This is a genomic window from Pantoea sp., assembly GCF_028283705.1.
Lineage (GTDB): Bacteria > Pseudomonadota > Gammaproteobacteria > Enterobacterales > Enterobacteriaceae > Pantoea.
Map to the genome: position 1 here is coordinate 170362 of NZ_JAPWKD010000014.1, position 56899 is coordinate 227260.

The following is a 56899-nucleotide window of genomic DNA, read 5'->3' on the forward strand; positions in this document are numbered from 1 at the left end:
ATTGGGCCGTATCGGCAAACCGGCCGACATCGCCGCCGCCGTGATGTTCCTGGCCAGCCAGGCCAATGACTTCATTACCGGTCACATCCTGACTGTCGACGGTGGTAAGACCGCCGGCTGAGCTCAACATCCTGGAGACGATATCATGAGTAAACTTGAAGGGAAGACGGCGCTGGTAACCGGAGCTTCACGCGGTATCGGCCGCGCCACCGCCCTGGGGCTGGCGGCGGTTGGTGCCCAGGTACTGGTCCATTACAGCCAAGGCGAACGGGAAGCAACTGCGCTGGTAAATGAGATCTGCCAGGCTGGCGGCAAAGCTCAGAAGATCGCGACAGACCTGCGCGATCCACACGGGCCACACGCACTGGCCGAACAGGTGCGCGGCATCGTCGGCTGCCGCCTCGACATCCTGGTCGCCAACGCCGGCATCGCCCGTGCGGTTAGTATCGAAGACACTACGCTGGAAGATTTCGACGATCTGTTCGCGGTGAATGTGCGGGCACCATTCTTCCTGATCCAGCAACTGCTGCCGATGATGTACAAGGGCAGCAATGTCGTGTTGTTGTCCTCGCTGGCGTCACAAGCGGTGGTCGGTACGCTGCCAGCTTACGCAGCCACCAAGGGTGCGGTTGACACGCTGGTACGTCACCTGGCTGTTGCTCTGGGCGGACGCGGGATTCGCATCAACGCCGTCGCGCCGGGCGTAGTACCAACCGAGATGTCTGGTTTCGCCGGTACTGACGACGGCCGCGCCTACACGCTGGGTATGCAAGCCTTGCAGCGTATGGCCGAACCAAAAGACATCGCCGACGCCATCGTGTTCCTGGCATCCGACCAGGCACGCTGGGTCACTGGTGATACCTTACATGTCGATGGCGGCTCCAAACTTTAACCTCGTTAGAAGAGAAAAATCATGTCTATCGAAAATCTGAAATCGTACTGATCTTGCTACCGAGCAGGCTGTTGTGGAATTCGCCATCGCTTTTCCGGCCCATGGCCAGCACCGGACAAGCAATGAGCTGCGTAAACAGGGCGTTTTTATCTCCGGTAGCGGCGTTCGGTCGGTCTGGCTTCGCCACAACCTGGAAAACTTCAAAAAACGGCTGAAAGCGCTGCAGGAAAAGGTGGCACGTGAGGGCATTGAACTGACGGATGCGCAGATAGTGGCACTGGAGCGGAAAGCCAGTAATGATGAAGCCTGTGGGGAAATCGACACCGCTCATCCGGGTTATCTGGGGTCACAGGACACATTTTATGTCGGCAATCTGAAAGGTGTCGGACGTATTTATCAGCAGACCTTCGTTGATACTTACTCAAAGGTCGCTCACTGCAAACTGTATGTCACCAAAACGCCGATTACCGCCGCGGACCCGCAGATGACTCAGTTCACTGATGCGCAACAGCGTTGCATAAGCAGTATGCAGGAATGCCAGCTCACGGAGCTGCATCTGCAATGGCGAACCGGACCAGCGTGCATGTCGGCGCGACTGATATAAGTCCTAAAACGGCCAGCCAGTCGTGGTGTTGATACCGTCGTGGTAACTGTCACGATAACGCGGCTGCAGAAAGCTTTTTCCAGCTACTGAAACGTGAGCGGGTAATGTATAACGCCACATGGCCCGTCATATCTTTATCCACATTCCTATGCGGTCAGATCCCCAAGACTGTGCGAAGTTTCGTCAGCGCCGTCTGGTGTTTATCTGCTGACATTTTTTCGAGGTTTTGCTGTTTCCATCGCACAGCGGGAAGCCTGTCGATACCCTCAAGCCCCAGCAAAGTCCAGTCCGGTTGCCGCATTTTAAAGCTCAGCAGGAACTGGCGCTCAGAGTCAGTTAACGAGGTGTTAAGCTTTTCTATCAGTACCTTACGGGATGTTTCCAGTGCGGCCAGCGGAACATCAACTTCCGCCATATGACGAAACTCCCCTTCATAAATGGCGCTGATGTCTTTCAACTGTGGCTGCAACAGTTCCGCAATCGGGCGTGGGTGGCTGATGATGTACACCAGCAGTGCCTTACGCAACTCTTCTGTGAGTCCTTCATTATCAAGAAGGAATTTTACATCAAAGAGATCCCTGGGATGCTGGCGATCCAGTGCTGCACAGATTTTACCAGCATAAAGGTCCGGAAACGCCACTACAGGCATCTCAGCATAACCGAACTCCTCTTCCACCACTTCGCTGACCGGCATAATGGCGCTGTCATAAACTGTCCCACGTAACACAGGCGAAAGCTCAATTTTTATCATAACGCCATCACGATCGACCGTCAGACGTAGCGCATCCTTTTTATCTTCATAGGACCTGGCGACTTTACTGCCGGGCAGGACTTTCACGGTATCCGTTGCAATCTCATCTAACGCCGTTTTGATCGCAAGCAATGACTCTGCTCGCGCCATAACCGGCAAAAAGACTAAATCAATATCAACCGATAAACGGGGCAGGTCTCGAACAAACAGGTTAATCGCCGTTCCGCCTTTTAAGGCAAAACAGTCGTGTCTGGCAATCACCGGTACCAGTTGCAAAAGAAACTGAACCTGCCGGTAGTAAATATTGGTTCTGTCCATGAATAATCACATCTCCTTTGGTACGGTAATATTCCATGTTTTATCCAGACGACCATCCCGGGCAAGTTCGCGTTTACCGGACCCAAAATCATAGTCCTGTGGCGTCAGATGCTTCAGCCATGCATGCTGGTACCGCTGGGCTAACCACATAAACAGCCTCTTTGATTTGATGCTGGTACTCGCGCGCATAACAACATCGAGTTTGCGCGGTGAGAGCGTTGAAAGTCCCTGCATAAGTTGATCAACGTGCTCAAAGCTAACTGCTTTTGGCACATCAGCCAGTACCTCGATAATGGCTTTTTCCGGTGATGAATAGCGCACGGGGGGCAGGGATTCACGCCAGTGATCCTCGCGGAAAAGTTTTTTATCTGTCATGAGGGTCTCTGGCCACAGCTGACGAGTCCCATGCCACTGGAAACGCCCGATTTCGCAGTCGAGTTTATCCAGCCACGCGGGCAAATGGGCGGCTGAATAAAGATGAACTGACGTCAGCGTTCCCCGCTCCTGATAATGGGCCAGGCCCTCAATATTGAGGGCCGTCAGCCCACCGACAAGGACGGGGAACTCCGCCATGCGCTGTAGCGAGGCGACTATACCTTTCCAGTTGAGTTTAGCCTCCTCTCTGGCATACAAGCCGGGATGAAGAACCCTCAGCATACGTCCTTTCACCGCATTATCGATAAAATGCAGACTCAGCCCCTGCTGCTGCAACCATGATTTTGTGGCTATCAGATCAGCAGGCAGCAACGCTTTCAGTTTTTGCCTGCTTTCATTATTCAGCATCAAATGCACCGGTTTATCAGATAATGGATTTACGGCAATTATTGCCGTGAATTTCATAACAGTCAAACCAGGTATATTTCCTGGTTTGTTATTGTTCTAAATCACGGCGATAATTGCCGTGGATTTAATAAACGAAAAACCATCGGCCAACTGACATGATGCTGATTGTTGCGGAAAACGATATAAATATTGTAGTCAGATGAGGTTATCGTAATCGTATCATGAGCATGACGGTGTTATTTGCAATTCCATATAATCAGCTAAATGGGCAATCACGTAGCCGTCGCACAGCCGGCCGGCCTTTCAAATCTGGCCGACGGTCTTGCAGGAAGCGCAAAACGAGTTCACGTCAACGAGGGCGAACATGATTAGTGGTGAGGTGGGCGTGACAAAATAGAGTCCGCCTTGTGTCATCGTCCACTCTTCCAGCAGATGGACCAGACGGCCATCCCTCAGATATTCCGCGCCATAAATTCTGGCAGTTCGGCAATCCCCAGGCCTGCCAGCAGGGGCGATAGCTGTGCGTCAGAGTTGGTGACCCGTAACCGTCTACTCGGAACGATATCTTCCTGATCACCGGAGTCATGCGTAAAGCGCCATACCTGCCTTCGGGCACGATAGGCATAGCTGAAGTACTGCCGGGCAGTGAGTTCGCGTGGATGTTGCGGCACACTCTATTCAGCGAGATACGCCGGTGAGGCCACCAGAAACTGCGTCACTGCACACAGCTTGCGCGCTACCAGCGAGGAGTCAGGTAATGCGGTAATACGTAACGCGGCGTCAAAGCCTTCGGCTATCAGATCAACCGACGCGTCTGACAGATGCAGGTCCACACTTAGTTCCGGGAACTGGCGGATAAGTTCTGGCATCAGGGGGGCGCCCCAGCGTAAGTCAAACGACATGGGTACCGCTAAGCGCACCTGATCGCGCGGCAGCACCGAGAGTTCGTGGGCTTCACTTTCTACTTCTTCAGCCTGGCGATACATCTCTGATGCCTTTGCCGCCATGCTCTGACCGAACTCCGTTAACGCCAGCTGACGCGATGTCCGGTTAAACAGCCGGGCCGCCAAGCCGCTCCTCCAGGCGCGCCACCGCGCGTGACACGGTGGGAACGGAGACGCCCATCACTCTGGCTGCAGCTGCAAAAGATCCTTCCTCTGCCACTTTCGCAAACATGGCGAGTCCTTCGGAATCGGGGAATCTGTTCATTTCAAATCTGCAATGATGATTTTCAAATCATTCTATTTTGAAAGTTATCCTGCGTCGATATGCTTCTCTCATTGTGACAACAACGGCTGTCGCCAAAAGGTTGACTCATTCATCACAGGAATATAGCCATGAGAACTCAACGTATCGCTTTAACACTCTTCGCCTCATCACTGCTACTGGGCGCTGCCAGTGTTTCCACACCGGCTTTCAGCGCCGAACCGACGCCGCTAGTCACCGTCGCAGGCGTGGATCACGCCGGTATCAACGTGCCGGATCTGGCTAAGGCCATCGCGTTTTTCCAGACCACGTTCGGGGCCAGAGTGGAGTCCGACATAACGCCTGGCGCTATCCCGGATGCGTGGAAAACCGCGTTTAACTGGCATCAGTCCAGTGACCTCAAGCGTTTTGTCATGATGCGCCTGCCTGATGGCACTGGCGTCGAACTGTTCCAGTACAGCGGCGCGCAAATCGGCCATGAACGTCCTCATCAGGATGATGACGCGGCGACGCATATCGCGCTGAAAACGCATGATGTGTCCGCCAGCTTTAAGGCCGTTCAAAAAGCCGGGCTGAAAACCCTGAACGAGCCGGTGACCAACGCTGATGGCACACAGTGGTTCTACTTACTGACGCCCTGGGGCTCGCAGATTGAGCTGGTGGGCAAAGTGAAAACAGCGCACTAAAAGGCACAGAAGTGAAAAAGAGACTCACCCAAACCCTGCTGGTGGCTGCACTGCTAACCAGTACCCATAACGTATTTGCGGAGAATTTAACCATGAACGTAACCACTACCGAGGTGGCACCAGCAGGTCTGCAACAGCTCATCGACCGCCACTTTGCTATCTGGAACAACAGCGATGCTGTTGCACGGGAGAAAGCCTTTACTGCGGTGTACTCCACAGATTTTTTTGTAGCCGATTATGCCGGACTGAACCAGGGCGCAGACCGGGTGAATGCCGCCATCAGTAAAGTCCAGTCACAGCATCAGGGCTTTAGCTTCACACCTGCTCCTGTTGAGTGGAATCACGATATTGCCCGTGTGACCTGGGGCTATGGTCCAAAAGACAATCCGTATCTGGTTCGGGGGGAAGATGTCTTTACGGTCAACGCGGGCCGATTGTCGAGCGCCCGTGTTTTTCTCAATAAATAATGAAGTTAATCAGCCAGTTTTTGATTATCCACCCGTGTGGAAACTGTTTTCCTGATCCGTGCATTTTTTCGTACTGATCAATGACGTTACAGTGCTAACCGAACTCAGCAGTATGGCTTTCACTGTAACCCGATGACTTATAGAACCAATTTATACTTTGATTAAGGAGTCTTACCATGAGTAAAAAACTGACAGGTAAAATCGCGTTAGTAACCGGCGGCAGCTCAGGTATTGGCCTGGCCTCAGCACAGGAGCTGGCGGAGCAGGGCGCGAAAGTCTACATCACCGGCCGCCGTCAGGAAGAACTTGACGCTGCAGTGGCTTTAATCGGGCCATCTGCCACAGGGATCCGGGCAGATGCCTCAGTTCTGGGTGATCTCGATACGGTGTTTTCCACCATCGCCAGCGAAGCAGGGAAACTTGACGTGCTATTTGCGAATGCGGGTGGGGGTGACATGATGCCGCTGGGTGCGATCACTGAAGAGCATTTTGACCGTATTTTTCGTACTAACGTGCGTGGCGTCCTATTCACCGTACAGAAGGCGCTTCCCCTGCTGACCAATGGTGGCTCCGTCATTCTTACCGGTTCGACCGCTGCCGCGAAAGGCACCGCTAGCTTCAGCGTTTACAGCGCAAGCAAGGCCGCCGTGCGTAACTTTGCTCGCTCCTGGGCGCTTGACCTTAAAGAGCGTGGCATCCGCGTCAACGTGGTCAGCCCGGGCCCGATCCGTACCCCCGGTCTGGGCGGTCTTGTACCCGAAGAACACCGGCAGGGTTTGTTTGACGCGCTGGCAGCAGGCGTGCCGCTGGGTCGCCTGGGTGAACCTGAAGAGATTGGGAAAACCGTGGCATTTCTGGCTTCAGATGATGCGAGCTTTATTAACGCTGCGGAAATATATGTAGACGGAGGCCTGGCTCAGATTTAATTCACTATCAGACAGATCTTCTTAATTCTTTATAACAACCACGACATTAATTTTAGTTTTGTCGGCGGATAGCCTTGCGCCATGCACATCAGAACGATGAATAAATGTCAGTCATGACTAAAGGCATTTATTCACTCAGGCATAGCGTTGGGCGGGAATAACCTGCACATTATTAACGGAGAAATAAAAATGAGCTTTATTACCACACCTGACTCGACCCGGATTTTTTTTAAAGACTGGGGTGATAAGAATGCCCAACCGGTTATTTTTTCGCACGGATGGCCGCTGAGTTCTGATGCCTGGGATGGGCAGATGCTGTTTCTCTTACAACAGGGTTATCGTGTCATTGCACACGACCGACGCGGGCATGGCCGCTCCGAACAGCCGGCCTTCGGTAATGACATGGATACTTACGCCGACGACCTTGCCGCGCTGCTGAATGAGCTGGATATTAACAACGCGGTGCTGGTTGGTCATTCGACAGGGGGCGGTGAAGTCGCTCACTATATCGGTCGCCATGGCGTAGCCCGGGTAGCAAAAGTGGTGTTGGTTGGCGCTGTGCCACCCATCATGGTGTCATCGGTAGAGTGGCCTGAAGGCACGGATATCACGGTGTTTGATGGCATTCGTAAAGGTGTCTTTGATAACCGTTCGGACTTTTATCTCAACCTCGCTATCCCTTTCTACGGTATGAACCGCGGGGGAGTCGAGATCAACGAAGGCCTGCGCCTGAGCTTCTGGAATCAGGGCATGGCTGGCTCGATTGTGGGGCAGTACGCCTGTATCAGAGAGTTCTCGGAAGTGGATTACACCGAAGACCTGAGAAAAATCACCGTGCCGGCGCTGGTCATTCATGGTGATGACGATCAGATCGTCCCCATCGCACACTCTGGCCTTTTGTCTGCTGACATTATTCCCAGTGCAGAGCTGAAAATTTATCCCGGCGCTTCTCACGGTCTGGCGGCAACGCATCAGGATCAACTTAATCAGGATTTGCTGGAATTTATTCAGTCGTAGTTCATCCGTGCCCGCCACCTCATTTAATCATGAGGTGGCGACGTTAATTAATTTTGTTTTTTCCTCACGCCGTATTTTCCTTCTCTTTTTTTTGGAATAAAGGCAGGCACGCGTATGAAACTATATCAATTTGTCCCTTTCGTCCTGGTGCTGTTTTATATGGCGGATGTAGAAGCACATGATCACCCTCCCAAGGCTACCCAGCCGGGCACTTCTGAATCCGCATTTATCATGGACAATCAGACGGCAATGGACCGGATGATGACAGCCATGGAGGTTAAGCCTTCCGGCAACATCGATGATGATTTCGTCGCGATGATGACCCCTCACCATCAGGGCGCGATAGATATGGCCATCGCCGAACTCCGCTACGGCTCTAACCCGCAGCTTCGCCGTATCGCGCAGGAAATTATTGTCACCCAGCAGCAGGAAATCACCGCCATGTATCAGGCGCTGAATAAACCACTGCCGCCCGCGCAGGCAGCACCGGACCAGATAGCCCCTGCAAATGGCGTATCGCCATGATGATCCGGTGATGCCTTTTCATCAGTTTTTTCTCTTTTACAGACCCCACTGAACAGGAAGATTCAATGAAAATGTTAGTACGGACAGTGCTGGCTGTTGCTGTTTCGCTCTCTGCTTTGCCCGTGATGGCAGGCCAGGCTCCCTTCAGCGCTTCAGCCGCCGGGATCCCACTCAGTCATCACGACCGCGTATACGCCGCAGAACAGTTTTCGAATACGGTTTCCGTCACCGATCCGGCCAGCAATAAGCTGCTCGGCGTCATCCGGCTGGGTGATCCTCAGCCGGCAAACCTGAGTCCTCTCTATAAAGGCCAGGTGCTGGTCCACGGCATGGGTTTTTCACCCGACCGTAAAACGCTGGTTGTGGTCTCGATTGGTTCAAACTCGGTGAGCTTTATCGATACCGCAACTAACGCAGTCAGGCATATCACTTACGTGGGGCGCTCTCCGCACGAGGCGTTTTTCACCCCTGACGGAAAAGAAGTATGGGTGACGGTACGCGGAGAGGACTACGTTTCCGTGCTGGATGCCAGCAGCGGTGAAGAAAAGACGCGTATTAAGGTGCCGGGCGGTCCGGGCATGCAGATCTTTTCACCCGACGGGCAATACGGCTACGTCTGCTCTTCGTTTAATCCAGAGACCGTGGTGGTTGACGTCAGGACACACAAAATTGTCGGCTCGGTGAAACAGGCCAGCCCGTTCTGCCCGAACATCGCGGCGACGCCAGACGGAAAACAGGTGTGGTTCACCCTGAAGGACACGGGGAAAGTGCAGGTCTTTAACGCAAGGCCACCATTCAACATTATAAAAACGCTGGATACCGGCCCCATCACCAATCACGTCAACATTGTCGAAAACGCGAAGGGCAGTTTTGCATGGGTCACGGTCGGTGGTCTGAACAGAGTCAACGTCTATCGCACTGATGACTTCTCACAGGTTGCCTCCATCCCGGTCGGCAATCTCCCGCACGGCCTGTGGCCATCCGGTGACGGGAAGCGTATTTATGTCGGGCTGGAAAATGCCGATGCGCTTGCCGCTATTGATACAACAACCTACAAGGTCATGGCAACGATCCCGATTGGGCAGGCACCCCAGGCGGTTGCCTATATTCCCGGTGCAGTCCCGGAAGGTAACGGAATGCAGGGTCTGCAGCCTCTGGGGATTGCCGGGCAGGCTGTGCATCTCCAGCTGAGAACAGTGGATGCCGCCAGAAACGCGCAGCCGACAACCACGGTTTCTCTGTTTGAACAGGGAATAACCCAGGTCCTTCAGGCATCGGCGACCGGTTTAAAACCCAAACAATCTTACCTGCTGGCACTGTCATCGCAGGCTGACGGCAGCGGTGAACTGGAACCGTTGACGCGTTTTATGACGAACCCTGCTGGCGCAGCCATTGTGAACGCGGTTGGCCCGATACGGCAGATTGTGGATGCCCGTCATGCAGATGAACGTCGCTACCTTGTGATTGCCCAAAGCGACGGCAATCAGTCGGGGAACGTCGTACAGGTTCAGGTGCGCTGATACCGATCTGGTGCAGTCTATCCTGTCACTACGCGACTGCACTGCTGAAAATCTGGCTCACCCTCCACCCGCCTGAATGGCGGGTTTTTGTCTGGATGTACACACAAAAAATGCACCTGGCTTTTATTCATATTTTTTGAATTTTTTCGATAAATATCTCTGCTATTAAAACCCGGTCGCCTGGCGCTCGATTATTCCATCGAGGCAGATAGACTCACAAACATAAAATACACAGAGGAACAGACCATGAAAACCATCAAAATTTTCGTTGCAGTTATCGCACTTTCCGTTGTTTCATTCGGTAGCTTTGCTAAGAACGCTAACAGCGTCGGCATCGACCCTGGACGCGGCTGAAGCACAGATTGCGGTTCAGGCACATCAGGCCGGTGCTTCATACAAAATCACCGGAGCCCGCTTCAATAACGGTGCCTATATTTCTGCTGAACGTGGAGTGATCTTTTTTGACCGATGATACGGTCTTTGTTCCACGGTGACGTGTTTATACTCAAATCTCCTGCAATGTGGGAGATTTGAGTATGGTTGTCCCTTATGAGCCATGAGTTCAACGGGTCGATGCAACGCTATCCTTAATGCCCCGCGGTATTCGCGGCGCTTAGTCTTTTTACAGCGACGGATGAGAATCTTTCACGGGGCTGACAGCTTCCAGCAGAGAAGCAATGTGGAGAATGACGTACTCATCGTGCCATTTGCCTATAATCTGCACATTGATGGGCAATCCTTCACGACTCTTACCAAACGGCAGCGCTACGCCAGGCAGGCCGGTAACGTTCAGCGGCACCGTGGCACCCTGCAAATAAGTAGCATCAACGTCCTGACCGTCTATAACAAACCTTTCCACGCCGTGTTTATGCGCCGGAATGGGGAGAACATGTGTAATAAGCGCATCGTAACGTGAAAAGTACTCAGCAAACCCGTCACGTAACCTTTCGACGGCCTGCTCTGCATCAATAAAATCAGACATTGATGTATCAGGCAGTGACAGCATGGTTTTTGCCATCCTGTAAAGTTCATCAGCGCTGTGACCGGCCGTTGCCGCCGCAAATACTGGCTTCATCTCCATGACGTGAATCCGGTTGAACACGTCCAATGCGAAGTCCTGCTCCAGCGCTGGAATACCGACATGCTCCACCTCAACGCCAGGTCCCTTAAGCGCGTCTGCGGCAGCCTTCACCACTGCAGCGACTTCCGGGTCAACCGGACCAAAGCCAGGGCCGGTCATCCAGCCAATTCGCAACGGACGTGATGCCACAAGCGGCAGCCCGTTAGAATGTACTGGCGCGGTACTGGAGAAAGCGTCATGACCATCTGGCCCGGAAAGTTGAGAGAATGCCAGTGCAATATCGCGAACTGAGCGGGCCATTGGGCCAGCATGCCAGAAGCGGCGTGGCGCTCGCGGCCAAATGCCTGTCATGGGCACACTGCCGTGCGTGGCTTTCATGGAGGTAATGCCGGTCTGTGCAGCAGGCCCCCGTACAGAAATGGCCAGGTCCGTTCCCAGTCCCAGCGGGGACATACCTGCAGCAATCGCTGCAGATTCACCGCCGCTGGAGCCGCCGGGCGTTCGGGCCAGGTCCCAGGGATTATTCGAGCGTCCAGACAGAAGATTGTCGCTTTCAATCCAGTATGAAAATTCCGGCAGGTTCGTTTTAGCGAGCAGGATACCACCCGCTTTTTTTAGACGCGCCACGCTGGTTGCGTCTTCATCAGGTAGACGCCCTTTGAAAATAGGTGAACCACGCTGAGTCAGAACACCTGCGGTATCAATGGAATCTTTCGCGGTGAAGGGAACACCATGAAGGGGGCCGAGCTTCTCACCCTTCATCACGGCTGCTTCTGCTGCGGCTGCATTTTTCAGGGCGTCCTGTGAAAGCGTTACTACAGCGTTGACATCCGGGTTCGTGGCTGCAATGCGATCAAGATGTGCTTGTATCACTTCAACAGGAGAAACTTCGCGATTACGGATCATGCGGGCCAGGTGGGTTGCGTCTGAATAATAAATGTCTTTGCTCATGAGAAATCCTCGACCCTTAAAATCTAACTAACGATTGGTAGGTGAAATTTAGTCCTGCAAAATGACGCTGTCAATACCTACCTAACAAATGTTAGAATTCTTACTCAGGCTTCCGGAGTAATGAAATAATGAGCAAAACATCCCGCGACGAAATTCTGAACGCAGCACGGCTGGCGGCGCAGGCGCATGGCTATACGGGTTTGAATATCCGTCCTCTGGCAGATGAGGTAGGGATTAAGGCGGCCAGCATTTACTATTATTTCCCCAGCAAGGCCGAATTGGGGGCAGCAGTGGCTCAGCGATACTGGGAAGACACGGCGCATGACCTGGAAGTGATAAGGGAAACTGAGGGCGATGCACTCAAAAGTCTGGGCCGTTATCCGCAAATATTTCGTCGCTCGCTGGAAAGCGGAAACCGGCTCTGTATGGGAAGCTTTATGTCGGCTGAATACGATGACTTGCCAGAACCGGTCAAACTTGAGGTGCAAAAGTTCGCTGACGTCAACATCGACTGGCTGGCAGGGCAGCTTCTGCAAGCGGGGATTACAACATCAGAAGGCAGCAGAATCCGAGCCAGTGCCATTTTTTCTGCCATTGCCGGCGCACAACTGATGGCCAGAAGCCGGAACAACATTAAGCTTTTTGATGATCTCATTGACGGATACAGGCTTGCGGGTCTGCTACCCGCAGCCTGCAACTGAATTTTAAGGAAAACTAATGGGCTGGTGAAATAAGTAGTTTCCGCTCCTGGCACGAAGCGGACAAACTAACTGAGCTAAAGGTCCGCTGTGAGCGAATAACGGACATATAATTTTTAGAAAATGCGCGATTTGACGTTATGCAATAAAGTAAAGTTGAATAATTCCGGTCTGCCCGGCGCGTCTCCGGATATTATTTCCGAATGTGCCTTTTCGTCTAGGTGAAAAAGCACGATTTCGAGCGGCGGCATGGGGGCGGTGGCAGGCTGATGAACGCTATATGTTGTGTTCAGGTCAGTTGCTGTATACACGACATATTGATTATCCACAGATTCTGGGGGTAAGTGCGGGATAACTGGACAGAATTACGGTTGTGTCCAAGTGGGGCGGGAATGCCGTAACAGGGGCTGTCTGCCTGCAGTTACGCGACCGCACTGGTGCAAGATTGTGCAGAAGTTATTCAGATGGCGGTGCAGTTGCATTAATCAGCAGCAGACAGAATTTCCGCTCTGCCAGCAGAGGAGGCTATAAACGTCTCCTGAGTGACAAAAACATCAATATGCATCAGGCAACGGAGCGCTGGTAAGTGCATTAAGGAGTAATGCACATGCACAACGTACAAGGTGAGGATTAGAAGGCCCGCTTTTGAAAAGGTTTCACTCGATAAACAGAACATCAGGCAAATGCACATTATGTTCATTGGATTTTATTGGCCGCCGACACCCAATCATTCAGACGAGGACAGCCACAAATATAATGTCCATGAAATCACGCAGAGGCTCTTCATTGCTATCTGCCCGCATTCTCACCAGCGCCCCCTCCCAGCTGTTCAGAACAAAACGAGCTAATAGCGCTGCCGGTATTGTCGATTTTATCTCACCTTTTAGTTGAGCTTCAGAGATGCATTTTTCAATTTGCTCAGTCCAGGTGTTGAAATGATATGAAATTCTCTGGCGTATTTGTTCGCTGTGATCGGCGATTTCCAGCGAGAAATTGCCAAGCAGACATCCCTGAGAGTATTGAGTTGCGATGAAACTTTCTGCCCGGTTTTGAAAATAGTTTTGTAATCGCTCAAGGGGTGTACGTTCAGGATTTTCAAGCTGACTTTTCAGCTGTGGCAGTGCCTGTTCAAAATAGGTATCAATGATTTGTTCTGCGAACGCTTCTTTGCTTTCAAAGTAATTGTAAAACGATCCTTTAGGCACGCCAGCCACGTCAACTATGTCTTTTATACCTGTGGCGGAATATCCCATTTGATGAAGCATGTTCATGCCTGCTTTGATGAGGTTTTCCTTCGTACCCGGTTTTGGTTTTGGTCCGCGGCGAGCGGACACTACGGTGGTAGGGATTGACATGGTATGGCTCTTGATAATATCAGCTCAGAAATTCAGTAGTCGGCCAGCATAGCGTCTGACATATGGGAGACACAAGGCTGGTTAACCTCCTATGAAGCGCAGTTTCTGATTTGCTGCCCGTGAGGGCAGCATCACAAGGGTAACGGGTTCAGGAACAGTACGTTTCAGAAAAGCAGTTTAATACGCGATAGTAAAACGCTGACGTTCGTGTGCGGGTTGTTCAAGCTCATCGACCAGAGCAATCGCATAGTCTTCAAAAGATACGGTGTTCTTACCGTTGCTGTCGAAGAGGACGTCGTCACCACCCAGGCGGAACTTACCGGTGCGCTCACCTGGTGCAATCATCATTGGCGGACTGAAGTAAGTCCAGTTGATTTCAGATGCGCGCAGCGCACTGAATGCTTTAACATGTGATTTGGCGATCGCAACATAGGGTTCAGGCCAGTAGCCGGAATCAAGTACAGAGACGCCGGGTGAAAACCACAGAGAACCGGCGCCACCAACGACGAGCAGACGAGGTACGCCAGCTTTCTTCACTGCTGAGATTGCGCGTTCAGTAACCCCTACCAGTTGATCGGTATAGCTCTGGTCTGATGTGTAACGGGGATCACTGCTTGAAGGGCCAAACGCACTCACAACCGCATCTGTTCCTGAGATGATCTTCGCCAGACGTTCTGTGTCAGTCAGGTCGTCCTGCACGCATGAGATGTTATCGGGCAAATCTTTAGGTAATTTGTCGAGATTACGGGCCACCGCAATGACTTCGTGTCCTCGGCGGATCAGTTCAGCCAGAGTCGTGCTACCGGCGTTTCCGGTAGCTGCCAGAAGTGCGATTTTCATGATTCAATTTCCTGTATATATAGGTATGCAATCTTTGTCGTGGTGTATGACTTCAAAGGATGATTATTTTTAAGACTGACTTGCCACGTTTTCCAGAGCCGGATAGTCCACATATCCTTCAGCTCCACCGCCGTAGAATGTGGCGCGGTTGTAATGATTCAGTGGTGCATTTACTGCGAAACGGGCGGGCAGGTCCGGGTTAGCAATAAATGAACGGCCAAATGCGATGGCGTCTGCTCTCCCTTCACGGATCGCTTCATCAGCGCTCTCGCTGCTAAATCCCCCCGCCAGGATAAGCGTTCGTTTCCAGAATGGGCGAAGCTGATCAACTGATTGCGGCTCACCGATCTGCATACCTCCACCGCCACGGGCTTCAATAATGCTCACGTAAGCAATATTGAGCTTTTCCAGCTGTGGGAGAACATAGCTGTAAAGGGCTACTGGATCGGAATCGCCAACATCGTTGTAAGTGCCAAAAGGTGAAAGGCGAACACCCACGCGCTCTGCGCCACAGATCGCACTGACTGCCTCTGTCACCTCAAGCAGCAAACGAGCGCGGTTCTCAAAGGAACCACCATAAATATCGGTACGTTGGTTTGAACTGTCATGCAGGAACTGCTCCAGCAGATAACCATTGGCACCGTGAACCTCAACACCATCGAATCCCGCAGCCATAGCATTACGGGCAGCCTGGCAATATGCTTCGATAACTCCCGGAATTTCCGCAAGTGTTAACGCATGAGGAGTTTCATACTCAACCTTTTCCCATTTGGGCGTCAGTGAAGTTTCAGTTGTAATCGGGATAGCTGACGGGGCCACGGGCAGGGTATTGCCAGGCTGAAAGCTGGAGTGCGATGAACGACCAACGTGCCACAGCTGCAGGAAGATAAGCCCCCCTTTTGCGTGAACGGCATCAGTCACTTTTTTCCATCCTGCGATTTGTTCCTGAGAATGAATGCCGGGCGTTGCCGGATATCCTTGCCCGCCTGGCGTTATCTGGGTTGCTTCAGAGATAATCAGGCCCCCTTCCGAAGCACGCTGTCCATAATATTCAGGTGCTAATGCGTTTGGCACGTTACCTTCTCCGGCTCGCATACGAGTCAGAGGTGCCATAACCACGCGATGTTTCAGTGTGTATCGCCCCAGCTCAAGTGGGGATAAAAGTGCATTCAAAGACATTTAATGACCTCAGTGTCTGTTGGACTTTAAGCGATAACTACTGTTAGATACCGCGCATAAATAATAATATGACCGGTCGTCTTGAATAAGTCAACATACCTTCTTGACTCAGTTTGGCTGGTACAGATCCGAAGCAGGAAGATACCGGGTTGATTGGTAATTAGAAGATGAAGCGCTTTTATTTGAGGCAGCTTATGCACCGGCGCATCGATGCCGGATTGTGCCAGCAGTTATTCAGATGATTGCTCAACAGCAGCTGGCGCAATGCCAGCAATGGACAGGATAACCCTTGAAATTCTAAGAGAGCGCAAACATGCCAAAAAATAAGCAACTGAACGTCTGCTCATGGCACACAGCTGACGCAAGTTATCACAAGCTGATGCACCTTCTGCTCTCTGGCTGGTCCCGCTGAACTGCAACATATGAGTTTTGATTTCAGTAGCTGGAATCTGATGGCGAATGGCAAGGTAACTTCAGCGCGAAAAGTATAATGTTCAGAAAAGTTATAACGATTCAGGTGGGATACTACCTTTAATTTGCCTGTCATCAACAGGGTTACGTATGATACCCAGCACCAGCCACTAGAAACATTGCCTTTATACGCAAGGGGGACTCAATAATGAAATCAAAATCAGAAAGCCCCCAAACGATAAAGAAAATCAACCTGTTGCATCCTCAAAACCGACCGTCATGAGCGAACATGACAAAGCCGTGCTTGCCAAAATAGCGCAGTTGCCGGATGACCTTTTCGGTAAATGTGAACGGCAAGTGGACAAAGGCACGAAAACCTATCGCCTTCAGCGCGAATCCCATGGTGGAAATAGCGTCTTTTTCAATCAGGATGGCGAGGACTGTCGTTACAATCTGGTGGATGGAACAACAACAGGCGCGATGTACCTTGCCGAATCCCCTGAGACAGCCTTAAAAGAAGTATTCCAGAACAAAAAGGGCCTTAAAGAGTCAGACCTCGATGATTATTTTATGGGGGTTATCGTGCTGGAAAAAGACATGAAGGTGTTGCAGATTCAGGAGCTGATTAAAGGTTCCCGGCTGACCCTGAATGATGTCACGACGTCAACGCGTGCGGTCACCCAGCAACTTGCGCGGAGAGTACATAAAGCAGGGTTTGATGGCATGTATTATCCGTCGAACGTCACCGGCGAGGAGTGTCTGGTGCTCTGGCACCACAAACCTGCAGGAGAAGGGGTTGCCACCACACTTGAGCAAACCTGTCTGAGCGACTATGAGCTGGAGGGCAGGGAAACGGCTGACATCCTTGTCAATGACCTGGGCATTTCCGTCGAGGAAGGATAAGCGTTATCAGGCCGGATCCTGTGAGCCAAAAAGCCTTGCCAGACGGTGCAGCTCTTCCATCACCATCGGGGCGGGATTGCTTTTCAGCACTTCAGCAACGGTGAAAGGTTTTCCGTTAGATGGATAACCGTCCAGCACCGTATTACGCTCTTCCATAAAGAAAGAATACTGCATACGGTCGCTGAATTTTCCTAAGTGCGCCAGCAACTCTTTCACGCCTTTGAGGACACCGTCTTCTGAGATTTTTTCGTCATCGGTAAACTGAAAAACGGGATAGTAAAATTCCCCATCCAGATCGATGGCGAGCAGCCTGCCATTTTTTCTCCAGGTATTCACCGTGGTTTTGGTTTTACCGAGGGTCGTGGCCGCCTCTGCTGTTGACAGCACACCGCCGTCAGCCGCAAGGGTCTGAGTGAACATGATCTTGCTTTTCAACCGTCGCTGGAGGCGCTTTTTCTCTTTGGTCTGACTCTGGATCGCAAGTTCGGTACTGTATTGCGCAATCAGGTTGAAGGCGAAAACCAGGTCTGTCTGCGCCATGTTTTCCGCGCTGACACTGGTTTTACCCGCTCGGATATTGTCAGCCACTTCACCGATGATGTTGAGCAATCTGTCTGCGGAAGTGACGGAAAAAAGACTGTCGGAGGAGCCAGCATGCGCATGGCGTTTATGCGTGGTTGTGGTCATAAATATTCCCTCCTCTTTTCGATTTTATCTCCTGAATACTACTGCAAATCGAAAAGTTGCGCAACATTTGCTCGCATGGTCTGCCACCAGCGCGATGGCTGGCAGCCGCTTATATCACTCAGGACGAGACTTTGCCGCGCGGATCGTCAATATGCTGTTTTGCCACGTCATAGCGGATGCCTTCCCGATGAAGGATACGCACATTTTTTACCACCGTCGCCAGCGCCTTGAGGAAGGTTGCGGAGTGTTCATGGCGTTCATAGGCTTCAATGTCTGCCCAGCCTTCTGATAAATGGAAGGCGTCGGGATTCACTAAATCCCGTGAAAAGGCATAGAAGACACACCCCGGCAATTGCTGTGCTGCCTGCATTTCAGGCTTAACTGCTTCGATAAATGTCTGGCGGTCATCCGGATGTACGCGGTAGTAAGCACTGACGATGATTTCAGTCGGTTGCGTTTTGTCATGGTCGCCCGTAGATGAGATGCGTGTGTCGATAGTTTGCTGATTCATTTCATGCTCCTGATGATTTAAAAAGTGACTTAGCCCTGTTCACCGGAAAACGCACGCCATGCGGCCAGCGTATCCAGTGATTCCCGCAATAGTTTGATCTTGCCGTCTTCTGCCACCAGACGACCGGCATAGGTCTGTTTATAGACGCGGTCAGTACCTGCAATGCCCGCTTCGACACTGTATTCACCGAACGCCTGGGTCGGCGTATCAATCAGGAACTGAATATTACGGAATTTAAAATCCGGAACCTTGTTCAGCAATCCGGCAATAAAGGCTTCGATTTCCTGCGGACCCTGCACACGATGCGGCAGGCCCAGCGTCTGGAGATAGGGTAATTCCAGCACACCGTCAGCGGCGAAAAGGGCAGCGGCGGTGTGGGGGTTCTGGATGCTGTCGAGATAATTTTGCAGTAGCTGCACGGCTGTTTTCATGATGCATTTGCTCCTGAAGTTGTCATGGTCCGCCCGGTTTCGGCGGTGTGAAATCACAATAATCAACTTCGGGAATTTGCAAAACAGCAAAGAATGAAACCCATCATTTCAATTGTGAATTGATGGGCGTAGATATCAGCCGCGCCAGCGCCAGTCGGGTTCACTCAGATGACGGGCAAAGAAGTCGGAGAGCACTCTGACCTTGAGCGGGCGACTGCGCGAGGTCGGGGTGACGAAATACAGGCCGCCCTGGGTCATGGTCCATTCCTCAAGCAAACGCACCAAGCGACCATCGCGCAGATACTCAGTCGCGATAAATTCCGGTAGTTCAGAGATACCCAGCCCTGCAAGTAACGGTGGGAGCAGCGCATCGGAATTTGTCACCCGCAAAGGGCCGTTCGGCACAATGTCTTCCTGTAAGCCAGTAGTGTGGGTGAAACGCCATACCTGACTGCGTGCGCGATAGGCATAACTGAAACATTGGCGTGTGGAAAGTTCCCTGGGATGACAAGGGGCACCGTGCTCAGCAAGATAAGCCGGGGTCGCTACAAGGAACTGTGTCACCGCGCACAGGCGTCGCGCCACCAGCGAGGAATCCGGCAATGCCGCAATACGTAATGCCGCATCGAAGCCTTCGGCGATCAGATCCACCGATGCATCGGAGAGATGCAGGTCCACACTCAGCTCCGGGAACTGGCGCATCAGTTCTGGCATCAGCGGTGCTACCCAGCGCAGGCCAAAGGACATAGGCACGGCAAGGCGCACCTGCCCGCGTGGCTGAACGGAAAGCTCATGAGCTTCACTCTCGACTTCTTCTGCCTGACGATACATCTCCGATGCTTTCGCCGACATGCTCTGACCGAACTCCGTCAGCGCCAGCTGGCGGGAGGTACGGTTAAACAGCCTGCCGCCCAGTCGCTCTTCAAGACGGGCCACGGCACGTGACACCGTAGGTACGGATACGCCCATCACACGCGCCGCGGCGGCGAATGAACCTTCTTCTGCCACCTTGGCAAACATCGCCAGTCCTTCAAAGTCGGGGAATTTGTTCATTTCAAATCTGCAATGATGAGTTTCAAACCATTCTATTTTGAAGGGAACGATTCGTCGATATGCTTTTTCCATCGCGACAACAACCGCTGTCGTTAATGACAAACAAACATTGAACAGCAAACTGGAAAAAGGAAGACATAAATGAAAATCAACCACATCGCTTCAACTCTCTTCGCCTCCACGCTGTTACTGGGCATGGCCAGTGCATCCGCTCCGGCATTCAGCGCGTCTGCGTCACCGGTGGTGAGCATTTCGGGCGTGGATCATGCTGGCATCAACGTGCCGGACATTGGCAAAGCGATTGCGTTCTTCCAGACCACCTTCGGGGCGCAGCTGGAATCAGATATTACTCCCGGAGCCATTCCCGACGCCTGGAAAGCCGCATTTAACTGGCGTCAGTCCAGCGACTTAAAGCGCTTTGTGATGATGCGTTTGCCGGATGGCACCGGGGTTGAGCTGTTCCAGTACAGTGGTGAGCAGATCAATCATCAGCATCCACATGAAGATGACGATGCCGCCACCCATATTGCGCTGAGAACGGCGGATGTCCTGTCCAGCTATCAGGCCATTAAAAAGGCGGGGCTGAAGACGCTGAACGAACCCGTGACCAACGCCGACGGCACCCAGTGGTTTTACTTCCTGACGCCGTGGGGTTCGCAGATTGAACTGGTCGGCAAGGTGAAAAAAGGCACAGATGTGAACATCGGCACCCAACAGGTTGCACCATCAGGTTTGCAACAGTTAATCGATCGCCATTTTGCTATCTGGAACAATACCGATGCGGTTGATCGGGCAAAAGGATTCGCCGATGTCTACACGCCAGACTTTTTCGTTGCCGATTATGATGGCCTGTTCGAAGGCGCTGAACGGGTCACCGCCGCGATTAATCGAGTGCAGTCGCAGCATCCCGGGTTTATCTTTACCCCGGCCCCAGTCGAGTGGAATCATGGCGTTGCCAGAGTGACATGGGGTTATGGTCCTAAAGAGGATCCGTACCGGGTGCGTGGCGAGGATGTGATGACTGTCAGCAACGGGAAACTGTCGAGCGCGCGGGTATTTCTCAATAAATGACACTGATAGCTGGCAGGTAATATTATCTGCCAGCGAATCATCCTGTTAGTTTAAGGGGTTCTTTCAAACGGACCGGTGTAATCAAAAAAACCGTTACGGCAATCCAGAATAACATTTGCCGAGTATTTTCCTTTTTCACCAAGAACCAGCAGCTCGCCGGACCAACTGTTATCGGCGAAGGTTGGATGAGTAATAAAGGTCACCTTTGAGAATCCAATGGCGTTGGGGCTTTCATCTTTTGCCGCCATGCGAAACCATGACTGAACAAATTCGGTTTTTACCTGCTCAGCATCAAAATTGGGACAGGCTTTCTGAAACTCTTCACTGGCAGGGAAAATTCGGGAAAAAGCCATCATGAGAAAGAGCGCTGAAACTGTCAGAACTACGCCGATAAATATCATCAGTAAACTGTAAGCGATTTTTCTTACCATCCACGAATCTCCCTGTGTGATACACGCTTTTCAACCCTGTACCGGACTGCAGTATGCAGCTCGCCAACATTGGGTAGCGGGTATAATTACCACTCTATTTACACCTTAAACCAGCCTGACAGAGTCACGTATGTAAGGAAGAATATACGATAGTATCTCCCCATTTTGCATCCCAAAGAGATATGACAACCGATGTTCAAACGATAATGCGGTGGATATTCACCACCGCTGTATTATCTTACTGGACGAAATCACTTAACCATTTCAGACCTGCAACGGTCTCAGTCGCAGGGCGATATTCACAACCCACCCAGCCCTCGTAGTTAAGCTCTGTCAGCGCATTGAAAATAAAAGACCAGTTAAGTTCCCCGGTACCCGGCTCATTGCGGCCAGGGGAGTCAGCAACCTGCACATGCCGGATATGAGGGAAAAGCTCCCGCATACGTGCGGTGACATCGCCTTCGCTGCGTTGAACGTGGTAAACGTCAAATAACAGCCCCACGTTTGCTGCGCCGACATCGCGGATAACCGAATAAGATTGCCCCTGCGTCCTGAGGATAAAGCCAGGAATGTCATTTGGGTTCACCGCTTCCAGAACAAGAGTGACATCATTGGCCTGTGCAGCCGCCCAGCGCACATTTTCAACCAGCGTGCTATACGCGGCATCAAAACTGACATCCTGCTGGCGAATCCCGGCCTGGAGATGAATCATCTGGCAATCCATCCCGTTGGCGTACTCCAGCGACTTCAGGAAGTCACTTCTGAATGCGTTGATACTGTCAGGGTGACACGCCTGACCGGAAGCCTTGACGGTACCGGGCTTTCCGGTTGGTGTATTGATCAGCAGCTGCCGCAGACCGCTGTTGTTGAGCAAATCCCGGAATAACGCGATGGGGCGATCATAGGGCCAGGCAAATTCAGCCGCTTTGAAACCTGCCGCTGCCGCAGCATCATAGCGCTGCTCAATAGGTAACTCGGTGAAAAGCCATTTCAGGTTGGCACTGAACTTCAGTGGTGTGGTCATTTCGCCTCCTTATTTACCCTGCAACGTGGTCACGGCTTTGGAAAAGAAGTCGGTAGAGCCGAAATTCCCCGATTTGAGCGCCAGCGCCAGCGGTTTTTCGCCGGGAGATAACAGGGCAGGTACGCCAGTATCAATCTCATTACCGATTTTCAGCTCCCCAAGATGCAACGCACTGACCACCGCTCCCGATGTTTCACCGCCGCCGACAACCAGCCTGCGAATGCCGCTGTCGACGAGGCTTTTCGCCGTCGTACCGAACAGCGCATCGAGTGTGGATGAAACTTGCTCGCGGCCATACGTATTCTGAGCGCGGATGACATCCGCCTTGTCCCCTGAGGTAAATACCAGCGGTGATTTACCCTGATTGGTTTGAATAAAATCGACTAGCTGTGCGGCGTTCACTTTCCCGGTCATCACGTCATCCACGCTAACCATCATCACAGGATGTGATTTGGCATGCTCTGAGATCTGCCGCAGGGTGGTACTGGAACAACTGCCAACCAGTATGGCTTCCGGACCATCAATATGCGGCACATCACTTTGTGAACCGGAAGCCAGACCCCGGGCGATGAAATTATGCGGCAAACCCATGGCAATCCCTGATCCACCGGTAAGCAGGCGCGAGTCAGCACTGGCTTTGGCGATGGTAATCAGATCCTCATCGCTCAGTGCATCAATGATGGTCAGCGTATCGCCATTGGCGGCAGATTTATTCAGTGCCTCACGTAACGCTTCTGCGCCTTGATGCACTGTTTGCCAGGCAATAAACCCCGGCGTGCTGGTGGATTGCTGTTTCAGCACGCGGCGAATATCGGCATCCTTCATTGGCGTCAGCGGATGATGTTCCATACCAGACTCATTCAACAGACGATCCTGGACAAACAGATGCCCCTGATACACCGTCCGGCCCATGGCAGGGAAGGAGGGGCAGACCGGCACCGCTTTTTCACCGAGCAGGCTCGCAAGCGCCTCAGCCACCGGGCCAATGTTGCCATCGGCCGTTGAGTCGAAGGTTGAACAGTATTTAAACACGATTTGCTCGCAGCCCTGGGCCAGTAACCAGCGACAGGCCGCCAGTGACAGTGCAACGGCCTCCGCTGCCGGAACCGAACGGCTTTTAAGCGCAATCACGCCTGCTTCTACATCCAGGGACGCTGCCTGTTCCGGGGTGGTCAGATAGAGTGTCGTTTTGAGGCCACCTTCACCCGCAATGCCTTTTGACAAGGTCACGGCAATGTCGCTCGCCCCGGTAAAATCGTCAGCAATCACACCTATCAGCATGATGTCCCCCCTGTTTGCGATTTCATGAGGTTTACGGCGGCGTCAGGTGCACTCAGAACAGGGACCGACACGTTTTCTTTCACCGCCGCCATCGCACGGGAAGTGGAAAAATGCGCCAGCATGATGACATCACAATCTGCCAGTTCATGAGCGCGCGCCGCAATCAGGCGGTTGTGCGTATCTGCATCGCCCTGACGTAAAAGATCGATAGCATCATCGACCACAATCGTTTTCAGCGTGGCGTCGCTGCCACTCTCGGCGACAAACTCATTGAACTCTTCGGTCATGGTGATCACCGCGGGCGCGAAGGTCGCCAGCATACCAATGCGTTTTCCCTGCTGGAGTGCAGCACGGAACATCGCTTCATTCGGTTTCAACACTGGAATGGGCAACTCAGCGGCCATTTTATCAATCGCCGGGCCAAAGGCGGAGCAGGTTACCAGAATCCCGGCCGCGCCCAGGCTGAAGCCATAGTGACCAAAGCGCACAAAACGGTCGATCAGATTGGCAGAGAGATCGGTTTCGCGGGCACGATCAAGGGTAAGACCATCGTCGAGCAGGTTGACCAGCTCGGCTTCGGGCCAGAGTGTTTTGAAGCTTTGATGAATCGGTTGCATGGCGACAGGTGTGGCATGCAACAGGACAATGCGTTCGGACATAAAATCACCACTCGTATAGGGATGCTGGACGGCAAAAGTTAGCGACACATCAGGCCGTTGCTGGCATAAGCCGCACGACAGGGTTCAGTGAGCAAATAATGGATAAAGGACTGCGCACGGGCCCAGTCGGTGCAATCATTCATCACCGCAATCGTGAACGGCGTCAGATGCTGAAGTTCATCCGGGAATCCAGCCACAATGGTGATGCCCTCCACCATCATCAGTTCGCTCATTTGCTGGACAGCAAGATCCGCCTCGCCTGTCAGCAATTTTTCCCCGGTAAAACCCTGGGCGATTTTCGTCGCTTTCGGCTCCACCAGCTCCAGCACGCCCTGTTCAGCCATAATTTTTTGCAGATAGATACCGCTTGCGCCGCCGAGGGAGTAGGCGACGGAGCGTGCCTGAACCAGCGCAGCCAGAAAGCCTTGTTTGGTGGCAATGTCCGGGGGTGTCTGTCCTTTGGGTACGGCGACGCCGAAATAAGCCGTGGCCAGTTTGAAACAGTTCTCCGGTTTGATTAACCCCTGCCGGACCATGCCCGCAATGGCATCATCGGTCGCGATAACCACATCGGCATGAAGTCCCTCGGAGAGTTTCTTCTCAATAATGGTGGTGGGGCTCCACTCGAAGCTGAGATCGGACTCATGTTGATAGCTGGCTAAAACTCCCCGGTCAAAGGGGGCGCGTACCGCGAGGGTGCTAAAAACTTTCAGTGTCTTAGCGTGGATCATGGGTCACTCCAGAAAGTTAAAATGTGAGGGCTGTGCGTTACCACCGGCAGTCGAACGTATCGAACAGTTCCTGCAGGGCGGCGTCACTCAGGGCGTCGGGTTTCGGATGCGTCATCAGCCAGAGTTTTGCCGTTTCTTCTAACTCTTCGAGGATTTCCGCCGCTTTAGTGACGCTGGGTCCCCAGATGACCGGGCCGAGACGTTCCAGCATGATCCCTTTGACTGTGGCCGCCAGCTGACCGGCCTGAACCGCAACCTCAGGTGAACCCGGGCGACAATAGTTGATAAGCGGAATCTTGCCCACCTTCATCACCTGATACGGCGTAACAGGCGGCAGAATCGCTTGCTGGCTCCATACCTCACCCAACGTCATCGCCACCAGATGCGTTGAATGGGTATGAACGATGCCTTGCACGGCATCGTTGTTGGCATAAATGGTGCGATGTAGCGTTAACGTTTTAGAGGGCTTACCGCCATTAACCCATTCTCCCTCAGCATTCACTTTGGCAATCATGTCTGGCTCAAGTGTACCGAGGCAAATGTCGGTCGGTGTAATAAGCCAGCCGTCATCCAGACGTGCGCTGATATTCCCTGAGCTGCCGACGGTAAAACCACGCTGATACAGGCTACGTCCTGTCTGGCATATTTCTTCACGAATGGTGATTTCATGAGACATCTTTATACCTTCCCGATTTAATTTGCGTGCTTCGTTGCGCCATGCGACGGACGCTGTGACGCGTTCTCATCCGCATCTGATGCCCCTAAACCCAGCGGTTCAATTTTTCCCACGATGAAGATGTAAGAGAGCGCACCGATCAGACAGATAATGCCGGTGGCAACCAGTGGGACTTCATAAGAACCGTTGTTCATCGACAGCATGATCCCGGTGAATGAGGAGCTGATAATGCCTGCCAGGTTACCGGCGAAGTTTTGAATACCGCCGATGGTGCCAACGTATTCGCTACCTGGTGCGACATCGGCAGGCAGCGACCAGACCACGGCGGCCGAAAAGGCAATGCTGGCGTAAGAAATGGAAAGCAGCGTAATGATCAGGGGAATGCTGTCGGTGTATGTCGCCAGGCTAATCACTGACGAGAGCAGCAGCCCCAGAACCAGGCAGGATTTACGGGCGAATGTCAGGCTGAAACCTTTGCGAAACAACCAGTCAGACAGGTAGCCACCTAACATACTCGCCGGAATGCCTACCAGCGGCGGGATCATCCCCAGCGTGCCCAGTTGTTTCAGAGAGAATCCCTGGCTGGCCATCAGATAGGACGGAAACCAGGTCAGGAAGAAGCTGAGCGCAATATTCAGGCAAAAGAACGACAGCATCATGCCCCACATGGTGCGGTAGCGGAACAGGAACAACCATTCCTTCTTGCCACTGCTTTTGGCTTTTGCCGGGCCACGATCCGCGATCAGATTGTCTCGCTCGACTGCGTTGAGTCCTTCTTTCAGTTCCGGTGTGCGGTAAATGATGTACCAGGCGATGGCCCAGATAATGCCGAGGAAGCCCGTGACAATAAACGACATTTCCCAGTTCCAGGTACTGATGATCCAGGCCACCAGTGGCAACGCCAGTGCTGAACCGGCTCGCGGACCGGCATTAAAAATACCGCTGGCGGTGGCACGATCCTTTTTCGGGAACCATGAGTAAACGACTTTGGCACAACCCGGGTGACCTCCGGCCTCGCCAATGCCGAGCAGCATACGCAGGCCCATCATTGAGAGCAGTCCACGACCACAGGCTGTCAGCACGGTGAAGACAGACCACCAGGCGACCGCAAGGGTCAGCCCCAGGCGCTCACCGAATTTATCCAGCAAACGTCCGGCAGGGATTTGCATCAGGGCATAGGTCCAGAAAAATGCCCCCATAATAAAGCCCATACTGACATCATCTAACCCCAGGTCATGTTTGATATGCGGGGTGGCGACGGAGAGGTTAACGCGGTCAATATAATTGATAGCCATGGCAATAAAGCACATGATTATCATAAACCATCTGATCTTAGGGTAGTTACGCATTATAGTTTTCCTGTTGGCTAACGTTTTTTCAGCACGAAAAATCCTGCTGTCTGTATTCTGAAATACAGGCAGTGCTGTTAAATTTTATTAATTAGATATCAACCAATTTCAGTTCTACATTCTGGTTTCTGATTTTTCCCTGCGCTTCCAGAGGAAGATAAGAATCGGTGATAATGGTATCCATCTTGTTTAACGGACAGATGGAATATAAGCCGTACTTGCCGTATTTACTGCTATCCGCGACGAGGATTTTCTTTCTTGAGACTTCAATCACTGCCTGTTTAACTATCGCTTTCTCTTCATAAGGGGTTGAAATTCCTCTTTCAGCATCCCACGAGCTTGAACTGATGAAGGCGATATCGACATTCAGCGTCTTAATAAAATTGGCCGCACTGATTCCGACGGATGAAAAATTTCGTTTATCGACCAGGCCACCAGTATGGAAAAGGTTTATTTGCGCCTTATTCATTAAATACTGGCTGATAGAAAAATCATTGGTAATGATGGTGGTATTGAATTTTTCCCCAAGGTATTTAGCCAGTTCGAAAGTTGTTGTCCCGGCATCTACGTAAATAACCAATCCATCATCGACCAATTCCGCAGCGGCTTTGCCAATAATCTGCTTGGAGCGGTGATGAATAAGGGCTTTATCGCTATAGCGCATTTCATGGCGCAGCACGTCATTCAGCTTGATGCCACCACTTACGCTGACGACCTTGCCCTCATGTTCCAGCAGCTGGATATCCCGTCGTATAGTCATATGCGAAACGTTCATCAGATCCGCCAGTGCATTGATGGATGCGGTACGGTTCTCATAGACATAACGGTAAATAAAGTCCTGCCTTTCACTCGGGATCATGCTGTCACCTTAACGAAACACTCGATATCAATGACATCATGCTCGTGTTCACTGAATGAGTACATTCTCTCCCACATTAATTCACATATGAATGACCTGCGTCACATAACCAGCAGCGCACAAAATGAGTTAACTACATGAAATATAATTAATTTATAGATTAACATCGTTCACATGATTTTGTGAAAAATGTGATGATGTGGAAAATAGTGGTGTGAGTTGTGAAAATCCTTTGGTGTGGATTCTGAATCTGAGGGGGAATATCTTGCTGCATTGGATAATGAGTGATCACGACGACTCAAAACACCCCCCCCGTTCACAGCACTCATCGCAGCTGGGTGAGCGGCAAATCAATTCACCTTCGGCATGCAGGCAACGCTGGCGATAGAAGAATTTTTTCCAGCGCATATTGTTATGATTCATCGCCACCAGCGGGGGAAAGCAGTCGCCCATCAGCTGACGTAGCTCCGCCCTCGAACTCAGTCCCAGGTCTTCCCACAGATGATTAAACGCCAGCGAGACACTGGCGATAATACGATGCATGGGGAACGCATCTGGCTGGAGATATTCCGCCAGCCATAATTCCAGCTGCTGCTGTTCATCCGCGCGCGTTGCGATCAGCTCACTCATCAATTGATGGCGCATCAGTGTGTCCGCAGCCATTGAAGGTTGCTGGACTGGAATCTGGCGCTGTAACCGCGCCCATTGTTGCACACCAAGTCCCATCATCAGGGGATAACTCCCCTGACCCTGCAAATAGAGGGACGCGAGTCGGCACAGCCAGTGATGTTGTGGTGTCATGCGACCCCCTTATTTTGCAGCGGCATAGACTTTTTATTGGATCGCCAGCTCTGCCACCAGCGATGCAGGGCTTCGGTCACCGGTTGCCACGCATCATCAACACAGGGCTGGATGCCGCGGGCCTCCAGTTTTTGCCACGGGGTATAACCCATGCGCACGCAGAACACCGCTTTGACATCCGCCAGCAGATCAAAAATCGCCGCCATGCGTGCCTCACTGTCCTGTTCTGACTCGCAGCTGTCGCTGCCGTGGCAATATTTCGGGGTAAAGCGCTGATTAACCAGCACCACCCCGGCAGCAGACAGGCTGTAGATATAAAAACGATCCGCATGACCGAAATGGCTGTCAATCACATCCCCATGCTTCGATGCTACGGCGACCAGGCAGGCTTCTTCCTCATCCGATTCCCCCTTCGTCGCAATGCTGGCGTGCAGCCTGGCGCGCTGGAACAGCATAGGTAGCCAGGGCTGCGGAGAACGCTCCGGCTCCGGTATCTGCGCAAACTGCTGGCTACGGTCTTCGCCCAGCATCCCAATCGCATCCGCGCGGCACTGGTGGCAGTGCGTCATCTGCGGAATGATCTCACCGCAACGTTGCCGTACGGCAGCGACCATCGCAGCATCAGGTTCTGGCTGGCCTTGCAGACCAAACACCGTGCCATGCTCCGGGCGGGAAATTAGCGGCATGATGTTATGGATAAAGGCACCGCTGGTTTGCAGCATCTGGCTGACATCAGGCAGTGCCTGATCATTAATCCCCGGGATCAGCACCGAGTTGATTTTCACCAGCACTCCCTGCGCAGTCAGACGACGCACGCCCTCCAGTTGACGGGCGATCAGGATTTCTCCAGCCTCGCGCCCACTGTAACGTTCCCCATCCAGCCACAGCCAGGCATATATTTGAGCGGCGATGTCCGGATCCAGGGTGTTGATCGTCACCGTCACATGATCCACACCAAGCGCCACCAGCCGATCAACGGCATCCGGCAGCATCAGGCCATTGGTGGATAAGCATAGCTTCAGGTCCGGAAACGCCTCCCGCACCTGTTCGAGCGTACTGAAGGTGCGATGGATATTCGCCAGCGGGTCGCCGGGACCGGCAATGCCCACCACCGACAACTGCGGAATCGCGGTGGCAACCTGGCGCACCCTGGCGACAGCCTGTTCCGGTGTCAGCAGGGTAGAGGAGACGCCAGGGCGGGATTCGTTACTGCAATCAAACTTGCGGTTGCAGTAGTTGCATTGCAGATTGCAGGCGGGTGCCACGGGCAGGTGCATGCGCGCGAATCGGTGATGCCCGCTACGCGAATAGCAGGGATGCGAGGCAACTTTACCCGCGACCCGATCGGTCAGCGTCTCACTGGTTGGGGCCTGGCAGGCAGAAGAGGAGCAGGAAGTCATGGCGTTACCTTGATGATGTAGTCTGATCTTCCTGCTGCAATTTGTGTACCGCCGCTAATTTATTGAAAATGGTGAGATTTTCATTCGGCATTTGTTGTCATCATTCCCACCTGTAGCTGACAATGTGTTGATCGTCACAATTTTGTGTCAGATACGTGGCATGGTGATGTCCATGGTCTGGATACGATACGCCACCTGGCGTGGCGTCATCCCCAGCAAGCGTGCTGCCTTCGCCTGCACCCATCCGGCTTTCTCCAGTGCGGCAATCAACCGCTGGCGTTCATCAAGGTTCTGATCGAGCCAGCTGTCCTCCCGCGGGGCACTGACCATCAGCGGTTTCGGGGCGACTTCCCGGTGATTAAACAGTATGACCTCACGATCGATTAACCCACTATCCGACATCACCGCCGAACGTTCGAGGCAGTTTTCCAGCTCGCGCACATTTCCCGGCCAGTTGTAGCTCATCAGCAGGCGGATGGCACCATCACTGATACGCAGCGTGCGGTTCTGGTTTTGCCCGATCTTGCGCACCAGAAAATGGGCCAGTTCGGCGATATCGTCCTGACGTTCGCGTAACGGCGGCAGTGCAATCGGCATCACATTCAGGCGGTAATACAGGTCTTCGCGAAAATTACCGACGCGCACTTCTTCCTCAAGATTGCGGTTGGTCGCGGCAATGATGCGCACATTGACCTGCAGGGTTTCATCGCCACCGACGCGTTCCATTTCCCCCTCCTGCAATATCCGCAGCAGTTTGGCCTGAAAGGAGGCACTGCTTTCGCCGATTTCATCAAGGAACAGCGTGCCGCCATCGGCCAGTTCAAATCGACCTTTGCGCTGGCGTACCGCGCCGGTAAAGGCCCCTTTCTCATGGCCGAAAAGCTCACTCTCCAGCAGGGTGTCGGGCAATGCTGCACAGTTAAACTTAACGAACGGTGAGGCGGAGCGGGGGGAGTTATGATGAATCGCGTTGGCAATCAGCTCCTTACCAGTGCCACTTTCGCCACGTACCAGCACCGTGGTATCCCAGCGGGAAACCTGGCGGATAATCTCCAGCGTTTGCCGCATCGCCGGGCTTTTGCCCACCATATTGTCGAAACCAAAATTGTGGGCAGGTACACAGTTGCGCCCCCGCACCGGTTGAACCAGCGTATGGCGAGGTGCTGGCGTGACAGGAGGCGTCATCAGGCGTACCGTCTGCGCCACCAGATTGGCGACTGTTTCCAGAAAACGGGTGCAGGAGGGCAGACGCGTGTCGGTGCGTGCCATCGGTTGTGCTGCCAGCACCCCCAGCGGCTTCGAGTCCGGCCCCATCAGCGGCACAGCAATAAACGGCAGGTTATAGTCATACAGCCCCAGCCGATCGAGAAATCGTGGGTCATCCGCGAGGCGCGGTAACACCAGCGACTGGCCCTGCGCCAGCACCGTTCCCACCAGTCCTTCTCCGGCCCGATAACGAACCCTGGCGCTGTCGCTAAGCTGGGATACATCAGCCTCCGGCAACGCTTCGATCGTCAGCAATTCCTGCTGGCTATCGTACAGACAGATCATCCCGTGCTGCATAAAGGCATCATTGTGCAGCACGTACAACACGTCCTGTAACGTCTGACCTATCTCAGTTGCCCGGCTGAGTACCACGCTTATGCGCTGCATGGCGGTAAATTGCTGGGACAGGTCAAAGCGCCAGACCGTGGTCTCTGATGCAGATTGCTGGGTCATTTGGAGCCTCCGGTCAGTGAAGCAAATAAGGGAAACCGCAGGGTCAGGCAAGAGCCTCCCTCGGACGGGGAGGTCAGTTCAATCGCACCATGATGATGAGCCACCAGCGTCTGGATCAGACGCAGTTCCATGCCTTTGCCAGGCGCGTTTAACGCATTCGGTGCGTGGGTGTATTGCACATGTCTGAGTGGCACGTTGTCGCATAAGTAAAAAGCCAGCCAGCCCTCTTCTTCATGCGCATAGACCTGGGTGTGCAGGTTGAATTCAGGGATCCCGGCAGCCAGGTCGAGAGTGCGATCCAGCCACAGACTCAGACAAGCGAGGATCTGGGTGCGCTGGCCGAAACATACCAGGTGTGGCGAGTCCTGGGTTACCTCCAGGCTGTCTCCCTGTTGATAGCGGGTATGGTACAGCGCGCGCAGATCGGCAAAGAAATCATGCAGCGACCATAGGGCCGCGTGCTCCAGATCCAGCGAAGGCCGACAGCGTTGCAGTCGTGCCATCGCTTCTTCTCCCTCGTGCCAGGCGGAATCCAGCGCCACGTTACTGTGGTCGGCACCGTTCAACCGTCGCGCGGCTGCCAGCATATTGATCGGGCAATTTAGCTGGATCAGCGCCGCATCGAGTGAGTCGCGGATCGCCGCCAGCAATTTGCCGGTAGTCATATGTTGTTTCAGGCGGTCAAGCCGTCCCTGTTCCTGCTGCTGCTGTTGCTGGGTGTGATCGGTGATAACTACCAGCGTGCGCGTGAGGCTGTTATCGACAAAATAACGGCTGGCTTCCTCACTAACGCCCGGCAGCGTCCAGCAATGCACCCGCAGCCAGCGCACCGCGCCACACAACACCATCGGGACTACCGCGCCTGCAGCAAACTCTTTTTTACGGCGGGAGAAATCCAGCTCTGTCAGCAGCTCTTTGCCACCACAATCGGCACATAAGGTTTTGTAGGTCAGGTTGTCCATCACCACCTGATCCTGTTCATCCACCACCACGACAGCGGCCGGGATATTATTCAGCACGGCTTCCGTCAGCGTCATTTGATTGCGCAGACGTTGTTCCAGTGCGTAGCCGGTGCTGATATCACGCTGCATCGCCAGATAGTGTTCCAGCTCGCCGCAGGTATTGATAACCGGGGTGATATCGATTTCCACCAGAAACAGGCTGCCATCGCGACGGCGGTTGATTAATTGCCCGCGCCACGGCTGACGCAGATGCAAGGTGCGCCACATATCTTCATAGATGATGCGTGGGGTCTGTTTGCTGGCCAGCAGGCGGGGATTTTGTTGCAGCAATTCATCCAGCGCATAACCGGTCTGACGGCAGAACGCCGGGTTAGCATAAATAATGCGTGCCTCGGCGTCCGTCAGCGAGATGGCAATCGGTGCCTGTTCGACCATGGTCAGGAACAAACCGGGATGTTGCTGAGAAAGCCCTCGTGCAATAGCTTGCGGTTCAGCGGCATCCATCATCATATGCTCAGTCATCGCACTCTCCGGATTTCAGGTTCGGTTATGTCGCAGTTATGACAATTTGTCCCACCTGCCGACAGGGCGCGCAGACGGTAACGGCTCGAAATAACCATGCAAACTGTAAGCCTTACGTGGGGGCTACCCGCCTTAACCTTGATCCAGATCGGGATTTCGCCGCTTTTCACCGCTTATTTCACGCAGAATGCGCCAGTCACGCGCCAGTGGCCCACCGCAGGCAGGCGAAAAAAGCATCACGCTGGTGCGCAGCGGCTCACGACAGTGCAACGTCGGCATGCCAGATACCTGGCACAGCATTCGCAATAACCAGGGAACTGATACTTTCACTCCACAGGAGCGCGTTATGGCGAACGTCGGTATTTTTTTTGGCACAGACACGGGGAAAACCCGCAAGATTGCGAAGCTGATCCACAGGAAACTGGGGGATGTGGCGGATGCACCGGTCAATATCAATCGTATCTCGCTGGAGACCTTTCTTTCCTACCCGGTGCTGATCCTCGGCACTCCCACACTGGGCGACGGGCAACTGCCGGGGCTAAATGCCGGTTGTGAGGAGGCATCATGGGGAGAATTTATGGCGCAGCTTGCGGGAGCCAGCCTGAGTGGCAAAACCGTGGCCCTGTTCGGGCTTGGCGACCAGGTTGGCTACCCGGATAACTTTGTCAGCGGGATGCGTCCGCTGTATGACGCCCTGAAAAACTGTGGTGCGCAGTTGATCGGCCACTGGCCCAATCAGGGATATGAATTCACCACTTCGGCGTCACTGGAGGAGGGGGCGTTTGTTGGCCTGGTGCTGGATCAGGACAATCAATATGACCTTACCGAGGAACGGCTTGATGCGTGGCTGGATACCATCAGGCCGGTGATGGTGTAATCCAACAGCTTTATATTTTTGCGCGATAAATCGCGCCGCTACAACTCTTTACTAAAACTGTAGCGGCGCGATTTATCGCGCAAATCTCTATCAGTTTTTTTGAATTGTTTCAGCAAATCCCTCAGCTTTTACTCGCCGGTCGACAGGTCTATTCTCTCTCACATCGGGGCACTACACCCCACCCACTAAAAATTATCTTTGAGGAAATGACCATGAAATCTATCAAAACTTTCGTTGCAGTTGCGGCCCTGTCACTGGTTTCTTTCGGCAGCTTCGCGCAGAGCATCACCGCTTCCGCTTCAACCCTGGATGGCGCAGAAGCCAAAATCGCCGCTCAGGCTAAACAGGCCGGTGCCTCTTACAAAATCACCGGTGCACGCGTGGATAACGGTGCTTACCTGTCAGCGGAACTGACAAAATAACATTATCAGGTCGCCGCCAGGCGACCTTTTATCGTCCTGTCAGCCGGGCCGGGGCAGCAGCAGATGCCCCAGCAACTCCACCAGCACATGTGCGGCAAGATAAGATGTCACCCCGGTCGCCACATCCAGCTGCGGGTTAACCTCAACCAGATCTATCCCCACCACGTCCATTCGCCCGATCAGTGCCAGCAATGCCGCCATCAGTTCGTCATAGCGCATGCCATTTGGCTCTGCGGACGCACAACCGGGGACCAACGCCATATCCAGCACATCAATATCAATGCTGATATAACATTTTTCACCCACGGGAAGATGTTCAAACAGCTCCAGCGGTGAACGCTGGCGAAACTGTTGCTGGCTGATAATGGTGCTGCCCTGCGCCGTGGCGTCGCTGAATTCGGAGGGACGCACCCGCAGGCTGCGAATCCCCACCTGTGTCAGGCTCTGTACCTGACTCAACGCCATAATGTGACGAAAGGGCTGACCATTGCTGTAATGCACACCGTTAGTGACCGGGGCAAAATCCAGATGTGCATCGAATTGGACGACATGCAAGGGTTCCTGGATGCCGCGAATCAGTGGCCATGACACGGAATGGTCGCCACCGATCGCCAGCGGTATCGCCTGACGCTGGCGAATCAATTGCGTCATGGCGCTGATATTGTCATGGGTGCCGATCACGTTAGTCGGCAGCACATCCACATCCCCCACATCCACCAGGCGACCCTGGGTTATCACATCGGTGAGAAAGTGCTGCTGGCGCGAAATGTCGAAAAAACCGGTTGGTGCAAAACGCATCGAATGTTCGCGGATACTGCGCGGCGCAAATCGGGTGCCGGGCTGCCAGGGCGAACCTTCATCAAACGGCACGCCAAATACCGCGACATCGGCATCCAGTTCGCTCAGGCTGGGGCAGTAATTGGCACGCAGGAAGGTGGGAATGCCGGTAAATGCGCGGTTCAGACGTTCGCTGCCGCGCAGATTAATGCTCATAGTTCGACCCTTATATGCTGTAACAGCGCACGGGTGCGGTGATGTTGCGGGCCAGAAAACAGCTGCTGTGTCGGCCCCTGTTCTACGATCATTCCGTCTTCCATCACCACCAGACGATCGGCCACCTCACGGGCAAAATTCATCTCGTGCGTCACAATGATCATCGTCATGCCGTCCTGGGCCAGCTGTTTCATCACCTGCAGCACTTCGGTGGTCAACTCGGGATCCAGGGCGGAAGTTGGCTCATCAAACAACATGACTTCGGGCTGCAACGCCAGGGCGCGGGCTATGGCGACGCGTTGTTTTTGTCCGCCAGACAGGCTGGCGGGCATCGCTGCGGCTTTGTGTGCCAGACCCACTTTTTCCAGCAGTTGCATTGCCAGCTGCTGCGCAAACGCCTTGCCTTGTTTCAGTATTTTGTGTGGCCCGATCGCCACATTGTCGAGAATCGACAGATGGGGGAACAGGTTAAATGACTGGAAAACCATGCCTGCCTGACGGCGCAGGAGATTCAGGTCCGGCTCGGCTAACATTTTCCCATTTTGCAACAGATGCTGGCCGCACAGCCGGATGCTGCCTTGCTGCGCCACCTCCAGACCATTGCAGCAACGTAAAAACGTGCTTTTGCCCGAACCACTCGGACCAATAATCACCACCACCTCGCCGCGCGCCACCGACAGGCTGATACCCTTCAGGACATGGTGCTGGTCAAAATATTTTTCGACGTTAACCGCCTCAATGATGGCTGGATTCATTGCACCATCCCTCCCGCACGCAGTTTTTTCTCCACCAGACGCAATAACAGCATGGTGCTGCTGGTCATCAGCAGGTAGATAAAGGCGATCACGATATACACCTCCAGCGAACGATAGGACACGCTGATCACTGTTTGCCCCTCATGCATCAGGTCGTGGATGGTAACCAAAGACACCAGCGCCGAGTTTTTTGTTAACGCAATAAACTCATTCGCCAGCGGCGGCACCATGCGCACCAGCGCCTGCGGCAGGATAATCAGCCGCATCGCCTGCGCACCGGACATGCCCATCGAGCGCGCTGCTTCGGTTTGCCCACGATCAATAGACAGGATCGCGCCACGCACCAGCTCAGAGACGTAGGCTGCCGAATAGCATCCAAGACCGATAATGCCGCAGACAAAGGCGGGAATGACGATATTGAAATAGGGCAGACCAAAGTAAAGGATAAACAGCTGCACCAGCAGCGGGGTACCACGCACGAAAACCACGTAACTGTTGCAGAACCACCACACCAGCTTACGCTGGGGAGCAAGCCTCCCCAGACCGATTAAGGTTCCCAGACAACAACTGATCAAAAGGGCGCACAGGGTGACTTCAATCGTCACCCCGGCTCCTGATAGCAGATCGCGCCAGGCGGCAAACGCCGGCGTAAAATCAAATTCGACCATGCTCACCCCGGCTTATTGCGCTGCGTTGCCAAACCATTTTTTCTGCAACGCGTCATAAGTGCCGTTGGCTTTGATGGCTTTCAGCGCATCATTCAGCTGCTGACGCAACTCCGGTTCACGTTTGCTGACGGCGATACCGTACTCTTCATGGGTTACCGGCTCCGCCAAAATCTGCGTGGTTCCGCGGGTTTTGCTGTACAACAGTGCCGCCGGTTTGCCGGTCACCACCGCATCAGCGCGGCCTGCTTCTAGCGCGTTAAACATCTCTTCGTTCTTTTCCACTTCTATCGTCTTTGCGGTGGGGAATTCATCCGCCATCACTTTGACCGATTTGGTTCCGACCTGCACCGCGACACGCTTACCCGCCAGATCCTGAGGGGTTTTGATCCGCGTATCGCCTTTTTTCACCATTACCACCAGGCCCGCAGCGAAATAAGGGTCGGTGAAATCCACCACTTTTTTGCGGTCATCAGTGATGTAAATTGCGGACAACACAATATCCTGACGACCGGCCAGTACAGACGGCACCATCGCCTTAAAATCCATATCGGTATACACCAGCGGACGCCCCATCTGCTTTGACAGCGCGGCGGCTAAGTCCACATCGAAGCCGGTCCGCTGGTTGTTCTGGATAAACTCCATCGGCGGGAAGGTCGGGTCAATCGCTACGCGGATGGTTTCGGCGGCCTGAGATAACGAGGAAAACAGGAGCGCACTGAGCAGAAGTGAACGAAGAGTCATACGTCCTCCAAAAGATTAAACGTTGCTGTCGCAGTATCCGGCGCGAATCGCCGCGCCAATTAAATTGAGCACCAGACGGCCTGCGGTCATGCAGGAGAGCTGGTGCACGTCTTTTGCGGGTTGAATTTCCACAATGTCCATACCTACCACACGTCCTTTTTTCACTAATCCGTGGATCAGTTTACGCGCCTGAACAAAGGTGACGCCGCCCGGTGCCGGACCTGCCACCGCGGGCATCACCGCAGGATCAAAACCGTCCGCGTCGATGGTCAGGTAATAACGGCCACCCTCCGGGATTTGCTCCAGCACCGCGTCCATACCGCGATCGTGCAACTCATACGCGGTAATGATTTTGGCCCCCCATTCACGGGCGTAATCGGCTTCTTCCTGACGCGCGCTGCCTGAGGCACGCATGCCAATCTGAATGATGTCTTTTACAAACGGCAGCTCAGACGCACGACGCATCGGGCTGGATAAACCATCACGCACGCCATTGACCTCATCACGCCAGTCGAGATGTGCATCAAGATGCACGATGGTGATTGGCCCCTGGTCGTCAAAGGCACGCAGAATCGGGTTGGTGATGCCGTGGTCACCACCTAAAACGATGGGAATGGCTCCCGCCGCGAGAATTTTGCGTACCGCCTGTTCTGCACGGACGAAATGACCACGCGGATCGTTAAGGTCAGCAGGCACGTCACCACAATCGACAAAGCGGACATCATTCCGTCCCTGCAACAGCGGGCCATCAATATCAAAGTCATAGCGCTCAGGACCTCGGATCACCCGGTCAGACGCCTGACGAATGGCGGTGGGTGCACGTACCTGGTCGTTGTTGTAGTCCTGTGGGGTGTAGGCAGCGCCATAAGGCATGCCCAGTACGGCAAAATGTGCTTGCAAATTATCGAGATCGAGGGCTAATTCGGAAAACAGCAGTGATTTATGATTAGTTTGCGGTGGCACTGTTAACGGTAAAGACATAATGATTTCCTGGTATTGGCGAAATACGAACTGAGGCGAGTGTAGGGAGGCGTCTTCACCAGGAAAACTGATCTTATTTGCAATCACGGTTACGGAAACAGCAACCATGAAACCCCGGACACTGAACGAAAAAGATTTACGCGCCCTGAGGATATTCTGCGTTGTGGCGCAATCTGGCGGATTTTCTGCTGCTGAAAAATCTCTCAACATGACCAAAGCGACCATCAGTCGTCAGATTAAATCGATTGAAGAAACACTCGGCACCGCGCTCTGTACCCGCGGACCAAAAGGCTTTGAGCTGACGGCGGCGGGTGAGTCGGCATTGCTTTATGCGCGTGAAGCGCTCGGTGCACTGGATCGCATCTTCCCGGCGATGGATGCCAGCCGGGGCGTGATTTCAGGGCCGCTTGTGATGGGGATCACCGATAATGTGATCAGCCACAGTGCCTCACATCTGCAACAGGCCTTGCGCGCCCTGCGCCAGCGGGCGCCACAGGTGCAGCTGTCACTTAGCGTCATGACGGCATCGCAATTGATTCAGGCCCTGCTCGACAGAAGGTTGGATATTGCCATCAAAGGGGTGATGGATTATCAGAAAACACCTTCGCTGCATTACGCCGAGTTATTTGCCGAGTCGCATGGTCTGTACACCCTTGCGGGTCATGAACTGCGTGCCCGACAGCTGCCGCTGGTGTACCGGGCGCAGCAACCCTTCGTTGAGGACGCGCTGGCCCGGCTGCACCTGAGCCGGGGCCCCGAAGCAGTCGGTATCGAAGCGGTGGCGATGTTGATTGCCGCCGGAGATGTGGTGGGGATTTTACCGCATCATTATGCGCAACTGATGCAGGCGTGTATCCCTCTGGTGAAGGTGCCGGATTCACCGACATGGACCGTGACCCACTATGCGGTCACTCATGCTGCCTATCCGCAATCACCGGCAGCGGAACAAATGATTGCTGAACTGCGTCGGGCACAGCATATTCTGTAAACGCCCGGACGGGGGCTGTCAGTGGCTTTTATTATGGCTGATGCGGCCTCCTTCGATTGTTTCATCATAAATTCATATCAGCATCTGTTGCAGCCATTGCCGCTGCCAGCGTTGCTGTGACGCAATTTGCTGTGCATTTCTCATTCAATTTTTTTGAATTTTTTCAGCAAATCCCTCAGCTTTTACTCGCCGGTCTACAGGTCTATTCTCTCTCACATCTGGGCACAACGCCCCATCCACTAAAAACTATCTCTGAGGAATTGACCATGAAATCTATCAAAACTTTCGTTGCAGTTGCGGCCCTGTCACTGGTTTCTTTCGGCAGCTTCGCACAGAGCATCACCGCTTCCGCTTCAACCCTGGATGGCGCAGAAGCCAAAATCGCCGCTCAGGCTAAACAGGCCGGTGCCTCTTACAAAATCACCGGTGCACGTGTGGATAACGGTGCTTACCTGTCAGCGGAACTGACTAAATAAACGATGGATTACGTGGCGCAATCAATCGCGCCACAAACCAAACAGAAAAATCGGCACAAACGCCCCGCTGTCGTATTTCACGCCATAGTCAGGAAAGTGACGGGCGTTCGGCAGCTAAGGAACTCTGGCTTATCCTTAGCTGTACTGATTAATTTAAGCCCCGTAAGCTCATGAAGTGTATAACCGCAGGATGTAAATAGAGCAGAACTAACACATTTGGACCGGGGGTTCCCTACGGTCTGCCACCGTTAATGCGACAGAACCTCTGCGCGGTACGGTACTTCACCCGTTGCGGAAATCCATAAATTTCCACCGAATTTTGAAAGCCTCCCCTGAATACATTAGTCATCATCACGGGTAACTAATTTTGTATTTATAGGGTTAAAGGTTTTTTTTATGCGCTCATCATCATCTTCTTCTTCTCCTTCTATCTCTCAACGTCTGAGTCTCCATGAACTCAAATCCGTGATTAAGGAACTGAATTCCCCGGCACAGCCCGCACCTGAAAAAATCGGTCACGATACCCTCCGGCAACTGCACGACAGAATGACTAAGGAGGAAGAATGGCAACAGGATGAAAGTGTTTGTCAGACTCTGGATGGCGTCCTGTGCAACGATAAGTTCCAGAAAGAATTTGAAAAAGATACCGGCCTGTCCCTTCCACATAGCGCAAAGCATCTGGATAAAACGCAGGCAAAAAAGCTGATGTCATTTATCTCTGACCAGGTCAGTCCCGCAGCCACAAAATCTGTATTGCCGGGAGAGCCTGCAGAACAGGATTTCTCCGTTCAGGCCAGACAGTCACTGCAAAATGTCATGAAGGACTGCCTGCAACAGAGGGCTCTCGAAATCCTGCTTGAAACGGGTCTGAAACTGACCGGTATGCGCAGGGATGTCGCAGAAGCATTTGTGCCAGTGATTAAGCTGATCCGGGAAGCCCGGGCAATCCTGTTGTCCGGGAATGGAAGCCTGACTGACCACTTAAAGGGACTGACAGAGGAACTGAACATCGCGCGGAACTGCCTGAATCCGGACTCGGTTGTTTTTCGGGTTACCGATATCCTTTGTGATGTGGCGGACGTACTGCATCAGGGGCTGACGTCATCTGACCTGAGTAAGCTGAAAGTACCGGTGGAAAAATTAGGCGCAATGCCGGGGCTGGCCTCTGTCGTAGAGGGCGCGATGCCGTTGTTTGCGCTGGGTGGGCAGTTACAACAGTGGAACAACAATACCATCACTACCCAGGACCTGGTCCGGTCTCTGATGGACAACGTGGTACCTGAATGGATGATGCTTCCACTGAAGGTCGGAGAAAAAATGGCTCAGGGTATAGAGTCCGGAAAGCTGCACGTGGAAGGACTCCCCGCATGGCCGGGAATGGCCGATAAAGTGGCCTGCCTGCAATGGCTGCGAACAGCCCTGACAAATGATTCATTCCGCGAAACGCTGGCAGCAGCAGACAAACAGTGGCTTACGCAGACGCTGGCGTTTAATGCTGAGGAAGCCGAATATGCGCACACAACTTTGCTGCAGTATGCGCAACCTCTGGCCAGGTTCCCTGTTGAGGGTACAGCCGGAGACTGGATGATGGCACTGAAAACGATGCCGGGTCTGTCAGAAATAGTCACCCGAGCAGACTTCAGTCTGAATGATAATCTGGGGGCCGTTGGTTCCCTTCTGCAGGATAATACCACCTTGTCCCGACTGGGAGGGGTAGTGAACGCGTCAGGAACCACAGGAAAAGCCTGGGAAGCACTGAAACTTCTTGATACAGGGAAATCACTGACTGCACTGAAGAATATATCAATTAAAGCACTGGAGAAAACCTGCGGAGTGACCGTGGACGCTGCAAAAGCCATCTGGCTGGTATTGAAAAAAGGGAATGATTTCAGGCTAAGCCCTTATTCAGCCGGACAATCGCTCAATGACCCGGTCAGGCTTTATCGTGATGTGATTTCCTTCATTAAAGAGGATGTGAAAAATAATCCCGCGGATTATAAAAATGCCACAGTTGAAACTCTGCTGGCCACTGTGGCTGTGGTGCTCAAAAGTTTCGGTGGTAATCATGTACCCATTAACTGGAGCGGGAATACCGCAGAGTGGCTGAAAGCGTATTCGGAGGCAGACCCGGCGAAACTGACCGCAGTGGACAAAGCACTGATGCATGCCGTACTGGAGCCACGGGTGGCGCTGGAAATCAAACGTGCAATACAGCAGGAATATAACGTACAGGCCCGAAAATTACTTGAGCCTCTCAGCGCTGCCCTGAAGTCATACGTCGGTGATTCACCGATTCTGCGTCATATAGCCGGTGTTCTGCCCTACATCCCGGCCATGAATAAGGCATGGAATGTAATCCGGACTATGGAGCTCGGTGAACGAACAGCACTGCGTAGTCAGTTGTGCCAACAGACTTTTCTTTTGCGCAGCAGCCTGAATACTACCTCTCCCGAAACGCTGGCATCACGCCAGCAGACAGTCCTGGCCCTGGAGGAAAAACTGACCACTCTGCAGAAAAAATGCGGAACGGGTACTGACCTGGTTGGTACACTGCAGGCCGAACTGGATGTAATGAAGGTTGCCGTGCAGATGCAGCCTGATGAAAAAAGAATTCGTCTTACGGGAGAGCTGGACCTTGCGCAGACTGGCCTGGATAATCTGAAAAATCCGGCTGCGTTGAAGGAGATGACAGAGGAGGATGTGGCGCGAATGCATGCCACTCAGGCTACTCTTCATCAGGATATACGAAATACCCTGTCCAGAGAGGACGTGTCGCCGGCAACGATCATGCAGGCACAGCTGAAGGTCATGACGAAGACCCTGGATGCCCTGCCGATGGATCTCAGGCTGTCGGATATGGGGGCAGTGGGGGATTTTGCGACAGAAGCCTTGACGCAACTGCTAACCAGCAAGGACCCAGCACTGGTGAGCGTAAAGGCTGAACTTGACACACTGATGACACACGCAGCGACAGAGTGGCTGAATGATGTTGTTCACTGGTTGATAAATCAGATGATGAAACTGTTCACGAAGGAAGTGGAGCTGACGCCGGAAGATAAGGAGCAGGGTATATTTGTCATTGAGAGAGATTTGACCGTGGGGCAACTGGCGACGGGGGCTGCTGCAGGGGCCGCGTCGGGCGCGCTGCTGTCGTCGCTGTTCCTGCTGCTTTCCGGTGAGGGTGTGCCGGGCCTGAAGGGCGGTAGTGAACAATTCAGGAAGATGATAATGCACCGGACAAAGCCGGAGAGTGCTACCGGACCGGATGGTGTTAATGCAAAAGGTGGCCCGCAGACAGTGAGACTGTCCCCATCGTATGGCGGTGTATATGGCACCACTTCAGAGCCCTTAAGTCGTGAAAGTAACAATCTGAAGAAATGTCTGATGTTGGCCCTTACGGTAGTGGCAAGTGCAGCCGCCGGGGCAGGGATTGCGGCGGCAGTGAAGCCTGCAATCAGGGAGAAAAAGGGTGAAACGGTTGATGAATCAAACTCGTTTCTGACTCAGGCCGGTACCTTAAGCATCTTTATTGATGAAAACGGAATAGAACAAGGGATAATTCTTTCTCCCGAAGAACACGATAGCTATACGTTAGAGGAAAAATCAGCAAACACTGAACTGCTTAGTCGACCAAAGCGTTCTTTCATGTTGTCAGCGTTGAAAAGACGGATGACCCCAAAGCCTCCAAAAGCACCAACCCCTGTTGTTCAGACAGACTCTGTCGATAAGGTTGAAAAAACCCGGCGTTCGCTGCCCGCAGCAAAAATTAAAACCGCAATGAACGAATATTATCAAAAAATAGAAGCTGGCATGCTTGCCAGACTTGGGCCTGACCTGAACGCAGTGGCATACATAGATAAATATATTACAGATGTTATCAAAAATTACCCGCAGCAAGATGGAGGGTTGACACCTGACACAACAATAAGATTGGAAAAAGAGAATATTGGCGCTTATGCAGGAAATAGTAGCTATTATACTCTTAGAGAGCTGGTGCAGGGGAAAGTTAATTACAATGAGTTTAAAGTTCACTGGCCAAGGAATACGTCAGAACAATTGCAGGATAAATTATTGCCTGGTACTTCCCGTCTTAGACAAACATCTGGCCTGGGGGTAATGGATCAGTTTAACCTCGACATGAATAGAAATAAATCCAACCCTAAATTTAAAGAAAACTTAAAAATTTTCTATAACTTGTCATTCACGTCAACAGCGAATGAATTAAAAGCCAGTACGGCCATTCCTCCAGAGTTTAAAGCTCTGCTGGGGAGTTGTGCGGACGGTACATTACAACCTAAGGCAATAAGTTTTCGTAATGAAGCACTGACGGAAGTAGTGGCATTACGTGTAGGTCAAAAAATATTAGCATGGAATGCATCAGGCGACCACATCCTGTTCAATGATAGCTCTCGCGGTCGCGGTACTGAGAAGATCAAAAAATGGATTACTAAACATCTGCAGGCAGAAACCCAAAATTCAGTTACTGCAGCAAACTTTGGAGATATACGCACATTTAATCGCATGAAAGGTGCTGATGACATACAGTCATCGCTGACACTCACCGATCAGGCAGATATAAATGAACATACTTATAACACCGTTATTACCCGGATGGAAAAAGATATGGACAGCAGGGTTCGAACGAAGGGGGAGAGAATGATTGACTCTCTTATTGATAACACAGCGCTTGCCTTAAATTTTGCAGTGACCTTCGCTCCGGGCTGTGGCATCGTTGCCGTATTAATAAAATCACTTGCACGATTCGGTATTACTTTGCTTAAAGGTGAGGCCAAGGCCTTAAATGCAGATACCTTTGCAGAAAAAACCAAATTTACTGAGGAAGCCCTTAAGAAGGGCCTCAAAGGGTTATTGCTCGATGGGGTATCCCTTGGTACAAAGTTGGTAGAGAGCCATTACTTAAAAGCCGAAGTACCATTCCTTGCCCCTCAGGTTGGCAGAGGTGTAAATATCCTGGAAAACAGATTGCCAGCCTACGTAAAAGAAATTCGGGAACGCACTAATTCGTGAGTCAGGTTCTGTCGAAAAAACAAAGGCAATGACGCACCAGGGCAGCGGTAGCATCAATAAGGGCATTATGGGCTCAAATACCGTATCAGCATCTGCTTCAGCCATTGTCGCTGCCAGCGTTGCTGGTTCTGCTGATGCAGCATTGTCCGAACCTGCGCCAAAGCAGCCTCCCGTTCCATCGGCGCGGGAGGGCGAATCAGTTCACACCACAGCAAATGCCAGCCCAGTGCGGTTTCAATTGGCTGACTCAGGGCGTTGGGCTTCATCTGAAACAGCACGCTGTCCAGCTCGGGGAAGAGCAAGCCCTGGCTGATCCAGCCCATCCGTCCTCCTTCCAGCGCGCTCGGGCAATGGGAATAGCGTTGCGCGAGGGTGCTGAAGGCCTGGCGCGATACGCTTATCTGCTGGTGGAATTGCTGGATCTGGCGCTGTATCGCCGCACCATCATTCTCCGTGGTCAGCAACAGGTGCCAGCTCAGGCGTTGCTCCGGGCGCATGAATTTATCCTGATGACGCTGGTACCATGCCAGTACCTGTAAATCATCCGGCGCGGGTGCCTGTGCGGCCACACGCATCAGCTGCATTTCCATGCGGGCGTGATGGCGGATGATCGAGGCCCGCTCATTTTCGCTAAAAAGCTGCTGTGACAGGGACGTATTAAGTGACGTTGTCACGCTGGCGATAACCGCTTCCGGGATGAAATCATCACCGGTTTCCCTGACCACGGCGTATTCCAGCTGCCGCTGGCGCTGCCACAGCCGGTCAAACTCCGCCTGTTGACCGGCGGGGACCGACTCCGGCTGACATTGCCAGCGCGACTGACTCAGCTGCTGCCGGGAAAAGCGTTCCCAAAGTTCAGCCACGAGTGTTATTCCTCCAGCAACCTGATGGCGCTGGCGGGCACCTGAAACCAACGTTCGCCAAACATCACCGTGTAAATTTCACCATTTTCTCCCTGGTCGGTACGCTCGATGCGGCCGCGTTCTCCCGCCCGGACCACCACCTTACCGTCAGAGGTGAGGATATGGCGTGAGGTGACGCTGTCCCCAAACTGAAAATGGCCCGCGTGCCAGGACGCCGTCGCACTGATAATTTCCTGCTCCCGGCAACCGACAATCATGTCGGTCGCGAGGAAATGGACCTGATAAATAATCTGGTCCATCAGGAAGGTGCCGCATCCACGCACGAAGCCGGTACTGCCGCGCCGCACCAGTAGCTCGCCGGTGGCGTAACCATACATGGTGCCGTCATTACGAATCGCGCGGATTACCCTGACTTCGTCACCTAACGCAAATTTTGCCCTCATGTCTGGCTCCCGTGCGTGTGAAGCTGATAGCTCTCCGTCAGCAAGCGTCGCGCCAGCAGCCAGGGGCCACGTGGTTCCGCTTCCAGATGGTTTTGCAGAGGCACGTTGTCGCGCAGTCGCTGGTGAAAATCGCGTAACACCGGCAGGCAGCAGGGCTTCAGTCGTGCGGCATCGTAATCAACGTCAAAGAACGTGAAAAAGGATTCCGCCGTATCGAGTGCCTCAACCCCTGGGATTTGATAAAACCATTGCATATTAACCCCTTAGCGTTTGGGCGGTTTCTCCACAAAGCTGGTCATAAATGGCGATCAGTTCGTAATCCTGCGGGATGCGTTTCCAGCTTTCGGCGAAACGACGGATGGCGGGCAGGATCAGATCGATTTGCAACGTATCCAGCCGGTAGCCCATTTTGCTGAATACCCCGTCCACTGCCTGACGCCCGGAGTGCTTACCCAACACCAGCCGATATTCGCGTCCCACCAGTTCGGGATCGATGGCCTGATAACTCTCGCGATCGTGCAGCAGTGCGGCGACATGGACGCCGGACTCATGGGTAAAAACCTGGTCGCCCACCAGCGGGTGCTGGACATCAATGATGCGTTGCGCGGCAACCGCCACCGACTGACACAGCGCCGGGAGCAGGCGAAAATTGATACCACAATCCCTGTCCAGGCAGCGACTGAGGCTGAGCGCCACTGTCTCAAGGGCAGCATTGCCCGCGCGTTCGCCCAGTCCCAGCACCGTGGTATTCACGCTGGTGGCTCCAGCCTGCACGGCCGCCAGCGTATTGGCGGTTGCCAGCCCCAGATCGTCATGGGCATGCATCTCGATCTCACCGGGCCAGAAGCTGCGTAAGGTGGTGATACGCGTGGCGGTGGTGAAGGGATCGAGTATGCCGAGTGTGTCGGCAAAGCGTAACCGCTGCGCACCGGCTTCCTGCGCGGCTTGCGCCACCAGCCGCAGATCCTCATCGCGGGATCGTGAGGCATCTTCACAACCGACACACACCTGCATACCGAGTGAGCGGGCGAAGCGAATCAATTCAGCCAGCCTCGGCAGCAGGACCGGCAGAGGCTCACGCAGTTTGTACTGGCGCAGTTTCTCTGAGGTCGGCAGGGAGATATCCACCCAGTTCATCCCGAGCTCGGCACTCTGGCGTATTTCCTCGCGGTTCATCCGGCACCAGGTCATTAACGTCGCCTCGGGCAGATGGCGGCGCACCAGCTGAATACGGGTCCGCTCCTCCTCACCCATGGCAGGCGTGCCGACCTCCAGCGCAGTGACACCCGCGTCAAACAGCGCTTGTGCAATAGCGATTTTTTCACTGGCACGAAACGCGACGCCCGGGCTCTGCTCCCCGTCCCGCAGCGTAGTATCGTTAATCAACACCCTGGACATCAACGTTTCCTTCTTAACCGTAGATCGGCATAAATGAAGCCTGTTGCTGAACCGGCTTACCATCCTGCCAGTAAGGTGACAGCAGGCGCAGACGGGCAATAATTGACGGCAGCGTCTGGATGACGTACTCGATCTCTTTTTCCCGCGTATAACGCGACAGGGAGAAACGAATGCTGCCGTGCGCCGCCGTATAGGGGATGTCCATCGCCCGCATCACATGGGAGGGTTCCAGCGATCCCGATGTGCAGGCGCTGCCGCTGGAGGCGGCAATCCCGGCCTGATTCAGCAGCAACAAAATGGCTTCCCCTTCGATAAACTCAAACGCGATATTGACGGTGCCGGGAACGCGTGGCTGATTACCACCCATCACTTTTACCGAGGGAATCTGTGCCAGTACGCCTTCCTGCAATGTGTCGCGCAGCTGGGCAATGCTGCTCATACCGGGCAGGTGCACCTGCGCCAGTTCGCAGGCCATCCCCATCCCGACGATACCGGCGATATTTTCCGTGCCCGCGCGCCGACCGCGCTCCTGATGCCCGCCGCGCAACAACGGGCGAAAGCGGGTGCCGCGCCGCAGATAAAGGCAACCCACACCTTTCGGGCCGTGCAGCTTATGGGCGGAGCAGGAAAGCATATCGATACTGCTCTGCCCGACGGACATCGGAATTTTTCCGGTGACCTGAACCGCATCGCAGTGAAATAACGCGCCGCATTCATGAGCCAGCCCGGCCATTTCCTCCACCGGAAACATCACGCCGGTTTCATTGTTGGCCCACATCACACTCACCAGCGCTACCCGGTCACTCAGCACCTGGCGATACTGCGCCATATCCAGCGCACCATTACTGTCCACCGCCAGCCGATGAATAACGTATCCCTGACGTTCCAGATGCTCGCACACCTCGAGGGTAGCGGGGTGTTCAACGGCAGTGGTGATAATTTCCCGTCTGTCCGGCTGTGCTTCGATAGCGCTATGCAGCGCAGTGGAGGTGGCTTCGGTGGCACAGGAGGTGAAGATAATTTCACTGCCATGTTCTGCGCCAAGCAGTGCCGCTACCTGCTGATGTGCGCGTTCTAACGCGGCGCGCGACGGCGTGCCAAAATCGTGGATCGAGGATGGATTACCGTAATACTCGGTGAGGAAAGGCATCATCGCCTCAAGCACCATCGGGTCAATACGGGTGGTGGCGTTGTTATCCAGATAAACCTGTTTCATCGGCATGTTTCTCCAGTGAGTCACGACGGCCTAAGCCGCCACCACTTCCATATAACAACCGGTACGTTCCATCAGTTTTTGTTGCAACCAGGCCAGCGTCATATCGGTCATCATGCAGCCGCTGCAACTGCCAGCCAGGCTGACGGTAACAGTGTGATTGGCGACATCAACCAGCGACATATCGCCACCGTCGGCCTGAATGTAGGGACGCAATTCGGTGATGGTCTCCATCACCTCCTGCCAGTGGGGATCTTTTGCACTGCTTGCCGGGGCGGCAACCTGCGGGGCGTTAGCCAGAATGTTGGCCAGGGCCAGCTCAATCTTTTCATGGCATGAGGTACAGCCACCGCCCGCCTTGGTGTAGTTGATCACCTCTTCCAGCGTGGTCAGGCCGTTGGTGAGTACCGCACGGCGGATGTGCCCCTCATCGACGCCGAAACATTTACAGATCAGCGCGCCTTCCTCATGGTCATCGTCGAGACTCAGGCCGCGATAGTTAGCGATGGCCGCATGCAGTGCTTCCTGGCCCATCACCGAACAATGCATCTTCTGCGGCGGCAGGCCGTCGAGATAGTCAGCGATTTGCTGATTGGTGACCTGTTCTGCTTCGGACAGGGTGCGTCCGATAATCAGCTCGGTCAGGGCGGAAGACGAGGCGATGGCGCTGCCACAGCCGAAGGTCTGAAATCCGGCTTCAAGGATGGTTTCATTTTCCGGATCAACCCGCAGCATCAGCCGCAGGGCGTCGCCGCAGCTCAGCGATCCCACGTCACCCACCGCATTAGCGTCATCGACAACACGGGCATTACGGGGATTAAAAAAATGGTCTTTCACCTTCTCGGAATAATTCCACATGCTCTCAGCTCCCAGTACTCAGACGGAAAGCGCCTTGGCGCATCTCCCCGCAGCAATCAACAGCGGGATAACAGAACCAAGCAAAAGCAGTACCAGAAGTGGAAAGTATTAATATTCAGAGAGATAGGGAGTTGTGGTAATAAAAAACCGCGCCCTGTGTCGCGGTTACGTGTGAGGTTTGTCACAGTTGTGTCAGAGAAACGACTAGAGATCGTCTTTATCCTGCCATTCGTGTTCTTGCAGTAGCTGAGCGAAGCGATCCGGATTGCGCTGGCGCTGCTGTTTACGTTGTTCTTTGTCGTACCAGTAATGTTGGATCTCCTGCAACAGCGCGCTGACCGGCGTATTGGCCGGTACCCGCACCGCACGTACGCCAGTCTTTAATAACTGGCTGAACACCTTCTCACCAATCGCCACGCAATACAGGGTGACGCAGTCCTCCAGCGCGTTGATGCGGTAACTTATTTTCTCCTCCTGATGCCCATTGAATACGGAAAAGTCGGCCACCCGCAGCAGCATGGCGTCATCCTGTTTCACCCCGTATACCACCAGCCGCGGAGTGGCACCAAAGTGCTGATCGACGTGGCGGCAATCCGAACTGGCAAAAGCCACTTTCATTGGCCATTCCTCCGCGCAGATGGTGCTGAACTGCCGGTTAACATGATGCATGCTGATCTCCCGGGCTGAATTGCTGACGCAACGGAGAGTGCCATGCCGGGAGGGTGTGATGGTGCTGACTCATCACATTCGCCAGCTCAAACAGGGTATCGCGTATGCCCATATAGCCCTGGCGCACGCGGCGAAATTCTCCCAGCCGGTCATAGATCGGGAAACCGGCGCGAATCAGGGGGATGTCCATCTGCTGCGCCAGATTCGCCGCGTGAGAATTGGCCACCATCAGCGCCGCCGGGTTGTCGTGCAGCTGGTCCTGCATATCTTCCAGATCGCCGATCACCACTTTTCCGACCGGCAAATGGCTGAGTCCCCGCTGGCTCACCGGGGCAATCACCGGGCCGGGCACCATGCCCTGGCTACAGGCAAAATCACACCAGGCGGCCAGCAAATCCCCTTCCGCCGCCATCGCCAGCGGCACCCCCTGCAACCACATATGACAATCGATCATCGCATCCTGTAGCTGCCCGCGTTGGCGCTCAATCCAGTCAGGCACGTTGCGACCGGAAATGACTTTCAGCTGGTTGATAAACTGATCGCACGTTTCCAGCGTCATCAGGTGCGGCAAGGCGATCACCTCACCACGGCTGCGCTGGGCCAGCAGGGTGGCGGCATGTCCCAGCGACACCCCGATAGCCAGGGTGCATAAACTCTGGCCCATCTGCTCGATCTGGGCCAGGGTTGTGCCGCCCTGGGTGACCGGCGAGAAATCACCGCTCGCCAGATGCCCATCGAGGGATAACGACAGGTCTGGCACCACTACCGATTGTAAGCCGAAGGCCTCCACATAGCTGCGCAGCAACTCCACATCACCTGGGGTGAGCAGATGGCTGAGCAACAGATTGACGCGGCGGTTACGCCCGGATGGCAGCGGTTTCTCCGGTATCCATTGCTCGATCATGCTTTCCAGCACCGCGCTGAAGCCATTCTCCAGCGAGCCATAAAAATCTGGCGTGTTAACGGTTAACAACGCCACATGTTTATATCGTGGTGACGCTTCGCGAAACTGACGTACCACGCGTGTGATATCGCTGCCCTGAGCCTCAGACAACCCGGTACTCAGCAGCACAATGGCTTTCGGGTTATTGCGCTGACACAGGGTGTTGAGCGCGGTAATGATATTGTCGTCGGACCCCATGATGGTGGACATCGGGTCCATTGCGGTGGATTGCAGGGGAATGGGATCATGAAAATGCTGGATAAAAAATACCTTAGCGAAGGCGCTACAGCCCTGCGCGCCATGAACCAGCGGGATGCAGTGCTCAAAACCCATGCTGGCAAGGATGGCCCCCAGCGGTTGCCCACTTTTCACCGGGCTGACGGCCAGCGGTTTTTTAGAACGAATGATTTCAGCCATAACCTGCTCCTTCTTTTAGTGCCAGGGTGCGCGGGCGTGCGTTTGTGACCATATCGGGCTTTCCAGCGTCTGGCATAACTGCTGTGCCAACGTGACGATCCCGTGGTAACCCGCGTAAGCATGCTCACGCTCCTGATTGATATCGAGAAACGGTAGCCGGGCTTTATAAGCGGTATACATATTGCGTCCACCGGCGATCATCATGTCGGCCTGATAGCGATAGACCACATCAAGCAGGGTGCGGGCGTTGCCTTCATCCAGCATCAGGGCATCCTCGCCCATCAGTTCCCGGATGCGTTGCTTGTCCTCCTCAGTGGATTTGCGCGTGCCGGTGGCGACCACCGTCATGCCAAGATCCTGCAAGGCCGAGACCACCGACCAGGATTTTACCCCGCCGGTATACAGCAGGGCCTTGCGTCCGCGCAGCCGGTCACGATACGGAGCCAGCGCCTGGTCAGCCACCCGTTCTTCGCGCGCAATCAGGGCTTCGGTGCGCTGCATCAGGTCGTGATCACCGGTCAGCGCGGCCAGCTGGCGCAGGGACTCTGAGGTGGCACGCACGCCATAAAAACTGCCTTCAAACCACGGCGTGCCATAGCGTTGTTCGAGGGCGCGCGCCACGTTGATTAGCGCGCGGGAGCACACCAGCATATTGACCTGAGCACGGTGCAAGGTCTGTATTTCGGCAAAACGCCCGTCGCCGGACAAGGTGCCCAGCACGCGAATGCCCAGCTCATCCAGCAGGGGCTGGATATGCCAGAATTCCCCGGCGATATTGTATTCACCAATCAGGCCGATATCGTGGCGGTGTTCAGGCGGGAAAGGGGTATCCATAGGCCAGGGAGCAGGCTCACGCCCGCCTATCACCTGTTTCACCATCATTTCTCCCGCCAGACGGTTGCCAAGGTTCTTGCTGCCATAGAATCCGGCGACATCGATCGCGATGACCGGTACGCCCGTGGCGGTGGCTGCGGCGCGGCATACCGCTTCAATATCGTCGCCCTCCATGGCCGGAACACAGGTGTTGTAGATGAACACGGCGGCGGGATGGTAACGATTGACGATATGGCGAACCGCGTGAAACAGGCGGCGCTCGCCGTTGCCCATAATCACGTCCTGTTCATTTAAATCGGTGGTAAACCCCAACCGGTTAATCAGCGCCCCCGAGCTGAAACTGCCCCGGTTATCCCATGAGCTGCCAGTGCAACCGATCGGGCCATGTACCAGATGCGCCACATCGGCAATCGGCAGCAGGGTGATTTGTGCCCCATCGAAAGCGCAGCCACCGGCAGTCGCGCCGGGTTTGGGCGCACTACAGCCGGATTTTTGTTTATGGTTATGCTCGCAGGCAGGCTCATCCAGCAGGGCCAGGATTTCATTCCCCTTCATAGGTACCTCGTTGACTGATTGGGTTAGCTGAGTCGTTGCAAATCCCGGACCAGAAAATACTCATTGATATTTAAGGAGAAAATGTTGTCGGCTTTACGACAAAACAGACAACGCAGGAAGGGACCCCACAAGACAAGCCTTGTCTGATGGGGTCAGAACGGATCAGAAAACGCGTGATTCCAGCGGATTGGCGCGGTCAAGGCGTTTTGCCAGCCACGGCGGTAACTGCCCGGCAAACAGCTTTTTGATGTTGTCACACTGGGAGGTGATGGTCAGTCCTGTCGGTACCTTGATGGGATGGATATTGTGGCGGATCAACCGGGCAGCGGCAGGGCCACCAATCGCTTCACAAAATAACAGCTGACAGTCGTGCAGCAACTGCGCCCGCACTTCGTTCGCTTCATCCTGCTGTGGCGCAGAAGGATAACGCCGTAAGCTGTGCAGCCAGTAACCGTCATCATCAAAGGCGTAGACAAAGAACAACCGCCCCTGCCCAAAGTGACCATTGATCATCAACCCATCCTGTGAAGCAAAAGCCACCTGTAACTGCGGTCGGCGTTGGGGAAAGGTTGCCACCCGCAGATGCTGCGGTAGCTCACCGCGCAGGCAGGCTTTTACCCGTGACCAGCGTCCCGGCGACATCAGCACCTCATCGCCAGGAAAAAAGGCTTCCAGCTGGCTTTGCGTATAGGCCGCCAGGCGAGCCGGGGTCAGCGCGTCGTCCTGATCGCGGGTCAGCCAGGCCATGATTTGTGCGGGCTGGAGTTCCGGCAGGCTCTGAAACAGCGCCAGCATGCGCCAGAAAAGAATATCGTGGTCAGACATCTCACTCCCCCTTAATTCTGTGCATCGCGACTGGCGCGCAGGCTGACGGGAAAATCCGGCCGTCCCGGTTGCTCGCTGACGAAGTAGCGGCGTCCCCCTTCCAGAGACACAGCACCGCCCCAGCGATCCGGGGTGTCGTGCTCGACTGCGATCACTTTGGCTTCCAGATCCTGTTTGGCGATATAGCAATACAAATCCGCCCCACGTCGACGAAAGATAACCATCGGCATACTGTCCCCCTGTAGCCCCGCGTCTGGCGGGGCAGGTGTTGGTTAACGGATAAGGTCAAAGCCGTAATCGGTTTTGCCGAGTTTGATGGTGTCTCTGTCCACTTTTTCCAGCACCGCATTCACCAGCGTGGTCAGAATGCTCATCGCCCCTTCGTAACCCCAGGTGGTCTGGCGATGCAGGTGATGGCGATCAAACAGCGGGAAGCCGAGGCGAATCAGCGGCACTTCGAACTGTTCGCCTTTTGCCAGGGTGTCGCGCTGGATGAATTTGGCGTAGGAGTTACCGATCATAAAGTCCGGCTGGCGGGTGAACATCAGGGATCGGAAATGCCACAAATCACAGTTGATAAAGACTTCACTCTCCTGCCCGTAGGGTGACGCCTCCAGCATTTTCTTCATGGCTTTCTGCCAGCGTTTATTGCCGTTATGGCTGAGGATAACGGTGGGTTCACAGCCCAGTTCCAGCAGGAAGCGCGTCAGTCCCATGACAAAATCCGGATCGCCATACAGGCCGAATTTTTTCCCGTGCAGCCAGGAGTGGGAATCCAGCATCATATCCACCAGTCGACCACGCTCCAGCGCCAGCACATCGGGGATGGCTTTGCCGGTCAGTTGGCTGATGGTCATCAGTAACTCGTCCGTGCCCGCCAGTCCCAGTGGGATCTGCACCTCAGTGGCAGGCTGGTTCCACATCTCCTGTACCACTTTTTTGCTTTTCACCAGCTGCCACGGCTGAAGCAGCAGGGTGTCGATGGCATCAGGAGCCTCACGCATCTCCTGCTGCGTCGTGCCGCCGGCGTACATGTGGTAATGGCCGTCAGCCGGGGTATCCAGCACGTCGGAAGGGTCAGATAGCAGGCTGGTGGGCACCTCCATTTGTGCCAGCATGCGTTTCAGTACGCGGAAATTCCCCAGATAGGTTTCAAATCCGGTCACCAGATTCAGCCGGGGGAATTTGCCCGGCTGGGCTACGTGGTCCGCGGTGAAGGTTTTGGCAAAACCTTCAAACATATTGTCCCAGCCGGTGACATGGCTGCCGATAAAACTTGGCGTGTGGGCAAAAGGCACCGGCAGGCTGGCATCGACAAAACCGTCTTTTTTGGCGTTGGCGATGAACGCCTGTAAATCATCGCCGATGACTTCAGCCATGCAGGTGGTGGAAACTGCGATGATCTCCGGCTGGTACAGGGTGCTGGCATTTTGCAGCCCGGTATTCATATTGTTGTTGCCGCCAAATACTGCCGCGTCCTCGGTCATCGAGTCAGAGACGCAGGCCACCGGTTCTTTGAAATGACGGTTAAAGTAGGTGCGGAAATACGCTACACATCCCTGCGAACCGTGGACATAGGGCAGGGTGTTGGCAAATCCCAGCGAGCAGAGCACCGCCCCCAGCGGCTGGCAGGCTTTGGCCGGGTCAATGGTCAGTGCTTCGCGTTTAAAATTCAGCGCTTCATATTCGGCGGTGGTGGTCCATTGGAAGACTTCCTGCACGCGCGCCTGGTCCCAGGCTTCTTCCTGCGATCGTTTGCCACTGAACAGCGTCTGATACTCATCCTGTTCAAACAAGGGATGACAATTATGAATCTTATCAACAGTCTGGCTCATGGTGTTCTCCTCCCGCGCCACAAATCGGTGAACTGACGGGATTGCAAAAGAGATGTCAGGCGGACTTCAGCCAGGGCGCGGTTAACTGGCCCCAGGCGGGATTGTTCAGGGTCATATCCATATCCCGGGCAAAGATGGCGAAGCCGTCATAGCCGTGATAGGGGCCGGAGTAGTCCCAGGAGTGCATCTGGCGGAACGGGACGCCCATCTTCTGGAATATGTACTTTTCTTTGATGCCTGAGCCGATAAGGTCCGGTTTCAGCGCTTTTACAAAGGCTTCCAGCTCATAACTGCTGGCATCATCGAACAGCAAGGTGCCTTCCTTCAGATCCGGCAGGGTACGATCGTAATCGTCGTTATGACCAAACTCGTAACCTGCGGCGATAATCTCCATGCCGAGATCTTCATAGGCCCCGATCAGATGGCGTGGCCGCAGTCCGCCCATATACAGCAGCACTTTGCGCCCCTCCAGCCGTGGGCGATATTTCGCGATGATGGCATCGTTCTGCGCCTGATATCGGGCGATTACCGCTTCGGCATTGGCCCGGATGGTGTCGTCAAACTGATCGGCAATTTTGCGCAGCGACTCAGCCACTTTGGTCGGTCCGAAGAAGTTGTATTCCATCCACGGGATACCGTGCTTCTCTTCCATATGGCGCGAGATGTAGTTCATCGAACGATAGCAATGCACCAGGTTGAGTTTTACGAACGGGGTGTTTTCCATTTCAACCAGGGTGCCATCACCTGACCATTGCGCCACCACACGCAGCCCCATCTCTTCCAGCAGGATGCGCGAGGCCCAGGCATCACCGCCAATGTTGTAGTCGCCGATAATGG

The 56899-nt window shown here is 53.8% G+C and carries 58 protein-coding genes and 3 pseudogenes (2 of these 61 running past the window's edge); 18 read left to right on the forward strand and 43 right to left on the reverse strand.

All coding sequences use genetic code 11. The features are described 5' to 3' along the window. The 3 genes and pseudogenes from PW844_RS12425 to PW844_RS12435 form a co-directional block, all read left to right on the forward strand. Positions 1–121, forward strand: a pseudogene (locus PW844_RS12425) (SDR family NAD(P)-dependent oxidoreductase) (it extends 624 nt beyond the left edge of the window). A 24-nt stretch (positions 122–145) separates the two neighbouring features. Continuing rightward, positions 146–892: an SDR family oxidoreductase gene (locus PW844_RS12430; RefSeq protein WP_299451954.1), complete on the forward strand. Its 747-nt coding sequence runs from the start codon at positions 146–148 to the stop codon at positions 890–892. Between the two features lie 58 nt (positions 893–950). Next, positions 951–1370, forward strand: a pseudogene (locus PW844_RS12435) (IS481 family transposase); the annotation flags it as partial. Positions 1371–1650: 280 nt separating this feature from the next. Here the strand turns inward: PW844_RS12435 and PW844_RS12440 are convergent. From PW844_RS12440 to PW844_RS12460, 5 genes are all read right to left on the reverse strand, one after another. Next, positions 1651–2565, reverse strand: coding sequence for a nucleotidyl transferase AbiEii/AbiGii toxin family protein (locus tag PW844_RS12440; protein ID WP_299451955.1), 915 nt, complete (start codon positions 2563–2565; stop codon positions 1651–1653). 6 nt (positions 2566–2571) lie between these two features. Beyond that, the gene (locus PW844_RS12445) at positions 2572–3348 is read right to left on the reverse strand and encodes a type IV toxin-antitoxin system AbiEi family antitoxin domain-containing protein (protein ID WP_299451956.1); all 777 of its coding nucleotides are present in this window, start codon (positions 3346–3348) and stop codon (positions 2572–2574) included. A 452-nt stretch (positions 3349–3800) separates the two neighbouring features. Continuing rightward, positions 3801–4019, reverse strand: a complete 219-nt coding sequence (locus PW844_RS12450) for a hypothetical protein (protein WP_299451958.1) — start codon at positions 4017–4019, stop codon at positions 3801–3803. A gap of 3 nt (positions 4020–4022) precedes the next feature. Continuing rightward, positions 4023–4418, reverse strand: coding sequence for a LysR substrate-binding domain-containing protein (locus PW844_RS12455; protein WP_299451959.1), 396 nt, complete (start codon positions 4416–4418; stop codon positions 4023–4025). Then, entirely contained in the window at positions 4399–4524 is a 126-nt protein-coding gene (locus tag PW844_RS12460; protein ID WP_299451960.1) for a LysR family transcriptional regulator, read from the reverse strand. Before PW844_RS12460 ends, PW844_RS12455 begins: the two co-directional genes overlap by 20 nt. A gap of 161 nt (positions 4525–4685) precedes the next feature. Between PW844_RS12460 and PW844_RS12465 the strand changes: the two genes are divergently transcribed. From PW844_RS12465 to PW844_RS12495, 7 genes and pseudogenes are all read left to right on the forward strand, one after another. Continuing rightward, positions 4686–5240, forward strand: coding sequence for a VOC family protein (locus PW844_RS12465; RefSeq protein ID WP_299451961.1), 555 nt, complete (start codon positions 4686–4688; stop codon positions 5238–5240). Between the two features lie 11 nt (positions 5241–5251). Next, a complete protein-coding gene (locus PW844_RS12470; RefSeq protein ID WP_299451962.1) occupies positions 5252–5707 on the forward strand; it encodes a nuclear transport factor 2 family protein in 456 nt (151 codons plus the stop codon). Positions 5708–5883: 176 nt separating this feature from the next. After that, positions 5884–6633, forward strand: a complete 750-nt coding sequence (locus tag PW844_RS12475; protein ID WP_299451963.1) for an SDR family oxidoreductase — start codon at positions 5884–5886, stop codon at positions 6631–6633. A 189-nt stretch (positions 6634–6822) separates the two neighbouring features. Then, on the forward strand, positions 6823–7650 hold the full coding sequence (locus PW844_RS12480; protein WP_299451964.1) for an alpha/beta hydrolase: 828 nt from the start codon (positions 6823–6825) through the stop codon (positions 7648–7650). 114 nt (positions 7651–7764) lie between these two features. Further along, complete coding sequence (locus PW844_RS12485; protein WP_299451965.1) at positions 7765–8175, forward strand: DUF305 domain-containing protein; 411 nt, start codon at positions 7765–7767, stop codon at positions 8173–8175. Between the two features lie 65 nt (positions 8176–8240). Further along, positions 8241–9695 carry a YncE family protein gene (locus PW844_RS12490; protein ID WP_299451966.1) on the forward strand — a complete coding sequence of 485 codons (1455 nt, stop codon included), beginning with the start codon at positions 8241–8243 and terminating at the stop codon, positions 9693–9695. Between the two features lie 246 nt (positions 9696–9941). Further along, a pseudogene (locus tag PW844_RS12495) lies at positions 9942–10167 on the forward strand (DUF1471 domain-containing protein). A gap of 150 nt (positions 10168–10317) precedes the next feature. Here the strand turns inward: PW844_RS12495 and PW844_RS12500 are convergent. After that, positions 10318–11727 carry an amidase gene (locus PW844_RS12500; RefSeq protein ID WP_299451967.1) on the reverse strand — a complete coding sequence of 470 codons (1410 nt, stop codon included), beginning with the start codon at positions 11725–11727 and terminating at the stop codon, positions 10318–10320. Positions 11728–11855: 128 nt separating this feature from the next. Between PW844_RS12500 and PW844_RS12505 the strand changes: the two genes are divergently transcribed. After that, positions 11856–12428: a TetR/AcrR family transcriptional regulator gene (locus tag PW844_RS12505; protein ID WP_299451968.1), complete on the forward strand. Its 573-nt coding sequence runs from the start codon at positions 11856–11858 to the stop codon at positions 12426–12428. A 728-nt stretch (positions 12429–13156) separates the two neighbouring features. Here the strand turns inward: PW844_RS12505 and PW844_RS12510 are convergent. The 3 genes from PW844_RS12510 to PW844_RS12520 all read right to left on the reverse strand — a co-directional run bounded on the left by PW844_RS12510 (position 13157) and on the right by PW844_RS12520 (position 15799). Continuing rightward, positions 13157–13780, reverse strand: a complete 624-nt coding sequence (locus PW844_RS12510; protein ID WP_299451969.1) for a TetR family transcriptional regulator C-terminal domain-containing protein — start codon at positions 13778–13780, stop codon at positions 13157–13159. Positions 13781–13957: 177 nt separating this feature from the next. Continuing rightward, positions 13958–14620 carry an NAD(P)-dependent oxidoreductase gene (locus tag PW844_RS12515; protein WP_299451970.1) on the reverse strand — a complete coding sequence of 221 codons (663 nt, stop codon included), beginning with the start codon at positions 14618–14620 and terminating at the stop codon, positions 13958–13960. 69 nt (positions 14621–14689) lie between these two features. After that, positions 14690–15799, reverse strand: a complete 1110-nt coding sequence (locus PW844_RS12520; RefSeq protein ID WP_299451971.1) for an alkene reductase — start codon at positions 15797–15799, stop codon at positions 14690–14692. A gap of 690 nt (positions 15800–16489) precedes the next feature. On the opposite strand from PW844_RS12520, the gene PW844_RS12525 reads away from it, so the two are divergent. Next, on the forward strand, positions 16490–17113 hold the full coding sequence (locus tag PW844_RS12525) for an RES family NAD+ phosphorylase (protein WP_299451972.1): 624 nt from the start codon (positions 16490–16492) through the stop codon (positions 17111–17113). Between the two features lie 6 nt (positions 17114–17119). Here the strand turns inward: PW844_RS12525 and PW844_RS12530 are convergent, their stop codons facing one another. The 4 genes from PW844_RS12530 to PW844_RS12545 all read right to left on the reverse strand — a co-directional run bounded on the left by PW844_RS12530 (position 17120) and on the right by PW844_RS12545 (position 19795). Continuing rightward, a complete protein-coding gene (locus PW844_RS12530; protein ID WP_299451974.1) occupies positions 17120–17800 on the reverse strand; it encodes a helix-turn-helix domain-containing protein in 681 nt (226 codons plus the stop codon). A 118-nt stretch (positions 17801–17918) separates the two neighbouring features. After that, complete coding sequence (locus PW844_RS12535; RefSeq protein ID WP_299451975.1) at positions 17919–18311, reverse strand: putative quinol monooxygenase; 393 nt, start codon at positions 18309–18311, stop codon at positions 17919–17921. Between the two features lie 29 nt (positions 18312–18340). Further along, a complete protein-coding gene (locus PW844_RS12540; protein ID WP_084879026.1) occupies positions 18341–18742 on the reverse strand; it encodes a nuclear transport factor 2 family protein in 402 nt (133 codons plus the stop codon). 135 nt (positions 18743–18877) lie between these two features. After that, a complete protein-coding gene (locus PW844_RS12545; protein WP_299451976.1) occupies positions 18878–19795 on the reverse strand; it encodes a LysR family transcriptional regulator in 918 nt (305 codons plus the stop codon). Positions 19796–19936: 141 nt separating this feature from the next. Here PW844_RS12545 and PW844_RS12550 point away from each other — a divergent pair, with 141 nt between their 5' ends. Then, the gene (locus tag PW844_RS12550) at positions 19937–20866 is read left to right on the forward strand and encodes a VOC family protein (RefSeq protein ID WP_299451977.1); all 930 of its coding nucleotides are present in this window, start codon (positions 19937–19939) and stop codon (positions 20864–20866) included. A gap of 50 nt (positions 20867–20916) precedes the next feature. On the opposite strand, the gene PW844_RS12555 is transcribed toward PW844_RS12550, so the two are convergent. The 12 genes from PW844_RS12555 to nifL form a co-directional block, all read right to left on the reverse strand. Continuing rightward, positions 20917–21297, reverse strand: coding sequence for a hypothetical protein (locus PW844_RS12555; RefSeq protein WP_299451978.1), 381 nt, complete (start codon positions 21295–21297; stop codon positions 20917–20919). A 238-nt stretch (positions 21298–21535) separates the two neighbouring features. Beyond that, a complete protein-coding gene (locus tag PW844_RS12560) occupies positions 21536–22321 on the reverse strand; it encodes a TIM barrel protein (protein WP_299451979.1) in 786 nt (261 codons plus the stop codon). 9 nt (positions 22322–22330) lie between these two features. After that, on the reverse strand, positions 22331–23602 hold the full coding sequence (gene otnK, locus PW844_RS12565; protein WP_299451980.1) for a 3-oxo-tetronate kinase: 1272 nt from the start codon (positions 23600–23602) through the stop codon (positions 22331–22333). Beyond that, positions 23596–24261: an aspartate/glutamate racemase family protein gene (locus PW844_RS12570; RefSeq protein WP_299451981.1), complete on the reverse strand. Its 666-nt coding sequence runs from the start codon at positions 24259–24261 to the stop codon at positions 23596–23598. The genes otnK and PW844_RS12570 overlap by 7 nt, the downstream gene beginning before the upstream one ends. Positions 24262–24299: 38 nt before the next feature. Continuing rightward, complete coding sequence (locus tag PW844_RS12575; RefSeq protein WP_299451982.1) at positions 24300–24992, reverse strand: substrate-binding domain-containing protein; 693 nt, start codon at positions 24990–24992, stop codon at positions 24300–24302. Between the two features lie 37 nt (positions 24993–25029). Beyond that, positions 25030–25668, reverse strand: a complete 639-nt coding sequence (locus tag PW844_RS12580) for an aldolase (RefSeq protein WP_299451984.1) — start codon at positions 25666–25668, stop codon at positions 25030–25032. A gap of 17 nt (positions 25669–25685) precedes the next feature. Then, positions 25686–27017: an MFS transporter gene (locus PW844_RS12585; protein WP_299451985.1), complete on the reverse strand. Its 1332-nt coding sequence runs from the start codon at positions 27015–27017 to the stop codon at positions 25686–25688. A 91-nt stretch (positions 27018–27108) separates the two neighbouring features. Continuing rightward, positions 27109–27876, reverse strand: coding sequence for a DeoR/GlpR family DNA-binding transcription regulator (locus PW844_RS12590; RefSeq protein WP_299451987.1), 768 nt, complete (start codon positions 27874–27876; stop codon positions 27109–27111). Positions 27877–28164: 288 nt separating this feature from the next. Then, positions 28165–28677 (reverse strand): nitrogen fixation protein NifQ, encoded by a 513-nt coding sequence (locus PW844_RS12595; RefSeq protein ID WP_299451989.1) that lies wholly within the window; start codon positions 28675–28677, stop codon positions 28165–28167. Continuing rightward, entirely contained in the window at positions 28674–30077 is a 1404-nt protein-coding gene (gene nifB / locus PW844_RS12600; protein ID WP_299451991.1) for a nitrogenase cofactor biosynthesis protein NifB, read from the reverse strand. The genes PW844_RS12595 and nifB overlap by 4 nt, the downstream gene beginning before the upstream one ends. 147 nt (positions 30078–30224) lie before the next feature. Continuing rightward, positions 30225–31796 (reverse strand): nif-specific transcriptional activator NifA, encoded by a 1572-nt coding sequence (gene nifA / locus PW844_RS12605; protein ID WP_299451993.1) that lies wholly within the window; start codon positions 31794–31796, stop codon positions 30225–30227. Beyond that, a complete protein-coding gene (gene nifL / locus PW844_RS12610; protein WP_299451995.1) occupies positions 31793–33280 on the reverse strand; it encodes a nitrogen fixation negative regulator NifL in 1488 nt (495 codons plus the stop codon). Before nifL ends, nifA begins: the two co-directional genes overlap by 4 nt. 346 nt (positions 33281–33626) lie before the next feature. On the opposite strand from nifL, the gene PW844_RS12615 reads away from it, so the two are divergent. After that, entirely contained in the window at positions 33627–34157 is a 531-nt protein-coding gene (locus tag PW844_RS12615) for a flavodoxin (RefSeq protein WP_299452051.1), read from the forward strand. A gap of 212 nt (positions 34158–34369) precedes the next feature. Then, a complete protein-coding gene (locus PW844_RS12620) occupies positions 34370–34579 on the forward strand; it encodes a YdgH/BhsA/McbA-like domain containing protein (RefSeq protein WP_013508023.1) in 210 nt (69 codons plus the stop codon). A gap of 39 nt (positions 34580–34618) precedes the next feature. Here the strand turns inward: PW844_RS12620 and PW844_RS12625 are convergent, their stop codons facing one another. Genes PW844_RS12625 through PW844_RS12645 form a run of 5 tightly spaced genes read right to left on the reverse strand, consistent with a single transcriptional unit; the run spans position 34619 to position 38717 of the window. Further along, a complete protein-coding gene (locus PW844_RS12625) occupies positions 34619–35572 on the reverse strand; it encodes an agmatinase (protein WP_299451997.1) in 954 nt (317 codons plus the stop codon). Beyond that, positions 35569–36327, reverse strand: a complete 759-nt coding sequence (locus PW844_RS12630; RefSeq protein ID WP_299451998.1) for an amino acid ABC transporter ATP-binding protein — start codon at positions 36325–36327, stop codon at positions 35569–35571. Before PW844_RS12630 ends, PW844_RS12625 begins: the two co-directional genes overlap by 4 nt. Continuing rightward, complete coding sequence (locus PW844_RS12635; protein ID WP_299451999.1) at positions 36324–36995, reverse strand: amino acid ABC transporter permease; 672 nt, start codon at positions 36993–36995, stop codon at positions 36324–36326. Before PW844_RS12635 ends, PW844_RS12630 begins: the two co-directional genes overlap by 4 nt. A gap of 12 nt (positions 36996–37007) precedes the next feature. Further along, complete coding sequence (locus tag PW844_RS12640; protein ID WP_299452000.1) at positions 37008–37736, reverse strand: transporter substrate-binding domain-containing protein; 729 nt, start codon at positions 37734–37736, stop codon at positions 37008–37010. 15 nt (positions 37737–37751) lie between these two features. Further along, entirely contained in the window at positions 37752–38717 is a 966-nt protein-coding gene (locus PW844_RS12645) for an agmatinase (RefSeq protein WP_299452001.1), read from the reverse strand. A gap of 106 nt (positions 38718–38823) precedes the next feature. On the opposite strand from PW844_RS12645, the gene PW844_RS12650 reads away from it, so the two are divergent. The 3 genes from PW844_RS12650 to PW844_RS12660 all read left to right on the forward strand — a co-directional run bounded on the left by PW844_RS12650 (position 38824) and on the right by PW844_RS12660 (position 45209). After that, complete coding sequence (locus PW844_RS12650; RefSeq protein ID WP_084879048.1) at positions 38824–39705, forward strand: LysR family transcriptional regulator; 882 nt, start codon at positions 38824–38826, stop codon at positions 39703–39705. Positions 39706–39971: 266 nt separating this feature from the next. After that, positions 39972–40181 carry a YdgH/BhsA/McbA-like domain containing protein gene (locus PW844_RS12655; protein ID WP_013508023.1) on the forward strand — a complete coding sequence of 70 codons (210 nt, stop codon included), beginning with the start codon at positions 39972–39974 and terminating at the stop codon, positions 40179–40181. 396 nt (positions 40182–40577) lie between these two features. Next, positions 40578–45209 carry a hypothetical protein gene (locus tag PW844_RS12660; RefSeq protein WP_299452004.1) on the forward strand — a complete coding sequence of 1544 codons (4632 nt, stop codon included), beginning with the start codon at positions 40578–40580 and terminating at the stop codon, positions 45207–45209. Between the two features lie 65 nt (positions 45210–45274). Here the strand turns inward: PW844_RS12660 and nifM are convergent, their stop codons facing one another. From nifM to nifD, 13 genes are all read right to left on the reverse strand, one after another. Then, entirely contained in the window at positions 45275–46072 is a 798-nt protein-coding gene (gene nifM / locus PW844_RS12665; RefSeq protein ID WP_299452005.1) for a nitrogen fixation protein NifM, read from the reverse strand. Between the two features lie 5 nt (positions 46073–46077). Continuing rightward, on the reverse strand, positions 46078–46515 hold the full coding sequence (locus PW844_RS12670; protein WP_299452006.1) for a nitrogen fixation protein NifZ: 438 nt from the start codon (positions 46513–46515) through the stop codon (positions 46078–46080). Next, the gene (locus PW844_RS12675) at positions 46512–46769 is read right to left on the reverse strand and encodes a nitrogenase-stabilizing/protective protein NifW (RefSeq protein WP_299452008.1); all 258 of its coding nucleotides are present in this window, start codon (positions 46767–46769) and stop codon (positions 46512–46514) included. The genes PW844_RS12670 and PW844_RS12675 overlap by 4 nt, the downstream gene beginning before the upstream one ends. A gap of 1 nt (position 46770) precedes the next feature. Beyond that, positions 46771–47913, reverse strand: coding sequence for a homocitrate synthase (gene nifV, locus PW844_RS12680; RefSeq protein WP_299452009.1), 1143 nt, complete (start codon positions 47911–47913; stop codon positions 46771–46773). A gap of 13 nt (positions 47914–47926) precedes the next feature. Further along, a complete protein-coding gene (gene nifS / locus PW844_RS12685; protein ID WP_299452010.1) occupies positions 47927–49129 on the reverse strand; it encodes a cysteine desulfurase NifS in 1203 nt (400 codons plus the stop codon). Positions 49130–49159: 30 nt separating this feature from the next. Then, positions 49160–49984 carry a Fe-S cluster assembly protein NifU gene (gene nifU, locus PW844_RS12690; RefSeq protein WP_299452012.1) on the reverse strand — a complete coding sequence of 275 codons (825 nt, stop codon included), beginning with the start codon at positions 49982–49984 and terminating at the stop codon, positions 49160–49162. Between the two features lie 204 nt (positions 49985–50188). Continuing rightward, positions 50189–50653 (reverse strand): NifB/NifX family molybdenum-iron cluster-binding protein, encoded by a 465-nt coding sequence (locus tag PW844_RS12695; RefSeq protein ID WP_299452014.1) that lies wholly within the window; start codon positions 50651–50653, stop codon positions 50189–50191. Then, on the reverse strand, positions 50640–52013 hold the full coding sequence (nifN, locus tag PW844_RS12700) for a nitrogenase iron-molybdenum cofactor biosynthesis protein NifN (protein ID WP_299452016.1): 1374 nt from the start codon (positions 52011–52013) through the stop codon (positions 50640–50642). Before nifN ends, PW844_RS12695 begins: the two co-directional genes overlap by 14 nt. A gap of 15 nt (positions 52014–52028) precedes the next feature. Then, positions 52029–53402 (reverse strand): nitrogenase iron-molybdenum cofactor biosynthesis protein NifE, encoded by a 1374-nt coding sequence (gene nifE / locus PW844_RS12705; RefSeq protein WP_299452018.1) that lies wholly within the window; start codon positions 53400–53402, stop codon positions 52029–52031. Positions 53403–53564: 162 nt separating this feature from the next. Continuing rightward, positions 53565–54227: a NifB/NifX family molybdenum-iron cluster-binding protein gene (locus PW844_RS12710; protein WP_299452019.1), complete on the reverse strand. Its 663-nt coding sequence runs from the start codon at positions 54225–54227 to the stop codon at positions 53565–53567. A gap of 11 nt (positions 54228–54238) precedes the next feature. Further along, positions 54239–54457: a putative nitrogen fixation protein NifT gene (gene nifT / locus PW844_RS12715; RefSeq protein ID WP_299452021.1), complete on the reverse strand. Its 219-nt coding sequence runs from the start codon at positions 54455–54457 to the stop codon at positions 54239–54241. 42 nt (positions 54458–54499) lie between these two features. Next, positions 54500–56062 carry a nitrogenase molybdenum-iron protein subunit beta gene (nifK, locus tag PW844_RS12720; protein WP_299452023.1) on the reverse strand — a complete coding sequence of 521 codons (1563 nt, stop codon included), beginning with the start codon at positions 56060–56062 and terminating at the stop codon, positions 54500–54502. A gap of 55 nt (positions 56063–56117) precedes the next feature. Next, positions 56118–56899, reverse strand: the 3' portion of a protein-coding gene (gene nifD, locus PW844_RS12725) for a nitrogenase molybdenum-iron protein alpha chain (RefSeq protein ID WP_299452025.1). 667 nt of this gene lie beyond the right edge of the window; only the last 782 of its 1449 coding nucleotides appear in the window; the start codon falls outside the window, past its right edge; the stop codon is at positions 56118–56120.

Excerpts from the sequence above, each read along its gene's own strand:
- PW844_RS12430 (WP_299451954.1), top strand. The coding sequence starts at position 146 with ATGAGTAAACTTGAAGGGAAGACGGCGCTGGTAACCGGAGCTTCACGC.
- PW844_RS12440 (WP_299451955.1), bottom strand. The coding sequence starts at position 2,565 with ATGGACAGAACCAATATTTACTACCGGCAGGTTCAGTTTCTTTTGCAA.
- PW844_RS12445 (WP_299451956.1), bottom strand. The coding sequence starts at position 3,348 with ATGCTGAATAATGAAAGCAGGCAAAAACTGAAAGCGTTGCTGCCTGCT.
- PW844_RS12460 (WP_299451960.1), bottom strand. The coding sequence starts at position 4,524 with ATGTTTGCGAAAGTGGCAGAGGAAGGATCTTTTGCAGCTGCAGCCAGA.
- PW844_RS12465 (WP_299451961.1), top strand. The coding sequence starts at position 4,686 with ATGAGAACTCAACGTATCGCTTTAACACTCTTCGCCTCATCACTGCTA.
- PW844_RS12475 (WP_299451963.1), top strand. The coding sequence starts at position 5,884 with ATGAGTAAAAAACTGACAGGTAAAATCGCGTTAGTAACCGGCGGCAGC.
- PW844_RS12480 (WP_299451964.1), top strand. The coding sequence starts at position 6,823 with ATGAGCTTTATTACCACACCTGACTCGACCCGGATTTTTTTTAAAGAC.
- PW844_RS12485 (WP_299451965.1), top strand. The coding sequence starts at position 7,765 with ATGAAACTATATCAATTTGTCCCTTTCGTCCTGGTGCTGTTTTATATG.
- PW844_RS12490 (WP_299451966.1), top strand. The coding sequence starts at position 8,241 with ATGAAAATGTTAGTACGGACAGTGCTGGCTGTTGCTGTTTCGCTCTCT.
- PW844_RS12500 (WP_299451967.1), bottom strand. The coding sequence starts at position 11,727 with ATGAGCAAAGACATTTATTATTCAGACGCAACCCACCTGGCCCGCATG.
- PW844_RS12505 (WP_299451968.1), top strand. The coding sequence starts at position 11,856 with ATGAGCAAAACATCCCGCGACGAAATTCTGAACGCAGCACGGCTGGCG.
- PW844_RS12510 (WP_299451969.1), bottom strand. The coding sequence starts at position 13,780 with ATGTCAATCCCTACCACCGTAGTGTCCGCTCGCCGCGGACCAAAACCA.
- PW844_RS12515 (WP_299451970.1), bottom strand. The coding sequence starts at position 14,620 with ATGAAAATCGCACTTCTGGCAGCTACCGGAAACGCCGGTAGCACGACT.
- PW844_RS12520 (WP_299451971.1), bottom strand. The coding sequence starts at position 15,799 with ATGTCTTTGAATGCACTTTTATCCCCACTTGAGCTGGGGCGATACACA.
- PW844_RS12525 (WP_299451972.1), top strand. The coding sequence starts at position 16,490 with ATGAGCGAACATGACAAAGCCGTGCTTGCCAAAATAGCGCAGTTGCCG.
- PW844_RS12530 (WP_299451974.1), bottom strand. The coding sequence starts at position 17,800 with ATGACCACAACCACGCATAAACGCCATGCGCATGCTGGCTCCTCCGAC.
- PW844_RS12535 (WP_299451975.1), bottom strand. The coding sequence starts at position 18,311 with ATGAATCAGCAAACTATCGACACACGCATCTCATCTACGGGCGACCAT.
- PW844_RS12540 (WP_084879026.1), bottom strand. The coding sequence starts at position 18,742 with ATGAAAACAGCCGTGCAGCTACTGCAAAATTATCTCGACAGCATCCAG.
- PW844_RS12545 (WP_299451976.1), bottom strand. The coding sequence starts at position 19,795 with ATGAACAAATTCCCCGACTTTGAAGGACTGGCGATGTTTGCCAAGGTG.
- PW844_RS12550 (WP_299451977.1), top strand. The coding sequence starts at position 19,937 with ATGAAAATCAACCACATCGCTTCAACTCTCTTCGCCTCCACGCTGTTA.
- PW844_RS12555 (WP_299451978.1), bottom strand. The coding sequence starts at position 21,297 with ATGGTAAGAAAAATCGCTTACAGTTTACTGATGATATTTATCGGCGTA.
- PW844_RS12560 (WP_299451979.1), bottom strand. The coding sequence starts at position 22,321 with ATGACCACACCACTGAAGTTCAGTGCCAACCTGAAATGGCTTTTCACC.
- otnK (WP_299451980.1), bottom strand. The coding sequence starts at position 23,602 with ATGCTGATAGGTGTGATTGCTGACGATTTTACCGGGGCGAGCGACATT.
- PW844_RS12570 (WP_299451981.1), bottom strand. The coding sequence starts at position 24,261 with ATGTCCGAACGCATTGTCCTGTTGCATGCCACACCTGTCGCCATGCAA.
- PW844_RS12575 (WP_299451982.1), bottom strand. The coding sequence starts at position 24,992 with ATGATCCACGCTAAGACACTGAAAGTTTTTAGCACCCTCGCGGTACGC.
- PW844_RS12580 (WP_299451984.1), bottom strand. The coding sequence starts at position 25,668 with ATGTCTCATGAAATCACCATTCGTGAAGAAATATGCCAGACAGGACGT.
- PW844_RS12585 (WP_299451985.1), bottom strand. The coding sequence starts at position 27,017 with ATGCGTAACTACCCTAAGATCAGATGGTTTATGATAATCATGTGCTTT.
- PW844_RS12590 (WP_299451987.1), bottom strand. The coding sequence starts at position 27,876 with ATGATCCCGAGTGAAAGGCAGGACTTTATTTACCGTTATGTCTATGAG.
- PW844_RS12595 (WP_299451989.1), bottom strand. The coding sequence starts at position 28,677 with ATGACACCACAACATCACTGGCTGTGCCGACTCGCGTCCCTCTATTTG.
- nifB (WP_299451991.1), bottom strand. The coding sequence starts at position 30,077 with ATGACTTCCTGCTCCTCTTCTGCCTGCCAGGCCCCAACCAGTGAGACG.
- nifA (WP_299451993.1), bottom strand. The coding sequence starts at position 31,796 with ATGACCCAGCAATCTGCATCAGAGACCACGGTCTGGCGCTTTGACCTG.
- nifL (WP_299451995.1), bottom strand. The coding sequence starts at position 33,280 with ATGACTGAGCATATGATGATGGATGCCGCTGAACCGCAAGCTATTGCA.
- PW844_RS12615 (WP_299452051.1), top strand. The coding sequence starts at position 33,627 with ATGGCGAACGTCGGTATTTTTTTTGGCACAGACACGGGGAAAACCCGC.
- PW844_RS12620 (WP_013508023.1), top strand. The coding sequence starts at position 34,370 with ATGAAATCTATCAAAACTTTCGTTGCAGTTGCGGCCCTGTCACTGGTT.
- PW844_RS12625 (WP_299451997.1), bottom strand. The coding sequence starts at position 35,572 with ATGAGCATTAATCTGCGCGGCAGCGAACGTCTGAACCGCGCATTTACC.
- PW844_RS12630 (WP_299451998.1), bottom strand. The coding sequence starts at position 36,327 with ATGAATCCAGCCATCATTGAGGCGGTTAACGTCGAAAAATATTTTGAC.
- PW844_RS12635 (WP_299451999.1), bottom strand. The coding sequence starts at position 36,995 with ATGGTCGAATTTGATTTTACGCCGGCGTTTGCCGCCTGGCGCGATCTG.
- PW844_RS12640 (WP_299452000.1), bottom strand. The coding sequence starts at position 37,736 with ATGACTCTTCGTTCACTTCTGCTCAGTGCGCTCCTGTTTTCCTCGTTA.
- PW844_RS12645 (WP_299452001.1), bottom strand. The coding sequence starts at position 38,717 with ATGTCTTTACCGTTAACAGTGCCACCGCAAACTAATCATAAATCACTG.
- PW844_RS12650 (WP_084879048.1), top strand. The coding sequence starts at position 38,824 with ATGAAACCCCGGACACTGAACGAAAAAGATTTACGCGCCCTGAGGATA.
- PW844_RS12655 (WP_013508023.1), top strand. The coding sequence starts at position 39,972 with ATGAAATCTATCAAAACTTTCGTTGCAGTTGCGGCCCTGTCACTGGTT.
- PW844_RS12660 (WP_299452004.1), top strand. The coding sequence starts at position 40,578 with ATGCGCTCATCATCATCTTCTTCTTCTCCTTCTATCTCTCAACGTCTG.
- PW844_RS12670 (WP_299452006.1), bottom strand. The coding sequence starts at position 46,515 with ATGAGGGCAAAATTTGCGTTAGGTGACGAAGTCAGGGTAATCCGCGCG.
- PW844_RS12675 (WP_299452008.1), bottom strand. The coding sequence starts at position 46,769 with ATGCAATGGTTTTATCAAATCCCAGGGGTTGAGGCACTCGATACGGCG.
- nifV (WP_299452009.1), bottom strand. The coding sequence starts at position 47,913 with ATGTCCAGGGTGTTGATTAACGATACTACGCTGCGGGACGGGGAGCAG.
- nifS (WP_299452010.1), bottom strand. The coding sequence starts at position 49,129 with ATGAAACAGGTTTATCTGGATAACAACGCCACCACCCGTATTGACCCG.
- nifU (WP_299452012.1), bottom strand. The coding sequence starts at position 49,984 with ATGTGGAATTATTCCGAGAAGGTGAAAGACCATTTTTTTAATCCCCGT.
- PW844_RS12695 (WP_299452014.1), bottom strand. The coding sequence starts at position 50,653 with ATGCATCATGTTAACCGGCAGTTCAGCACCATCTGCGCGGAGGAATGG.
- nifN (WP_299452016.1), bottom strand. The coding sequence starts at position 52,013 with ATGGCTGAAATCATTCGTTCTAAAAAACCGCTGGCCGTCAGCCCGGTG.
- nifE (WP_299452018.1), bottom strand. The coding sequence starts at position 53,402 with ATGAAGGGGAATGAAATCCTGGCCCTGCTGGATGAGCCTGCCTGCGAG.
- PW844_RS12710 (WP_299452019.1), bottom strand. The coding sequence starts at position 54,227 with ATGTCTGACCACGATATTCTTTTCTGGCGCATGCTGGCGCTGTTTCAG.
- nifT (WP_299452021.1), bottom strand. The coding sequence starts at position 54,457 with ATGCCGATGGTTATCTTTCGTCGACGTGGGGCGGATTTGTATTGCTAT.
- nifK (WP_299452023.1), bottom strand. The coding sequence starts at position 56,062 with ATGAGCCAGACTGTTGATAAGATTCATAATTGTCATCCCTTGTTTGAA.